Genomic DNA, 52,026 nt, shown 5'->3' with positions numbered 1-52,026 from the left:
GCCCCGCCGTCTTCATCGACGGTCCGCGCCTGCTCCGTGCACCGCTCGCCGGCCTCTACCTCGGGGCGTACCGGCTCTTCGTCGGAGCCGCCCTCGCCCAGGTTCCGATCTTCGGATCCAACTGTGCGATCCGGCGCACGACGTGGGACCAGATCGCCGAGGCGGTGCACCGCGAGGATGCGGAACTGCACGACGATCTGGACGTCTCGGCCCATCTGGGTCTCCACCGACGCGTGCGCTACGACCGGTCGCTCGGGATGGGGATCTCGATGCGCCCGTTCACCGATGCCGGTTCACTCGCACTCCGGATGCGTCGGGGCTGGACCACCCTGCGTGTGCACTGGCCGGAGGAGCTGCCCGCCGTCCGGTGGCTCCAGCGCGGCACACGACTGCGCACCGGTTCACCGGGCTCGCTTCGTCGCTGACGAGTGATGCCCCGGGCGGCGGCCGACGAGACGGCACTGCCCGGTCGACCGTTACGCGCCGGACCCCGTCGCCACCACGCTGGTGGTCGCGATCGACAGACGGCTCGGGGTGGTCGACTGAACGCGGACCCAGTCGTCACCCGCCCGCCGCACGGCGCCGGCCTCAGCGAACGCCTCCAGCCAACCGGTCATCGGCCAGGTTCCCCACCGGTCGGCGAACCGCGCGCCGTTGCGGAGGATGTCGTCGAAGTGCTGCCAGGGCGGGCGCTGCGTCTCGTGGTGCTGGTGGTAGGCGTGGGCGCCTCCGACCCACACGAGTGGCGTCCCCGCCGCGTTCAGGGCGAACGCGAAGTCGGTGTCCTCGCCGCCGTAGCCCTCGTAGCCCTCGTCGAAGCCTCCGGTCCGGGACCACGTCGACGCACTCGTCGCGAACGACAACGACCAGAACAGCGGGTACTCGTCCTCGGTGGCGACGCGCTCCGAGCCGTCGTCCGGGTTCGGTCTCGCCGCATGCGGTGCCGTCGCCGCCGCCAATGCGCGGCGGTCGGTGACATCCACGCCGGGCTGCAGGTAGGTCACCGGTCCGCAGAGGATGGCCCCCGGATGGCGAGCTGACGCTTCGCGGTACCGGTCGAGCAGCGCGGGTCCGGGGACGCAGTCCGCGTCGAGGAACACGATGAGGTCGGCGCCGCGCTCGACGGCCAGCGCGGCGCCGGCGTTCCGACCCGCCGCGAGACGCAGCCCGTCCGGCCCAGGTGGGAGGTGGACCGTCAGTTCCGCATCGAGAGCCGGTGGTGCGTCGTCACCGATCCACACGACGAGTCGCTCCACCACGTCGCCCGACGTCGGCTTGAACGCCCCGACGGCCTCGAGCTGCCGTTCGAGGTGCCCGAGTCGTGGGAGCGAGCACAGGGTCACGATCGACATCCTCATCGCCCACCCCCTGCAGGATCGCCGGCCGCGACCGCCTCGATCGCCTCAGCTGCCCGTCGGGCGGCGCCCGCCACCTGCCAACGAGACCAGTCGGGCTGGAACCCCGAGGCCCGGTCGAGGATGCCCGTCCAGTCCGCGGCGTCGGGCCAGGACGCCCGCACGACCGCCAGCTCGTTGGCCTCGAGTGCACGTGCGGTGGACACCTGCTCGTCGAACGGGCGCTCCTGTGGGACCACGACGGCCGTGACGCCGGCCGCCGCGAGATCGGCGATCGCGTTCTGACCGGCCCACGACACCACCACCTCCGCCCGGCAGAGCGCGTCCCACGGGTCGTCGGCCCAGACGGACCCGGCACCGGTGCCGAGTGAGGTCCAATCGCGACCGCTGGCGCGTACGGCTTCCTCCACGGCATCCCGCGACACCGTGGAACCCCCGGCACCGGCGAGGAGGAGCACCCCGCTGCGCCCGGCTTCCGCGGACGTCCGCTCGCGTCCCTCGAAGCGACTGATGCCGCCGGTGTACACCACCTTGTCCTGCACGGGACGCAAGTGCTCCAGCTGCAGCACACCGTGAGGCCATGGGGCGATGATCGTCGACGCGGCACGGAATGCAAGCGCGTGCGGCTCGTCGTCGCGGTGGCCCGGCTGTGCCATGACGACGGTGGGGACACCGAGCAGGCGTGCGAGGAGCACCACCTCGACGGAGACGTCCACCACCATCGCGTCCATCTGCTGCTGCGCGAGAGCGGCGGCGATGGTCGCAAGACGAGCACGGTGACCGGCATGGCCGAGTGGCGCCCAGTGCAGCAGCCCCTTCGCGGTCGGATCGCAGTCGTCCGGGCGAGACGCGCCGTCCGGCACGTCGTCGTCCCGGTCGAGCACCACCCAGGAACAGTTCGAGGGGAGTCCCACCGGCTCGGGGAACGAGCTGAAGCAGACGATGTCGGCGTCGAGGTGGGGTGCGACGGCGAGCAGACGCGTGACGTGCCCCCGTCCGTGGTGATGCACGTACCAACCGATGCGGGGCCTCACGAGCTGAACTCGTCGACGCGACCGGAACCGAGCACGGGCGAGTCGCCGAGGAGCGCTGCGAAGTGCTCCTCGAGCCGGCCCACCCTGGCGTCGAGCGAGAACCGGGCGAGGGCGGATGCCCGGATCGAGGCGCGGAACCCCCGGTCGAGCTCCGACTGCCGGATCAACCCGTCCACGCGGTCCGCCATGGCCGCCAGGTCTCCTGGTGCGACGACCTGCATACCGACGCTCGCCTGGGCGATCTCGGGCACGCCGCCGACGGCGAAGCTGACCACCGGGGTCCCGGTCATCAGCGCCTCCGGCGCGACGAGACCGAACGGCTCGGCCCATGCCGGCGTCGAGACCGCTGCCGCGCTCCGCCCCACGAGCGTGGCGAGCCGTGTCGGGTCGAGCGGCCCGACATGACGGACATCACGTCCCAGCAGCGGCGACAGCACGCGCTCGGCGTACACCGGATCGCCCACGCGACCGGCGATGACGAGCCGGCGGCCCAGTCGGCGGGCGACGTCGACGGCGAGGTGCGGGGCCTTCTCCGCGACGACCCGTCCGAACCACACGAGGTCGTCACCGCCTCGGCCGGCCCGCCAGGCATCCGGATCGATGCCGTTCAGCAGCACCTCGGACTCGACACCGGCCGTCGCCCAGGTGCGCTTCGTGAACTCGCTCACCGCCAGGAACCGGCTGCCGTCGGAACCGGCCCGGTTCGCGGCAGCGGCGACTGCCTCGTCGACCGGCGTGTGCAGGGTGGTGATCATCGGGACGCCCAGCTCAGGCGCGAGTTCCACCGGGAGTGCGTCCAGGCAGTGGTTGGACACGACGTCGTATCGCCCTGGCCGAGCGGCGATCGCTTCGAGCGCGCGACGCAATGCCGGGACGGATCGTGTCAGGTGGCCCGGGGGATACCGCTCGTCGTCGGGGGAGGACCAGCGTGGCCACCGCAACTCCGGCAGTTCGAAGACGCTGCCGCGCTCGACGAAGTCGGACCCGCGGACGCCGATGAACGTCACCTCGTGGCCTCGTGCGCGAAGCGCGGTGACCTCCGACCACACGGCGGATTCGAGCCCGCCGGCGTGTGGACGACGGATGGGGAAGCGCAGCGGGGCGATGACGACGACGCGCAGTCGTGGACAGGCCGTCACGAGGCGCGCTCGGCGATGACTCGGCGGTACAGCTCGGCGTGCGCTGCTGCACCGACGGCGTCGTCGACGACGCGACGGGCACGGCGATCAGCGACGGTCGCGCCCCGACCGGCCGAACCGGCTCGGGACGCGCCATCCGCTTCGAGGAGCTCGCCGACGGCACGCTCGAGTGACGCTCCGTCCCCGAGGTCGTACGCGGAGACCGTGTCGTCGGGATGCTGCTCGAGGTACGCTCCGATCCCGGACGGGACGGCGACGGACACGCCGAGATCCCAGCAGAGTTCGAGCCAACCCGAGTGCGTGCCGTGCCGGTACGGAAGGAGACAGACGTCCAGGCGGCTGAGTGCGATGGCGAGTCCGAGGTCGTCGAGACGCTCGTGCTCGATGAGCAGCGCGGCTTCCGATCTGCCGACAAGCCGTCGGACGGCGTCGCGGGCCTCCGGATCGCGGACCACGTGGTGCATCCGGATCTCTGCGACGACGTCCGCTCCACGGCGACGCAGGCGTTCGACCGCGTCGATGAGGGTGGTGACGGCACCGACCGCATCGACATTGGGGCGCAGGTCCTTCAGGTGGACGCCGACCCGCGTCTCCGCCGACGGCAACACGAGCGGAACCGTGACGTCATCCGACAGGAGCGACGGGTGCGGGATGACGACGGCGTCGCGGCCCCAATGTTCCCGGATGCCGGCGGCGGCGCCAGGAGTCAGGGTGATCAGGGCGTCCGCTCCACGGACGAGCTCGTCGAGCTGCGCCTCGTATGCCCCCTGGTACTCCAGCTGCGGGTGCTCGAGGTCGTGCACCGTGTAGACGACCGACCAGCCGACCTCGTGCGCGGCCTCGAGGCACGCGGTCACGTGTCCGGGTGGGAACGACTCCGTGCCGAAGTGGATGTGCAGGAGATCGGCATCGGCGGCGTGGTCGCGGATCCAGCTCGGATCGAGGGCAACGGGGGGCCACCAGACGCCCGATGGCGCTCCCTCGACCGGCGGATCGTCCAGGACGTCGATCTCGGGTGAGGCGGAGACCCGGCCGACGTAGGGGTGCGCGGCCGGGATCGAGACGACACGGATCGGGCGAGACGCCGGGTCGGCGACTCGAGCGGTGGCGTGCGGCGTCGCGGTCGACTGCATGGCGGGATCCCCTGTACGGATGCGGGCGCGAGACGCGCGGACGGGTCGGCGCGATGCGCGCGCCGTCCTCCGAACATAGGTCCGATGACGAGAGTGCCCGCGACCCTTGACGCAGGCCCCCCACTGCACCACCATGACGCAGGTGATCGCAGCCCCACCCCGTCTTCTCATGGTCGGCCCACAGCACCACGGCGTCGTCCAGTACGCGATCGACGTCGCCGACGCCGTGGTCGCCACGGACCCTCGCGCGGAACGGGTGTACGCCCCGACCCCGTCCGACGCCGTGCACCTGCTCGACGGCGTGGACCGTGCACACGTCCACGTCACCGACCGCCTCTTCGGCCGGTCGCCCGAGGAGGCGGCGGACGCCGTCGAGCGCCTCGCAGACGTCACCGAGTTGACGGTCACCCTCCACGACATCCCGCAGACCTCGGACGGCAGGATGCTGGACCGCCGCATCGCCGCCTACGCACGGTTCATCGCAGCCGCCCACGCGACGGCCGTCAACAGCCGGCACGAGCAGGCGCTCGCTGAAGAGTTCCTCGGCGTCAGTGCCGCGACCGTTCCGCACGCCATTCCGCTCGGCTCCCGGATCGGGACGGCGGCGGTCACGGCCGACGATGCATCGCTGACGGGAACGGCCCGCCCACTCACCGTCCTCATCGCCGGATTCATCTACCCAGGTAAAGGTCATTCGTCGGCGATCCAGGCGGCTTCGCGTGCGACGGAGGATCTCCGTGCCACCGGTCACCAGGTCGCCGACGTCGTCGTCCGAGCCATCGGCGGCCCCTCGGCCGGGCATGAAGCGGACGTGCTCGCCCTCGAAACGGAAGCGCGCGCCGTCGGTGTCTCGTTCGAAGTCACCGGGTATCTCGGCGATGCGGCGTTCGCCGCGCAGATCTCGCTTCCTGGCATCCCGCTCGCCGCTCACGGTCATGTCTCCGCGTCACGCTCGATGCTCGACTGGGTCGAGGCAGGCCGCCGGCCGCTCGTCGTCGACTCGCGCTATGCAGCGGAGATGGAGCAACTGCGCCCGGAGACGATGGTCCGGTACGACCCGTCGACGCTGCACGCCGAGTTGGCCGCGGCCTGGCTGGACCCCTCGCGGACGCGCCTGCCCGCCGGTCGCAGCCTCCGCCCGGCGCTGCCGGACACCGCGAGCGCGTACCTCGACTGGTGGTCCGGACAATGACGCTCGCCGTGCCGATCGGGCACCGCGGTGGTGGGGTCAGCTTCGGACATCGGTCGCCCCCGAGTGCTCGGTGACCGGGACCTGCGCCTGCTGCAGGTGTGCGGTCGCATTCGCCGCTCGCGCCTTCCACGCCCGTCCGTCGTGGACGAGGTGGGTGAAGGACGCGTTCGGCGTCGGACGGAGAGCGGCCTCCTCCAGGACGCGACGCTCGTCCCACCCCTCGCAGATGTAGCGGAAGAGCGATATGACGGCGTCGTGACAGACCACCAGGGCCCGCGTGCGGTCGGTGTGCCGGTCCAGGTCGCCGATGAACGAGCGGAGGCGGAGGGCCACGTCCGTCCAGGCCTCACCTCCTGGCGGTCGATAGTAGAACTTGCCGAGGAACCGTCGTCGAGCGGCCTCTTCCGGGAACTCGGCGTCGACGCCGATCGAGGTGAAGGTGTCGAGGATACCGAGTTCGCGATCACGCAGCCGCTCGTCGACGACAGGACGAAGCTCATCGGCGTCGAGCGCTGCGGCTCGAAGGGCGACCACGGCCGTCTCGTGCGCTCGCCGATAGGGCGAACTGAACACGATGTCCGGCCGGTCGGCGGGCGTGAGGGCCGCGAGACGTCTCCCCACCGCAGCCGCCTGCTCGAGCCCGAGTGCTGAGAGCGGGACGTCGGCGTCACGGCTCGGAACGGCGATGCGGTGGGATTCCGAGCGATCGGCTTCGAGTGCGGCGACGTTCCCGGCGCTCTCACCGTGGCGGACGAGGATCAGTTCCGTGATGGCCATGGATCCACGGTAGCCAGCACGATTCGGCGGCCGCAGACCTTGACGAGTCGATGATCCTCCATGAAGCGACGCCGGCCGCCGACCGCTCGCCGGTGGTGGCACAGCTCGATGATTGCGACAAACCGACGATGCCCGGGCCGTGACGGAGTCCTATCGTTCGACCATGTCGTCACCCACCGCAGTTCGATCGCCGCAACCGTCAGCATGGGCGCCCATGGCGATCACCGCCTTCAGGGTGCTGTGGTTCGCCCAGCTGGGGAGCAACATCGGCACCTGGATGCAGACCGTGGGAGCCCAGTGGGTCTTGGTCGAGGCCGCCGCCGGCGCAGCGGTCATCGCCCTCGTGCAGACCGCGAGCCTCGCGCCCGCCATCCTGGTCGCCCTGCCAGCAGGCGTCCTCGCGGACTCACTCGACCGGCGACGGCTGCTCATCTGGGGATCGGCGGCGAGTGCGGTCCTCGCAGCCGCGCTCACCGTCGTGGCGGCGGTCGGTGCGCTGACGCCGTGGACGATCCTGGCCTTCACCTTCCTGCTCGGCATCACCTCCACCCTGACCTCACCCGCATGGCAGGCGATCCAGCCAGAGCTCGTGCCCCGCAACCTGATCGCGGCGTCGTCGGCGCTCGGCGGTGTCACCGTGAACGGAGCCCGTGCGGTCGGTCCGGCCCTGGCCGGTGTCGTCCTGTCGGCCTTCGGTGCTCCCGTCGTGTTCGGTCTCAACGCGCTGAGCTTCGTCGTGGCCGTGATCGCCCTCGTCTGGTGGAAGCGACCCTCGCAGACCGGTCTCGACGACCGCGAGCCGTTCGGGGCAGCGTTGCGAGCGGGGGTCCGGTACGTCGTTTCCGCGCACCTCGTCCGCCGGATCCTGCTGCGTTCCGCACTCTTCGCGCTGCCTGCCAGTGCCCTCTGGGCGCTGCTGCCCCTCACGGCGAAGCGCCTCCACCTCGACTCGAGCGGATACGGTCTCCTGCTCGGTGCTCTCGGTGTCGGTGCCGTGCTGGGCATCTTCGCCCTGCCGCTCGCTCGGCGTCGGTTCTCCGACAACACCGTCATCGCCGGGAGTGCGGTGCTCTTCGCCGCCGGGTCGCTCGCAGCGGCGTTCCTGCCCTTCGCGCCGACCCTGCTGCTGCTCGTGTTCGCGGGGCTGGCCTGGATCGGTACCCTCACGGTGCTGAACGCCGCGCTGCAGCTCACCCTGCCGCAGTGGGTGCGGTCCCGCGGAGCCTCGATCTACATCCTCGTCTTCATGGGCGCGATGGCCATCGGCTCGATCGGCTGGGGCGTGGCGGCGCAGGGACTCGGCACGCCGCTCGCGTACAGCGCTTCGGCCGTCCTGCTCCTGCTGGTGGCGGCCAGTGTTCGGGTGCTGCCCCTGCTCCCCGGAACCGGAACCGTCGACCGCAGCATCTCCATGTCCTGGCCCACACCCACGCTGGTGTTCGAGCCGCAGCCGACCGACGGGCCGGTCCTCGTGCAGATCTCCTACACGGTCCATCCCGACTCGCTCGCCGCGTTCCAGACAGCCATGGGTCGTGTCGAGTCCTCTCGTCGCCGGACCGGCGCCTCGAGATGGGCCCTGTACCGGAGTGGCGAGGAGTCCGACCTGCAGTTGGAGACCTTCATGGTGCCGTCGTGGGGCGAGTTCCGACGACAGGAGACGCAGCGTCTGACCGGCCGCGACCGCGATATCCGCGCTGCAGCACTGGCCCACGCCGACGGTGCACCCGTCGAACGACACTTCTTCCCGAGCGATGCCCGCCGAACCGGGCCCGCCAGGCCGGAACGGCCTGATCTCGCGGAGTGAGTCGCCACCGTGGAGAGGGAACACATCGGGCGACGAGCAAGTGATGTGGGCGATACCGGACTCGAACCGATGACCTCTTCCGTGTGAAGGAAGCGCGCTACCAACTGCGCCAATCGCCCGCAGGTCGTCCGCACCGGAGAGGTGCCGAACAGCCGCGAGTCACGATACTAGCCGATGGCGGGGGACGAACGCACATCCGCAACGCTGTCGACCCAGTACGCGCGCCGGTTTGAACATCGGTCCCGGTTTCGGCTAGAGTCGTTCGAGCACGCAGTGATGCGGGCAATGCGGATGTGGCGCAGTGGTAGCGCATCACCTTGCCAAGGTGAGGGTCGCGAGTTCGAATCTCGTCATCCGCTCGAGTGTCAGTGGTGTTGTTCCGGCAGGAGCCCTACTCGACAGTGTGTTCGGTCACACATGGTGGCGTGGCCGAGAGGCTAGGCAGCGGCCTGCAAAGCCGTCCACACGGGTTCGAATCCCGTCGCCACCTCACCTCAGCAAGACAGTTCCACCAGCAACATCCCGGCGTCGTGTTCACACACGCCACCCGGGCGATTGGCGCAGCGGTAGCGCGCTTCCCTGACACGGAAGAGGTCACTGGTTCGATCCCAGTATCGCCCACCACAGAAAGCCCCCGGACCCCCGGGGGCTTTCGTCGTTCGAGCACATGCAGGCAACGCAGGGGGACCATGCTTCAGCGAGTCATGGCGGAGACCACCGGGCCGCAGCGGCGCTCGTCGCCATCGCGCGACGGACGTGTGGCATGAGCCGCATCGGCGATTGGTGGCGGTCGAGCAACGCGAAACCGCGACGGCATCCCACGGACCCGGGCCACGCCGCCGTCCCGTACCCGGCGCTCAGCCGGTCGGACCGGGTGGCGTTCGCCCAGTGCGAGCAGTACCTCCACCGTGAGATCGTCGAGGCCAGAGCGTGGGGACGACAGGTCGCCAGCCGCGGTGACACGCCCGACACCAACGGTTGGCTCATCATGCCCGGTCGGACGCACTCCTCCCTGATGGACGACTCGAGAGGCATGGGGGCGATGCCGGCGGTGATGGACTCCGTTGTCCAGTGGCTCGCGGACGCCGGGGCGATCGGCCCACTCTCGGAACACACACGGCGGGCCATCGCGGTTTCGAACGCCAAGGAACGACTCCGCGATTACCCGGAGTACCACCCTGACGGCGACGGTCGGCGCACCTGGGACGACGACGTCTGGGAGGTGGAGCCGATTCGGATGCTCCAGATCTACCCGCACCTCGCCGATGCGAACGACGACTGGAGCCAGCAGGCGCGCCGGTGAGTGGCTCCACCCACGTACCGTCCCACCGCCTGGCCGACGCGCCGAGGAAGATGGAATTTCAGCCCGATTTTCCGCGGAACATCAAGGGTTGGGCCGACTCGCCCGCGCCGAGGTGTCAACGAGCGCCCTCAACATCGGCTAGAGTTTCCAAGCACCCGGAAACGGGATGTAATGCGGATGTGGCGCAGTGGTAGCGCATCACCTTGCCAAGGTGAGGGTCGCGAGTTCGAATCTCGTCATCCGCTCGAGTGTCAGTGAGAACGTGCAAGCGTTCCGCTCGACAGTGTGTTTCATCACACGTGGTGGCGTGGCCGAGAGGCTAGGCAGCGGCCTGCAAAGCCGTCCACACGGGTTCGAATCCCGTCGCCACCTCGCTGGCAACACCACTCACCTGGGCGATTGGCGCAGCGGTAGCGCGCTTCCCTGACACGGAAGAGGTCACTGGTTCGATCCCAGTATCGCCCACAGGAACACGAAGGGCCCGAGCGAACAGCTCGGGCCCTTCGTCGTTCCACAGACCAACTCTTGCGCAGACCACCCGTCGCACACCCCTAACGTCCGCTCAGACGGAGAGAGGCGCCCGCTCCCGGCGACGCAGGACCTCCGCGACGCCCCACACGATGAGGCCTTGGCCAGCGGCGTACGTCGCCATGATGATCTCGTCAGCCGCCCAGATCGTCACTGCAGGCACGAAGCGGTCGAGCCCGATCAACGAGTCGGAGACCAGGAACAGCGCACCGCCGACGGCGATCGTCGGCGTCGTCATCGTGGAAGACGCCGCCATGGCCCCGATCACGACGGCATAGAGGACGACCGCCGGATACAGCGCCCCCATGTCCTGCTGACTGAGGAGCGCGATGCCGGCGACGAGCCACGCCAGGTACACGAGCGCCCAGACCGGCGGGCGGTTCCTGGTGCGCAGATGCCGCACGAAGAGCACGACGTAACCGGCCTGCGCGAGCATGAAAAACAGGATCCCCACGCCGAACGCGAGTTCGCCCGGAACCATGAGGGCGACGTCGCCCAGCCAGCTGCAGAGGATCGCGACGAGCGCCGTGACCGCAGCGACCGAAAGCCGTCGGACCGACCACACGAGCGCCAGCGCGAGGACCAGCATGATGAACGGTTTGGTGAGGAGCGACAGCCATTCCTGACCGGATGCGAGGGCGATGATGTGCACGAGTGCGACCACGGGCAGCGCGGCGAACAGCGCCGTCGCAGCCCCGCCCCTCTGCACAGCCGTCATCAGCGCCACCCCCGTCACGTCGTAGGCCTTCACTCTAGCGATGCGACCGAGCACGAACCATGGCCGCCGACCGACGGCAGCGTCTCCTCGTCGTGGACGACGATAGGCTTGCACGGCCAAGGTTTCACCTGAGAAAGAGAGATCATCCGTGAGTGACGGGTTCGCACTGTTCACCGACCGATCCGTGGTCGCCATGCGCGTCAACGGCGAACTGAAGGACCTCGCCGCCACGGTGACGGAGACGGACACCGTCGAGCCGGTGCACCTCGACTCGCCCGACGGTCTCAACATCCTCCGGCACTCCGCAGCCCACGTGCTCGCGCAGGCCGTGCAGCAGGTCGACCCGCACGCGAACCTCGGCATCGGCCCGCCGGTCACCGACGGCTTCTACTACGACTTCGACGTCGCCGCACCGTTCACGCCTGAGGCGCTCAAGGTGCTGCAGAAGACGATGGACCGCATCATCCGCCAGGGCCAGCGCTTCGTGCGACGCGTCGTCACCGAGGACGAGGCTCGCGCAGAACTCGCGGGGGAGCCCTACAAGCTCGAACTGATCGGCCTCAAGGGCGGATCGGCAGCCGACGACGAGAACGTCGAGGTGGGCGGCGCGGAGCTGACCATCTACGACAACGTCGACCCGAAGACAGGGGAGACGGTCTGGAAGGACCTCTGCCGCGGTCCACACCTGCCGAACACGCGCATGATCGGCAACGGCTGGGCCCTGACGCGCCTCGCCGCGGCGTACTGGCGGGGGAGCGAGAAGAACCCGCAGCTGCAGCGGATCTACGGCACCGCTTGGGCGACCAAGGACGAGCTGCGCGCGTACCAGACGCGGATCGAGGAGGCTGCCAAGCGCGACCACCGCAAGCTCGGTGCCGAGCTCGATCTCTTCAGCTTCCCCGAAGAGATCGGCTCGGGTCTCGCGGTGTTCCACCCCAAGGGCGGCATCATCCGCAACGAGATCGAGAACTACATGCGCGAGCGCCTGCTCGCTTCCGGCTACGAGCTGGTGAACACCCCGCACATCACGAAGGGGCACCTGTTCGAGGTCAGCCAGCACCTGGCCTGGTACAAGGACGGCATGTTCCCGGCGATGCACCTCGACCAGGAGGTCGACGCCGACGGCCACGTCACCCGTCAGGGCCAGGACTACTACCTGAAGCCCATGAACTGCCCGATGCACAACCTGATCTATCGGGCTCGAGGGCGCAGCTACCGCGAACTGCCGCTGCGTCTCGCCGAGTTCGGCACGGTCTACCGGTACGAGAAGAGCGGCACCCTCTCCGGGCTCACGCGCGTCCGTGGCCTCACGCAGGACGACGCCCACATCTACGTCACCGACGACCAGGTCAAGGACGAGGTCGGCCGCCAGCTGCAGTTCGTCCTTGAGACCCTCCGCGGCTACGGTCTCGACGACTTCTACCTGGAGCTCTCGACGAAGGACCCCGACAAGTACGTCGGCACCGACGAGGTCTGGGACGAAGCGACCGAGACCCTCCGCCAGGTGGCGGTCGAGTCCGGTCTCGAGCTCGTCCTCGACCCCGCCGGCGCAGCCTTCTACGGTCCGAAGATCTCGGTGCAGGCGCGCGACGCGATCGGTCGGACGTGGCAGCTGTCCACCGTGCAGCTCGACTTCAACCTGCCCGAGTTGTTCGAGCTGGAGTACACGGCTGCTGACGGCACGCGCAAGCGTCCGGCGATGATCCACCGCGCACTCCTCGGCTCGATCGAGCGCTTCTTCGCGATCCTGCTCGAGCACTACGCGGGTGCCTTCCCGGTGTGGCTCGCCCCTGTTCAGGTCGTCGGCATCCCCGTCTCCGAGCAGTACGAGGAGTTCCTCGGCGGAGTCGTCGCCGAGCTGCGCTCGTCCGGGGTCCGGGCAGAACTCGACGCCTCCGACGATCGGATGCAGAAGAAGATCCGCAACCACACCAAGGCGAAGACCCCGCTGCAACTGATCGTCGGCGAGGAGGACCAGGCCAACGGCGCGGTGAGCTTCCGATTCCGCGACGGCACCCAGGAGAACGGTGTCCCTGTCGCCGACGCTGTGCGCCGGATCCGCGCCGCCATCGCCGCGAAACTGCAGGTGAACACCGCAGCGGATCTGCCGGCATGACCCCGGGCACCGAACCGGAGTCGTTCGAGTCGATCGACACCTCCCACCTGGTGGGCGTCCCGGACGCGTTCCAGCGTCTCTGGACGCCCCACCGGATGGTCTACATCAAGCAGGGCCAGCCATCCGACGACGGTTGTCCGTTCTGCATCGCGCCGACGCTCGACGACGAGTCAGCGCTCATCGTGCATCGGGGCGAGCACGCCTTCGTGCTGCTGAACCTCTTCCCGTACAACTCCGGGCACCTGCTCGTCTGCCCGTACCGCCACGTCGCGATGTACGACGACGCGACGACGGAGGAGGTCGCCGAGATCGGCGCCCTGACGCAGACGGCGATGCGGGTCGTCCGGTCCGTCTCGAGGAACGACGGCTTCAACCTCGGGATGAACCAGGGTGCCGTGGCCGGCGCCGGGATCGCGGCGCACCTGCACCAGCACATCGTGCCGCGCTGGGCGACGGACGCCAACTTCTTCCCGATCATCGCCCAGACCAAAGCGCTCCCGCAGCTGCTCGGCGATGTCCGACAGGCGATCGCGGACGCCTGGCCGACCTCGGCCTGATCCGTCGGGGCCGGTCCATCTGGACCGGTCCACCCAAGTCCAATTTCCGGCCTGTGGACGGAGCACCGTCAGGCCACCCGCCGGTACGCTCGCCATCATGACCGAGAGCAGCACGACCACTGGACAGCACGGCTCGAACCGCGTGAAGCGCGGACTCGCGGAGATGCTCAAGGGCGGCGTCATCATGGACGTCGTCACCGCCGAGCAGGCCCGTATCGCGGAGGACGCCGGGGCCGTCGCCGTGATGGCCCTCGAGCGCGTCCCGGCGGACATCCGGTCCCAGGGCGGCGTGGCTCGGATGAGCGATCCTGACCTCATCGAATCCATCATCGCCGAGGTGTCCATCCCCGTCATGGCGAAGGCTCGCATCGGACACTTCGTCGAAGCCCAGGTCCTCCAGGCGCTCGACGTCGACTACATCGACGAGTCCGAGGTCCTGAGCCCGGCCGACTACGTGAACCACATCGACAAGTGGGGCTTCGACGTCCCGTTCGTGTGCGGTGCCACCAACCTGGGAGAGGCGCTGCGGCGTATCAACGAGGGTGCCGCGATGATCCGCTCGAAGGGCGAGGCCGGCACCGGCGACGTGTCCGAGGCGACGAAGCACATCCGCAAGATCCGCTCCGAGATCGCGCACCTGTCGTCGATGTCGAAGGACGAGCTGTACGTCGCGGCGAAGGAGCTCCAGGCCCCGTACGACCTCGTCGTGGAGATCGCCGAGACCGGCAAGCTCCCGGTCGTGTTGTTCACCGCCGGGGGTGTGGCGACGCCGGCCGACGCCGCGATGATGATGCAGCTGGGTGCCGACGGCGTGTTCGTCGGATCCGGCATCTTCAAGTCCGGCAACCCGGCTCAGCGGGCGGCAGCCGTCGTCAAGGCGACGACCTTCTTCGACGACCCTCAGGTCATCGCCGAGGTGTCCCGTGGTCTCGGTGAGGCGATGGTCGGCATCAACGTCGCCGACCTCGCGGCACCGCACCGCCTCGCTGAGCGTGGCTGGTAGCCCCGCGTCCGCCCTGAACCAGGTGACGTCGTGACCGGGTCGGCGCGCGTCGGCGTCCTCGCCCTGCAAGGGGACTTCCGCGAGCATGCGGCCGTCCTCACCGGCCTCGGGGCGGACGTCAGCCTCATCAGGCGTCCCTCGGAACTGACCGGCATCGACGGACTGGTCCTCCCCGGCGGGGAGTCGAGCGTGATGGACAAGCTCGCTCGCTCCTTCGACCTCGCCGGACCGTTACGCGAAGCGATCACCGCCGGGTTGCCCGTGTACGGCACCTGCGCCGGACTCATCCTCCTGGCCGACCGGATCCTCGACGGGATCGCCGGCCAGCAGAGTCTCGGCGGGCTCGACGTCTCGGTCCGGCGCAACGCCTTCGGTTCGCAGCTCGACTCCTTCGAGACGGACCTGTCGATCCCGGTCCTCGGCGCCCCGCCCGTGCACGCCGTGTTCATCCGCGCACCGGTGGTCGAAGCCGCCGGACCGGCGGTGACACCCCTCGCCTCGCTGCCCGACGGTCGGATGGTCGCCGTCGAGCAGGGGAACCTCCTCGGCACGTCCTTCCACCCCGAGGTCACCGGCGACACCCGTTTCCACGCCTACTTCCTCGACAAGGTCGAGCGTTCCCGCTGAAGCAGTGCTGCTCGCTCCCGCCGCCCATCCCGGCGTGATCGCGAGTTCCGGGCCGCTGGCCTAGACTGGTCAGGTTCTTTTCACGCAGTTAGGGAGCACATGTCCGGACACTCCAAGTGGGCGACGACCAAGCACAAGAAGGCGGTCATCGACGGCCGTCGCGCGAAGTCGTTCGCCAAGCTCATCAAGAACATCGAGGTCGCGGCCAAGATGGGCGGCGCAGACCTCGCGGGCAACCCGACGCTGCAGGACGCCATCCAGAAGGCGAAGAAGACCTCGGTCCCGAACGACAACATCGACCGCGCCGTCAAGCGCGGTGCCGGCCTCACCGGTGAGGTCGTCGACTACACCACGATCATGTACGAGGGCTACGGTCCGAACGGCGTCGCCCTGCTCGTCGAGTGCCTCACCGACAACAAGAACCGTGCAGCAGCCGATGTCCGGACGCTGATGTCCCGCAACGGCGGCACCATGGCCGACCCGGGCTCCGTCGCCTACAACTTCCAGCGCAAGGGCCTCATCGTCGTCCAGGCCGAGGGGACCACCGAGGACGACGTCCTCGGCGCCGTCCTCGATGCGGGCGCAGAAGAGGTGAACACCGAGGGCGAGACCTTCGAGGTCGTCACCGAGCCGAGCGACATGGTCGCGACCCGGACCGCCCTGCAAGAGGCCGGTATCGACTACGACTCCGCCGACGTCGCCTTCGTCCCGAACCTCAAGGTCGAGATCGACGCCGACACGGCGCGCAAGGTCTTCAAGCTGATCGACGCCCTCGAGGACAACGACGACGTCCAGAACATCTACAGCAACTTCGACCTCACCCCCGAGGTGCAGGCCGAACTGGAGGCCGACGACGAGTAGTCCGGCACGCGTGCCGAGCGAAGCTCGTTCGAACGGATGTACGACACTCCGCCCTCGCGGAGTGCTCGGCGCATCGCCCGCGCTTAGGGTCGGAACATGACTCTGCGCGTCCTCGGCATCGATCCCGGCCTGACCCGATGCGGGGTGGGGGTCGTCGACGTCCTGCCGGGACGGCAGGCCACGATGGTCGAGTACGGCGTCATCCGGACGGACGCGCACGCCCCGCTCGAGCAGCGACTCCTCATGATCGCGCAGGGCATCGCCGAGGCGATCGAGCGCACCTCGCCGACCGCGATGGCCGTCGAGCGGGTGTTCGCGCAACACAACGTCCGGACCGTCATGGGCACCGCTCAGGCGAGTGGGCTCGCCCTGCACGCTGCGGCCGCGAACGGGATCCCCGTCGGCCTGCACACCCCGAGCGAGGTCAAGGCCGCGGTGACCGGATACGGCCGGGCGGACAAGCTCCAGGTGCAGACCATGGTCGCGCGGATCCTCGGTCTCGACGAACTCCCGAAGCCCGCTGACGCCGCTGATGCGCTCGCGCTCGCGATCTGCCACGCCTGGCGACCAGTCGTGTCGACTGCGGCGACACCCGTCGGCGCACCTCCGCAGGGGAGTGGAGCACTCACCCCGGCCCAGCGTGCGTGGGCGGCTGCGGAACGCGGCGGCGCTCCGCGCGAGGCGGCCGTCCGGGCCCGGGCAGCGCGGAGCCCTAGGCTGGAAGCATGATCTCCTCCCTCCGCGGCACCGTCCTGAGCGCGGTCGGCAACCTCGTCGTGATCGAGGTGGGCGGCGTCGGATTCGCCGTCCAGGTCACGCCGGCCCATGCCCTCTCACTCCGGGTCGGCACCGAAGCACTCCTCTCGACGACACTGATCGTGCGGGAGGACTCGCTCTCCCTGTTCGGGTTCCGATCCGCCGAGGAGCTGTCCGTGTTCGAGCTCCTGGTGAGCGTCACCGGGGTCGGCCCGAAGTCGGCACTCGGCGTCCTGGAGGCGCTGACGCCGGAGCAGATCGCCGCCGCCATCTCCGCGGACGACGACGCCCCGTTCCGGAAGGTCTCCGGGATCGGGCCGAAGACGGCGAAGCTCATCACCGTCTCGCTCGCCGGAAAGCTCCGCGTCACCAGGACGACGCCTGAAGCTCCGGCGACCACCGTGAACGCGGCAGCGATCGCCGATCAGGTCGTGACGGCGCTCATCGGGCTCGGTTGGCCGGAGAAGACGGCGACGCAGGCGGTCGTCGAGGCCTCCGCCTCCGCGAGTGCGGACGACCTCTCGACCGTGCCGTCGCTCATTCGCCTGGCCCTCGGCAGACTCGGCCCGGCGCACGCCGGAGGCCGTACCTCGTGACGGACGCTCCAGAAGACCTCACCAATCCAGCCGCCGAGTCCGATGCGGAACTGGCGTTCGAGGGGGCGCTCCGTCCGCGGTCGCTCTCCGAGTTCGTCGGACAGTCCAAGGCGCGCGGTCAGTTGCAACTCCTGATCACGGCCGCCGGGATGCAGAACCGCACCCCCGACCACATCCTGCTGGCCGGCCCACCTGGGCTCGGCAAGACGACCCTCGCGATGATCGTCGCGCACGAGACGGGGAAACCGCTCCGGCTCACGAGCGGTCCGGCCATCCAGCACGCCGGCGACCTCGCCGCGGTCTTGTCGTCGCTGACCCCGGGTGAGGTCCTCTTCATCGACGAGATCCACCGCATGGCCCGCCCTGCGGAGGAGATGTTGTACCTCGCCATGGAGGACTTCCGCATCGACATCATGGTGGGCAAGGGTGCCGGCGCGACGAGCATCCCCCTCGAGCTGGCGCCGTTCACCCTGGTCGGGGCGACCACCCGGTCCGGCCTGCTGCCGAACCCGCTCCGCGACCGCTTCGGGTTCACCGCCCACCTCGAGTTCTACGACGAGCCGGAACTGCAGCAGGTGCTGCACCGCACCGCCGACATGCTCGGGCTCGACATCGACGGTCGGGCCGTCGCCGAGATCGCCGGACGCTGTCGGGGTACGCCGCGCATCGCCAACCGACTCCTCCGCCGGGTCAGGGACTACGCGCTCGTACACGGTGGCCGCGCGGATCTGGAGACCGTGCGTGCCGCTCTCGAGCTCTACGACGTCGACGCCCTCGGTCTCGACCGACTCGACCGGTCGGTCATGGAAGGCATGCTCGACCGCTTCGCCGGAGGCCCGGTCGGGCTCAGCACACTCGCGGTCTCGGTCGGCGAGGAAGCGGAGACGATCGAGTCCGTCGTCGAGCCGTTCCTCGTCCGGATCGGCCTCATCACGCGCACGCCACGGGGCCGCGTGGCGACGCCGGCCGCCTGGCGGCACTTCGGCAGAACACCTTCTCAGCATGGCTCGACCCTCGATGGCCTATAATTTCCCTTTGGCGGTGCGTTCCCAACGTCTCCCGCCCTCAATCTCCTCTGGAAGGTTCCCATCGTGGATGCAATGACCCTCGTCCTGTTCGGCCTCGCCGGCGTCATGATCGTGTTCATGATGGTGAGCAACAACAAGCGGAAGAAGCAAGCCGCGGTGACGGAGCAGAAGCTCGTCCCCGGCGCCGAGGTGCTCACCGGCTTCGGTGTCTACGGCACCCTCATCTCGATGGACCGCGACTCCCGCAAGGCCGATGTCGAGATCGCCCCCGGCGTCATCGTCACCATCGACCCCCGCTACGCGGGTGCGGTCGTCGCACCGACGGTCGCCGAGACCGCCGAGGAGGCCCCCGTCGTCGAGTCGATCCCCGACGACGCCTCCTCGCTCGACCTCTCCAAGCCCGAATTCGGCCAGCGCGTCGAGGACACCTCGAAGCCGCAGAAGAGCGACGACTAGTCCCAACCCCTTCCCGGGTGGTGGCCGTCGTGCCACCGCCGGCAGAGAAAGCTGAGTTCCGAGTTTGGCAAAGTCGACTCCGGTCAAGAAAGCGTGGCGTTCGCTCACCTGGCTTGGCGTAATCCTCATCGGTTTGTTCGCGATCAACGCGGCCGGGGTCCTCTGGGGGAACAGCTCATGGGCGCCCAAGCTGGCCCTCGACCTCGAGGGCGGCACCCAGATCATCCTCGCGCCGAAGCTGGAGTCCGGCCAGACGGTCTCCAACGAGCAGCTGAACCAGGCCGTGGCGATCATCCGCCAGCGCGTCGACGCGTCCGGCGTGTCGGAGGCGGAGATCACGACGCAGGGTCAGAACGTCGTCGTCTCGATCCCGGGAACCCCCGACGAAGCGACGCTGAACCGCATCGAGAGCTCCGCGAAGCTCGAGTTCCGTCCGGTCCTCACCTCGCAGCAGCTGACTCCCGGTCAGCCGTCCAACACCTTCATCGGTGAGGACGGCGCCTCGACCCCGTATCCGACGCCGGATCCGGGCCTCGAGAGCACGCCGACCGCGTCGCCGACGAACGCGAGCGACCTGTCGCAGGTGACGCCCGCGCTGTACGCCGCCTTCCAGGCCTACGACTGCGCCGCGAACGCGGACTCGCTCGACGCCACCGCAGCGCCCGCTGCCGAGCCGCTCATCACGTGCGACGTCGACGGCACCTTCAAGTACGTCCTCGGCCCGGTCGAGGTGTCCGGAGAAGACCTGTCCGACGCGAGTGCCGGCATCAAGACGACGTCGTCGGGTGCCAGCACGGGCGAGTGGGCGGTGTACCCGGTCTTCAACGAGAAGGGCACCGCGCTCTTCGCCGACGTCACCGGCCGCCTGACCTCGCTGCAGAGCCCGCAGAACCAGTTCGCGATCGTGCTCGACGGCAACGTCATCTCCGCTCCGCAGTCGCTCGCCGTCATCTCGGACGGCAAGCCCGAGATCAGTGGCTCCTTCACGGAGGAATCCGCCAAGACCCTCGCCGACCAGCTCAAGTTCGGCGCCCTGCCGATCAGCTTCGTCGTGCAGAGCCAGGACACCATCTCGGCGACCCTCGGTTCGACGCAGCTGGAGAGCGGCCTCATCGCCGGTCTGATCGGGCTCATCCTGGTCGTCATCTACACGCTGTTCCAGTACCGGCTCCTCGGCACCGTGACCATCGCCTCGCTCGTCGCGGCAGCGGTGCTCACCTATGTGGTGATCCTGCTGATGTCCTGGCGTCAGGGCTTCCGGCTCTCCCTTGCCGGGATAGCCAGGTCTCATCGTCGCGATCGGTTTCACCGCGGACTCGTTCATCGTGTACTTCGAACGCATCAAGGACGAACTCCGCGACGGCCGCGGTCTGGAGTCCGCCGTCGAAGCCGGCTGGAAGCGCGCGAAGCGCACCATCTACGCGGCGAAGGGTGTCAACCTCCTGTCCGCCGTGGTGCTGTACGTCCTCGCGATCGGCAACGTCCGCGGCTTCGCCCTCACCCTCGGCGTGACCACGATCATCGACGTCATCGTCGTGCTGCTGTTCACCCACCCGATGATGCAGCTCCTCGGCCAGACGAAGCTCTTCAACAGCGGCAAGCCGTTCACCGGTCTCGACCCGTCGGCGCTCGGCGCCATCTACCGTGGTCGCGCAGAGTTCCGGAAGCCCGTCTCGGTGCCTGGCGCCAAGGCCGCGTCCAGCAGCCGTGAGGCGGCCAAGCGCCAGACGATCGCCGAGCGCAAGCAGGCGGCCCTCGTCGGAGGCGGCTCCGACACCAGAGCAGACGATCTGCCGACCGATGGGAAGGACTCCTGATGGGTGCGTTCGCACGGTTCGGAAACGAGCTCTACACCGGGAAGCGCTCCTACGACTTCGTCGGCAAGCGCAAGATCTGGTACACGATCGCCATCGTCGCGGTCGTCCTCTCCGTGTTGATCCCGGTCGTCAAGGGCGGATTCAACTTCGGCATCGAGTTCCGCGGTGGTTCGCAGTTCCAGATCGCCGACGTCAAGAGCACCGATCAGACGCTGGCCGAAGACGCGGTCGCGTCCGTCGTCAGCGGCGCGACCACCCACGTCACCGTCGTGGGCGGCAACTCGGTCCGCGTGCAGACCGACCAGCTGAAGAACGACAAGGTCACCCAGCAGGTGTCGGCAGCCTTGGCCGAGGCCTACGGCGTCGAACAGTCCGACATCACGAGTTCGTTCATCGGCCCGTCATGGGGTCAGGACGTCTCCAAGCAGGCGATCGTCGGCCTCATCGTGTTCCTCGTGCTCGCGGCGATCCTCATGGCCCTGTACTTCCGCACCTGGAAGATGTCCGCGGCCGCGCTGCTCTCCCTCATGCACGACCTCATCATCACGGCCGGCGTCTACGCCGCGACGGGCTGGGAGATCACGCCGGCCGCCATGATCGGCTTCCTCACCATCCTCGGCTTCTCGCTGTACGACACCGTCGTGGTGTTCGACAAGATCCGCGAGAACACGACGCTCGACGCCGACGGCGCGGCCCGGACATTCGGGGAGTCGGTCAACCTCGCGGTCAACCAGACCCTGGTGCGCTCGATCAACACCGGCGTCGTGGCGGCGCTCCCGGTCGCGGCGATCCTGTTCTTCGGTGCCTTCGTCCTCGGTGCCGACACGCTGCGCGACATCTCGCTCGCCCTGCTCGTCGGTATCCTCGTCGGCACGTACTCGACGATCTTCGTCGCCGCACCGCTCTACGCGAACTTCCGGCACAACGAGCCCCGCATCGCCAAGCACGACAAGCGCGTGCTGCAGGCGCGCGAGCGCGCTCAGACCTCGGATGACGCCGAGGGCGAACGCACGGAAGCAGACGCGCCGCTGGCGCGTTGACCCTGACAGCGACCGACAACCGCGTGCACGAGCGCAGGGAGGCCTGAGATGGCGGACACCACGACATCCTCGACGGCCTCCCTGCGCCGTCTCGTCCCACGGATCTTCTCGAAGGCACAGCCGGCCGGCGCCGTCGACACCCTGATGCGGACGGTGCGGCAGCACCATCCCAAGGCCGACCTGGCGCTCATCGAACGTGCGTACACGGTCGCCGAGCGGGCCCACTCCGGCCAGAAGCGCCAGAGCGGCGAGCCGTACATCACGCACCCGGTCGCCGTCTCCCAGATCCTGGCCGACCTCGGCATCGGACCGAAGACGATCGTCGCGGCCCTCCTCCACGACACCGTCGAGGACACCGACTACTCACTCGACCAACTCCACGCCGACTTCGGCGACGAGGTCGCCATGCTCGTCGACGGCGTCACGAAGCTCGACAAGGTCAAGTACGGCGACAGCGCCCAGGCCGAGACGGTCCGGAAGATGATCGTCGCGATGTCGAAGGACATCCGCGTCCTCATCATCAAGCTCGCCGACCGTCTGCACAACGCCCGGACCTGGGGATTCGTCCCGGCCGAGAAGGCGGCGAAGAAGGCCACGGAGACCCTCGAGATCTACGCACCACTCGCACACCGCCTCGGGATCCAGGCGATCAAGTGGGAGCTCGAAGACCTGTCCTTCGCCGTGCTGTACCCGAAGCTCTACGCCGAGATCGAATCGCTCGTCAAGCAGCGGACACCGCAGCGCGAGGAGTACGTGCAGCACGTCATCGACGCGGTGAACGAGGATCTCAAGGCGCAGAAGATCCGCGGCAAGGTCGCCGGTCGCCCGAAGCAGTACTACTCGATCTACCAGAAGATGGTCGTCCGAGGCCGCGAGTTCGACGACATCTACGACCTCGTCGGCATCCGCGTCCTCGTCAACTCGCTGCGCGACTGCTACGCGGTCCTCGGGTCGATCCACGCACGGTGGACCCCCGTCCCAGGGCGCTTCAAGGACTACATCGCCACGCCGAAGTTCAACCTGTACCAGTCGCTGCACACCACCGTCGTCGGACCGGGCGGGAAGCCCGTCGAGATCCAGATCCGCACGAACGAGATGCACCAGCGGGCCGAGTTCGGTGTCGCCGCGCACTGGAAGTACAAGGAGCGGATGAACAGCGGGAAGACCGCGTCCTCCGCCGAGCCCGACAGCTCGATGGCCTGGCTCGCGCACATCTCCGACTGGCAGGCGGAGACGGCGGACCCGGGGGAGTTCCTCGACTCGTTGCGCTTCGAGATCGGCGCGAAGGAGGTCTACGTCTTCACCCCGAAGGGGCGTGTCGTCGGCCTGCCCGCCGGCGCGACGCCGGTGGACTTCGCCTACGCCGTCCACACGGAGGTCGGCCACCGGACGATGGGCGCCCGGGTCAACGGGCGGCTCGTGCCGCTGGAGAGTTCGCTCAACACCGGCGACGTGGTGGAGGTCTTCACCTCGAAGAACCCCGACTCCGGTCCGAGCCAGGACTGGTTGAACTTCGTCAAGAGCCCACGGGCGCGGAACAAGATCCGCCAGTGGTTCACGAAGGAGCGACGCGACGAGGCCATCGAGCAGGGCCGTGACGCGATCGCGCGGGCGATGCGCAAGCAGAACCTGCCGCTCCAGAAGCTCATGAACCAGGACTCGTTCGCCGAGGTCGCAGCGCAACTGCGCTACGAGGACGTCACGGCACTCTACGCGGCCGTCGGCGAGGGCCACGTCTCGACGCAGTCCGTGCTCGAGAAGGTCGTCGCGCTCCTGCAGAAGGACGCCGACAGCGAGCACGCCGAGTACACCGTCCCGGTCCGCGGGAGCCGCCGTGAGCGGCTGCAGAACAGCGACTCCGGGGTCCTCGTGCTCGGTGCTCCCGACATCCTGGTCAAGCTCGCGAAGTGCTGCACCCCGGTGCCGGGTGATGAGATCGTCGGGTTCGTCACGCGGGGCTCCGGCGTCTCCGTCCACCGTTCGGACTGCCACAACGTCCAAGGCCTCCTGCAGGAGCCCGAGCGCATGATCGATGTGGAGTGGGCGCCGTCGTCGAAGAGCGTGTTCCTCGTCCAGATCCAGGTCGAGGCACTCGATCGAGCCGGACTGTTGTCGGATGTGACGCGGGTGCTGTCCGAGTACCACGTCAACATCCTGTCGGCGACGGTGAACACCTCGAGCGACCGCCTGGCCATCAGCCGCTTCGTGTTCGAGATGGGCGACACCACCCACCTCGACCGGGTGCTGAACGCGGTCCGGCGGATCGACACCGTGTACGACGTCTACCGGGTCAACGGCGGCTGAGCGGGAGCGACCAGGAGGCCAGTTCGCTCCGAGTCGGCTCGAGGCTGGGGAGCATCACCTCGGTCGCACTCGACACGACACGGACGATCCGTGTGCCGCCGAGGACCCGCGGGACGGAGCGGACCCATGCGACGACCGCCTCAGGGCTGGTGAGCCCGAGCAGGAAGTAGTTGCGGATCGTCGACATGGCCTCCTCCGCATCGGCCCCGGTGCGCCGTGCCAGATCCGCGACCGTGCGCGTGGGGGTCGTGACCCGCAGTGCCCCGCACCGCTCGCTGTCGTCCGCGCGGAGTGATACCTGACGCAGACGCAACCGGGGCGAACGCGCGCTTCGCCGTTCCATCGACACGAAGCCCGTGTGGATCCTCGGTGCGATGAGCGCCGCGCCGTGCAGCCAGGCGGCACTCGTCTCGGCGATGACCGCCCCGGCCAGCCCGGGCAGCTGTTCGAGGACCGCCGCGCGCAGCCTGACGGTGTCGGGTTCGTCGACGCTGCAGTAGCCGTCTTCGAAGGCGAAGAGCTCGCCGTCGAGCCGCGCGGCGGCGAGCTCGGCGACGGAGAGCTCAGGTGGCTGGAGGTAGGCGGGGAGGCGGCTCGTGGAGGCCGAAGGATCCGTCGCGCAGCCTGGCTCGATGGGGGAGGACGTCTGGAGTGCCGTGGACATACGACGATCCTCCTGCAGCCGTCCGGCAGCAGGAGGATCGTCGACGGATCTGTGGAGAACCGCGACCGTCACGCGGTTGGTGGAGCGGATCCGCCTAGCGGATCGCCCCGAGCCACGCCTTGCGTGCATCCAGCGCCTCGATGGCCGCGGTGAGCCGGTCGGCGTCACCGGACGCTCGTGCCGCCTCGACCTCGTCCTCGAGCTTGGCGATGGCATCGGCGAGCTGGCTCGCGAGCCCCTCGGTGCGAGCCTTCGTCTCGGGGTTGTTGCGCTTCCAGTGCTCGTCCTCGAGCTGCTTGACGTGGGTCTCGATCTTGCGGAGACGGTCTTCGACGACGCGGACCTGCTCGCGCGGGACCTTGCCGATCTCGTCCCACCGACGCTGGATGTCGGTGAGCGCCTTGCGCGCCGAGTCCCGGTTCGTGTCGGCCAGGATCGGCTCGGCATCCGCCAACACCGCGAGCTTCAGATCCAGGTTGCCCTGGAACTCCTCGTTGTCGCGCGCGTCGATCTTGGCCTTGGCGCCGTAGATCGCGTCGCCCGCGGCCTTGAACTTCGCCCAGAGTGCGTCGTCCTGGCGCTTCCCGGCACGCGGGGAGGCCTTCCACTCGTCGAGCAGGCTGCGGTAGGCGGGGATGCCCTCGGCGCCCTTGGCGATGAGGGCCTCGGCGCGCTCGACGAGCTTCTGCTTGATCGCGCGTGCTTCCTTGTGGACCGAGTCCAGCTCCGTGTAGAACGCACGACGGTGCTGCTCGATCGTCGCGCGCGCCGTCCGGAACCGCTTCCAGAGGTCGTTGGCGTCGTTCTTCGCGAGACGAGGTCCGTCGTGCTGCTGGCGCTGCCACTCGGCGAAGAGTTCGTCGAGTCGCGCCGAGGTCTGCTTCCACTGCACCCGTGCCGGATCCTGCTGCGCGAGCTGTTCGGCTTCCTCGACGATCGCGAGACGCGCACGTGCCGCTTCCTCGAGGGCTGCCTTGGTCTCCTGGCTCTGCGCCTCGGTCAGCTCGCTCACGGTGCCGTCGAGCGCCGCGAGGCGGGTCAGGAGCGCCTGGAGGTTGCCGACCGCGTTGGCGGACTCGACCTGCTTGGTGATCGACTTCACAGCCTTCGCGACGTCCGTCGCCGGTGCACCGCGCTTCGCGCGCTGCTCGAGGAGCGTCACCTGTCCGGCGAGGTCCGTGAACTTGCGCTCGAAGTACGCGAGCGCCTCCTCCTTGGAACCGTCGGGGTACTGTCCGACCGCTCGTTCACCGTCGGCCTCACGGACGTAGACGGTGCCGTCGTCGTCGACACGACCCCACGGTTCGATCTCTGGACTGGTCACGCGCATCACCCTTGCTGTGTGTTGACCGCCGTTCGTGGCGATCGTGATCGATCCACAAGCCTATTACCCCGAGTCCTGCTCGGGGCGACCGCTTGCGCCGGTCGGTTCCGTCTGGTGCAGGTTACTGCACGCGCTACTGGACCGTCACCGAGGTGATGGTGGCCGGGACCGCTGGAGCACCGTCACCGCTGCCGTCCGCGACGCCGCCGGACACGACGCCCGAGACGAGCTGGTCGAGACCACTCGTGATCTGGCCGAGCACGGTGTAGCCGCCGGCGGCGTCGGACGGGATGGTGGAGTCCTGGTACACGAGGAAGAACTGCGAACCGTTGCTGTAGCCGTTCCCTCCCTGGCGTGCCATGGCGATGGTGCCGGCCGGGTAGACGTCGTCGGTCGGTGCGTTCTCGACCGGGCCGTAGCTGTAGCCGGGGCCACCGGTGCCGGTGCCGTCGGGGTCGCCGCACTGCAGGACGTAGATGCCGCTCGTCGTGAGGCGGTGGCAGGTGACGCCGTCGTAGAAGCCGGATTGGGCGAGGGAGATGAAGGAGGAGACGCCCTGCGGCGCGCAGGCGCCGTCGAGGGTGAGGTTCATGACGACGTCGTTGATCGTCATCTCACCACTCCAATCGCGGTCCTCGGCGATGGTGCTCGCGGGGACCTCGCCGGTGTTCGCACCGTCCGTGGCCCCGGTGACACCGCAGGCCCCTGCCTCGGCGGAAGCCGTGGGCGTCGCGACCGGGGTGCCCGGACCGCCGGCGAAGAAGAACACCTGCGCAGCCGTGGCACCGGCCAGGATGACGACGAGCGCCGCCGCGGCGATCACGTTGTCGCGGACGCGGCGCTTCGAGCGGTGCTCGTGCACGGTGCGCCGGGCGTTGTAGGCGCGCAGTCGTGCGCGTGCTGCGCGTGCCTCTTTGTCCGGACCCTTGCTCGTTGCCACGTCGTTCCCTCCAGGTGCCGTCGGCCGAGCGGCGGCATCGCGCTGTCATCTGGCACCACGCCCGCGGCGGACTGCCCAGGAGAACCTTACGGGGAGCGCTCCGCGCGGACCAAACGGCGCACGACGGCGGCGACCCCGTTCTGCAGCGGGTCCGCGTGTCGCAGGCTGCGGCTAGCCTGGTGGAATGTTCAGTCGAGGACCCGGCATCGCCGGCGCACCGGTCCCGCTCGCGGTGCGCATGCGGCCCCGCAGCCTCGAGGAGGTCGCCGGCCAGCAGCACCTGCTCCGTCCCGGCTCGCCGCTCGTCCGTCTGGCGAGCGACAACGAGGGGACGCAGGCGGCCGTGTCCGTCATCCTCTGGGGCCCACCGGGCACCGGGAAGACGACGCTGGCGCAGGCCATCGCGCACAGCTCCGGTCGCCGGTTCGTCGAGCTCTCGGCCGTGACGGCGGGCGTCAAGGACGTCCGGCAGGTCATGGAGGAGGCGATGTCGAGCCGCGACCTCTATGGCAGCTCCACCGTCCTCTTCCTCGACGAGATCCACCGGTTCACGAAGGCCCAGCAGGACGCCCTGCTCCCCGGCGTGGAGAACGGCTGGGTCATCCTGGTCGCCGCGACGACCGAGAACCCGTCGTTCTCCGTCATCTCCCCGCTGCTCTCGCGTTCGCTGCTCCTCACGCTCGAACAGCTGAGCGACGACGACCTCGGCATCCTCATCGACCGCGCAGTGACCGACCCGCGCGGCCTGGCCGGTCGCTTCACCGTGACGCCGGAGGCCCGCGCCGCGATCATCCAGTTGTCCTCCGGCGATGCCCGACGAGCCCTGACTGCGTTGGAGGCGGCCGCGATCGCCGCCGACTCCGATCTCGGCGCTCCGGTCGACCCCGACGAGCTCGATCTCGACGACGCGGGCCTCCTCGACGTCGGCGATGAGGATGATGAAGACGACGAAGACGGGGTGGACTCCGACACCGCGACGCGGGCGCCCCGCGGTCCCGTCATCACCGATGAGCTCGTCTCGCAGGCGGTCGACCGCGCCCTGCTCCGATACGACCGCAACGGCGACGAGCACTACGACGTCATCAGCGCGTTCATCAAGAGCATCCGCGGATCCGACGTTGACGCCGCGCTGCACTACCTCGCTCGGATGATCGAGGCGGGGGAGGACCCGCGCTTCATCGCCCGCCGCATCATCATCTCCGCGGCCGAGGACATCGGCATCGCCGACCCGCAGGCGCTGCCCATCGCCGTGGCGGCCGCCGACGCCGTCCAGTTCATCGGCATGCCCGAGGGTCGCATCCCGCTGGCCGAGGCCGTGGTGTACCTGGCCACCGCCGCCAAGTCGAACGCGGCCTACGTCGCCATCGACCAGGCCATCGCCGACGTCAGGGCCGGAGCCTTCGGACGTGTGCCGAAGCCGATGCGCGACGCCCACTACGCGGGCGCCAAGCGCCTCGGACACGGCAAGGGCTACCGCTACCCGCACGACCACCCGATCGGTGTCGTCGCCCAGCAGTACCTGCCCGACGAGCTCCGCGACGTCCGGTACTACCAGCCCACCGACCACGGCCACGAACGCGACATCTCGGCACGGTTGGACAAACTCCGGAAGATCGTCCGGGGCGAGTGAACGTCGGGTCGCGGCGGCCCGGCGACCGGGGCACGTCGTGCTAGTATTGATCCGCCTAGAACCGGTGTGACTGCGCGGCTGCTCGATCACCGTGTTCGACGGGCGTGTTCTGTAGCCGAACAGCCCCGGCGGACCCCTCTGACTTTGTCCGGTGTGATTCCGGATCACCGACGCGTCTTCGCGCCGGTCATTCATCGTTTGAGACTTCATCGAAAGGAAACCGTGTCTACCAAGTCACGTACCCGCAGCAAGACCCGCCTCTCGCGGGCACTCGGCATCGCCCTCACCCCGAAGGCCGCCAAGTACCTCGAGAAGCGTCCCTACGCTCCCGGTGAGCACGGCCGCAGCAAGCGCAAGGCCGACAGCGACTACGCCGTCCGTCTGCGCGAGAAGCAGCGTCTGCGCGCCCAGTACGGCATCCGCGAGGCCCAGCTCAAGATCGCCTTCCAGGAGGCACGTCGCACCCAGGGCCTGACGGGTGAGAACCTCGTCGAGATCCTCGAGACCCGTCTCGACGCGCTCGTCCTCCGCTCCGGTTTCGCCCGCACCACGGCTCAGGCTCGCCAGATGGTCGTGCACCGCCACATCATGGTCGACGGCCAGCTCGTCGACCGCCCGTCCTTCCGCGTGAAGCCGGGCCAGCTCATCCACGTCAAGCAGCGCTCCGAGGGCACCGAGCCCTTCCAGGTCGCCGCTGCCGGCGGTCACGTCGACGTCCTGCCGAAGGTGCCCGCGTACCTCTCGGTCGAGCTCGACAAGCTCCAGGCGCGTCTCGAGCGTCGCCCGAAGCGCGCCGAGGTCCCTGTGACCTGTGAAGTGCAGCTCGTCGTCGAGTACTACGCAGCCCGCTAGGCCTGCGGCCCGGCTCCGGGCACCACACGAAGAGGCATCGGCTCCGGCCGGTGCCTCTTCGTCGTTGTACGACGCCATCGGTCCACCGCGCTCGACTACGATGGATGCTTGGTACGCCCGGCGACGCCCGGGTGGTCGCACCGCAGATGAGGAGTTCCCCATGAAGAACGTGTTCTGGCTGATCGTCGGCATCGGCGCCGGCTTCGTCGTCGCCCACGAGATCAACAAGACACAGTCCGGCAAGCGGTTCTTCTCCGAGCTGGACTCACGCGTCAGGGAGTTCACCGACACCGTCGGCGACGCCTACAAGGAGCGCGAGGCGCAGCTGCGCGACACGGCTGAGTCCGTCGTCGCGCGCGTCGAGGACGCCGCAGAAGACCTCACCAAGCCGTAGCGGCACGCCCGGACGGGCATCGCCGCAGCGCACGAACATCGACACGCACACCCCTGACGTACGGACACCATGGACACCGCTGACATCCGCTCCCGCTGGCTCACCTTCTTCGGCGATCGGGGGCACACCGTCGTCCCCTCCGCCTCCCTCGTCAGCGACGACCCCTCGCTCCTCTTCACGGTCGCCGGCATGGTGCCGTTCGTGCCGTACCTCACCGGCGTCGTCCCCGCGCCGTTCGATCGCGCCACGAGCGTCCAGAAGTGCATCCGCACCAACGACATCGAAGAGGTGGGCAAGACGCCCCGGCACGGCACCTTCTTCCAGATGAACGGCAACTTCTCCTTCGGCGACTACTTCAAGGAGGGGGCGATCACCTACGCGTGGGAGCTCCTGACCGGCAGTGAGTCGAGCGGCGGCCTCGCCTTCGACGAGAAGGACCTCTGGGTCACCGTGTACAAGGACGACGACGAAGCGATCGACCTCTGGAAGCGCGTCGCAGGGCTCCCCGAGCACCGCATCCAGCGGCTCGACAAGGACACGAACTACTGGTCGACGGGTCAGCCCGGACCGGCCGGCCCGTGCTCGGAGATCTTCTTCGACCGCGGTCCCGCGTACGGAGCCGACGGCGGCCCGGCGACCGACGACGACCGGTACGTCGAGATCTGGAACCTCGTCTTCATGCAGTACCTGATCGAGAATGTGCGCGGCAAGGTCGACTTCGACATCGTCGGCGAACTCCCGAAGAAGAACATCGACACCGGCATGGGGCTCGAGCGGGTCGCCTTCCTCAAGCAGGGCGTCGAGAACATGTACGAGATCGACCAGGTGCGCCCGGTCCTCGATCGCGCCGCCGAGTTGAGCGGCCGTCGCTACGGCGCCGACCACGACGACGACGTCCGGATGCGCGTCATCGCCGACCACGTGCGTTCGTCGCTCATGCTCATGAGCGACGGCATCACGCCGTCGAACGAGGGACGCGGGTACATCCTCCGCCGCCTCATGCGACGGACCGTCCGTGCGATGCGCCTCCTCGGCGTCGACACCGCGACGTTCCCCGAGCTGTTCTCCGCGTCGCGCGACGCCATGAAGGCGGCCTACCCGGAGGTCGAGACCGACTTCGGCCGGATCTCGCAGAGCGCCTACGCCGAGGAGGAGACCTTCCTCCGGACGCTGGCCAGCGGCACGACCATCCTCGACCTCGCGCTCGAGCAGACCAAGGGCACGGGCCGGACGGCCCTCGCCGGCGACTCCGCGTTCCTCCTGCACGACACCTACGGTTTCCCGATCGACCTGACCCTCGAGATCGCGGAGGAGGCCGGCCTCTCAGTCGACCGTGACGCGTTCGATTCGCTCATGACCGCGCAGCGCCAGCGAGCGAAGGCCGACGCGAAGGCGAAGAAGAGCGTCCTCGCCGACCTCTCGGTCTACAGCGACATCCGCGCCAAGGGCGAGACCGTGTTCACCGGCTACACCGAGCTCGAGACCGAGAGCCGCATCCTCGGCATCATCGTGGGCGGACACCCGGTGCAGCGCGCGGTCGCCGGTGACATCGCCGAGGTGATCCTGGCGGAGACCTCGCTGTACGCCGAGTCCGGCGGGCAGGAGGCCGACCAGGGCGTCATCGTCGGTCCCGGATACGAGCTCGAGGTGCTCGACGTGCAGAAGCCGGTCAAGGGTCTCATCGCGCACAAGGTGCAGGTGAGCCAGGGCGAGGTCGGCGTGGACGCACCGGCGACGACCATCGTCGACGCGAGCTACCGCCGCGGCGCGCAGCAGGCGCACTCCGGCACGCACATCATCCACGCAGCCCTGCGACAGGTCCTGGGCGACAGCGCCCACCAGTCCGGTTCGTCGAACAAGGCCGGGTACCTGCGGCTCGACTTCACCTGGAACCAGCCGCTGTCACCGGCGACGAAGTCGGAGATCGAGGAGATCTCCAACAACGCCATCCGCGACAACCTGCAGGTGAGCACCCGCGAGATGGCGCTCGACGACGCGAAGGCGCTCGGCGCCATGGCGCTGTTCGGCGAGAAGTACGGCGAGACCGTCCGCGTCGTCGACATCGGCGGGCCGTGGTCGCGTGAGCTGTGTGCGGGCACGCACGTCAGCTCAAGTGCCGAGATCGGGTTGATCAACCTCGTCAGCGAGTCGTCCGTCGGCTCGACGAACCGTCGGGTGGAGTCGCTCGTCGGACTCGAGGCCTTCCGCGACCTCGCCGCCGAGCGGGCGCTCGTGTCACAGCTCTCCGGCAGCCTCAAGACGCCGAAGGAGCAGCTGCCCGACCGCATTGCCGAACTGGTCGCGAACCTCAAGGCCGCTGAGAAGAAGATCGCCGCGTTCGAAGCCCGTGGGCTGAGCGAACGCCTCCCGGCATTGGCGCAGACCGCTCACCGCGTCGGCCCGGTGTCGCTCGTCGCCGAGCACCTGGGCGAGCTCGGGTCACCGAACGACGTCAGGACGCTCGTCACGCAGCTCCGCGAGCAGCTCGGCGCGAGCCCGGCGGTCGTCGCCCTGGGCGCGGTCGTCGGCGGGAAGCCCGCGATCGTCGTCGCGACGAACCAGGGTGCCCGCGACGCCGGACTCAAGGCAGGCGTCCTCGTCCGGGTCGCGGCCGGTGTCCTCGGCGGCAACGGTGGTGGGAAGGACGACCTCGCACAGGGTGGCGGCGTCGACGCCACCGCACTCGGCGACGCCCTCGCGGCGATCGCCCGCGAGATCGCCTGAGATGACGGACGGCTTCCGTCGCGGAGTCCGACTCGGGATCGACGTCGGGAAGGCCAGGGTCGGGGTCGCGAGAAGCGATCCCGACGGCCTGTTGGCCACGCCGGTGGAGACGGTCCCACGGGACCTCGGCGGCGACGCCGACATCCGGGCGATCGCGGTCATCGCCGAAGAACTCGGCGCCGTGGAGCTCGTCGTCGGTCTCCCGATCGCCCTGTCGGGGAAGGACACGGCGTCCACGCAGGACGCCCGGGAGTTCGCCGCCCGACTCAGGTCGATCACGGGTGTCCCGGCCCGTCTCGTCGACGAGCGGTTGACGACGGTGACCGCCCACAGCGCCTTGCGCTCCGCTGGGAAACGGCAGAAGCAGACCCGCTCGATTGTCGATCAGGTGGCGGCCGTCATACTCTTGCAGTACGCCCTCGACGCCGAACGCGGTTCGGGGCGACCCCCCGGAAGCCCCGTCGACCCGTGAACAGGACGTGCCTGTGTCGAATCTGACACCTCAGAACAACCCAGCAGACGATCCGCTCGCCGACCTCTTCACATCCGAGCGGAACGCCGCGGGGGAGCAGCCGGTGCCACTGTCCCGACGCGAGGCACGTCAGCGGCGAGAGGCCGCGGAAGCCGCTTCGTCGCCGTCCGAGCCCGTCGACGGGAACGCTGCGAGCGACACGGTCGAACCGGCCCCGACCGGCTCCAGATCAGTCGACGCCACGTCGGTCGACGCCCCCTCGACCGCCGCGTCGTCCGGTGACTCGAGCGTCGGCGAGCCGGCCGCGAGCGACACACCCCTGAGCGGGGCGACCTCACGTGCGCCCGAGTCGGACGACACCGATTCCTCGGCGTCCCGGGCCAGGACCATGACCATCCCCGCGTTCGAGGACCTGCTCGCTGAGGACGACACGGCCAACGAGAGCGGGCCGCAGCCGATCCATCGGGGGCGCCGTCGTGCGCTGGCCGGCGGGGAACCGCCGAAGCGCCGACGTGGCCGTCGCGGGCTCATCGCGCTCATCGTGTCGATCGTCGTCGTCGGGGGTCTCGTCGCGTGCGCCGCGGTCGTGTGGACGAGTTACGAGCCGCAGATCCGCAAGGTGCTCGGCTGGGAGGAACCGAACGACTACGAGGGTGCCGGTAGCGGCGAGGCCGTCGTCATGGTCAACGAGGGCGACATCGGCGAGGACATCGCGACGAGCCTGCACGACGCGGGGGTCACGAAGTCGTTCGACGCCTTCTACGACCTCCTCCTCGCACAGCCCACCCAGCCGGAGTTCTTCCCGGGCGCCTACAAGCTGAAGCTCAAGATGAGCGCCGAATCCGCCCTTGCGGCCCTGACCGATGAGGCGAACCGCATGGAGGACACCTTCGTCATCCCCGAGGGCACCGCGGAGCAGGACGCCCTGCCGTCGATCGCGGAGGGCACCGGCATCCCGCTGGAGGAACTCCAGGCGGCGGCCGCCGATGTCGCGTCCTTCGGTCTCCCCGCCGAGGCGACCTCGCTCGAGGGGTTCCTCTTCCCGGCGACCTACAGCCTCCCCGACGGCGGCGATGCGCACGCCGTCCTCCAGACCCTCGTGAACCGGTCGTTCCAGGCGCTCGACGACGCCGGGGTGAAGCCCGAGGACCGCTGGAAGACCATCGTCCTGGCCTCGCTCATCCAGAAGGAGGCGGGCCTCCGCGAGGACTACTACAAGGTGTCGCGGGTCTTCCTCAACCGGCTGGACCCGGCCCAGTGGGAGAGCGGTCTGCTCCAGTCCGACGCGACGGTCGCGTACGGGACGGGCAACACCCACCGGGTGTCGACCACGGACGCCGAGCGCGCCGACGCCTCGAACCCGTACAACACCTACGTCCACCCGGGCATGGTCGTGCGACCGATCTCGAACCCGGGCGACCTCGCGATCGACGCCGCGCTGCACCCGGCCGACGGACCCTGGCTCTACTTCGTCACCTGGAACCTCGACTCCGGCGAGACGATCTTCTCCACCACCCAGGAGGAGCACGAGGCCGCGGTCGACAAGTGGCTGTCCTGGATGGACGAGCACCCCGAGTACCAGTAGCGGGAGCGTGGCGCACATGAGTGGAACAGGGGCGGGTCACGGCGAGGACGGGCAGCCGCGGCTCGCCGTGCTCGGCGCGCCCATCGCCCACTCCAAGTCCCCGGCACTGCACGAGGCCGCCTACCGGGTGCTGGGGCTCGACTGGGACTACGGTCGCCACGAACTCGAGGCGGCCGGCCTGTCGGCCTTCCTCGACGACCTCGGCTCGGACTGGCGGGGGCTCTCGCTGACCATGCCACTGAAGCATCGCGCGCTCGAGCTGGCCGACGTGGCCGACCGCGCCGCAACCGAGACCGGGGCGGTCAACACGCTACGCCTCCGCCGAGCCGAAGACGGATCCCGTCGGATCGAGGGGTTCAACACCGACGTCGGCGGCATCGTCCGCGCGATCGGGGCGGCCGGCGTCGACACGATCACTTCCGCGGTCGTCCTGGGCGGGGGAGCGACGGCCTCCTCGGCGATCATGGCGGCGGCTGACCTCGGTGCCGAGCACGTCCACGTGTCGCTCCGACGACCGGCCCAGGCGCGACCACTCGAGGACCTCGCCGGCCGGCTGGGGCTGCGGTTCGCCTCAGGGCCGCTCGACGGTGAGACGCCTGACGCACCACTCGTGATCAGCACCCTTCCCGGCGGCGCCCTCACCGAACCGGGTCCGGTCCTCTCCCATGCTCCAGGCGCGCTCCTCCTCGACGTCGCGTACGACCCGTGGCCGAGCGTGCTCGCGGAGGCGTGGTCGCAGGCCGGCGGGTCGGTCCTCAGCGGACTGTCGATGCTCGTGCACCAGGCGTTGCTCCAGGTCCGGATCTTCGTCCTCGGCGATCCGCTCCTGCCGCTCGAGGACGAGACGACGGTGCTCCGGGCGATGCTCGACACGGTCCACCTCGATCACACCGGGGCGCCGGTCGCCTCGCACTGACCGCTCGAGACGCATCCGTCCCACCTGTACACCCGCCGGGCCGTCGACCGAAGGCGCACGGTCGCGTCCCGGCTCTATGGAAGGATAGGACCATGCTTCGTTGGCTCACTGCCGGAGAGTCTCACGGCCCGGAACTCATCGCCGTCCTCGAGGGACTCCCGTCCGGCGTCCCCATCTCCATGGACGGCGTCCGCGCCGACCTCGCCCGACGGAAGCTCGGCTACGGCCGAGGATCCCGCATGAAGTTCGAAGAGGACGAGCTCAACCTGTCCGGCGGCGTCCGCCACGGCTTCTCCATGGGCAGCCCGATCGCGATCCGCATCGGCAACACCGAGTGGCCGAAGTGGGCCGAGGTCATGAGCCCCGAGCCGACCGAGATCTCCGACAAGTCGCGTGGCCGCAGCGCCGCGCTCACCCGTCCGCGTCCCGGTCACGCCGACCTGACGGGCATGCAGAAGTACGGCTTCGACGAGGCGCGTCCCGTGCTCGAACGCGCCAGCGCACGCGAGACCGCTGCGCGCGTGGCCCTCGGTGCCGTCGCGCGCTCCTTCCTCGGCGAGCTGGGCATCACCCTCGTCAGCCACACGCTGTCGATCGGCCCGGTGCGCGTTCCCGAAGACAGCCCGCTGCCGGTCCCGGCCGACGTCGACGCGCTCGACGCCGATCCGTTGCGCTGCTTCGACAAGGCGACCTCGGAGCGCATGGTCGCCGAAGTCGACGCGGCCAAGAAGGACGGCGACACCCTCGGCGGCATCGTCGAGGTCCTGGCCTACGGACTCCCACCGGGTCTCGGCTCCTACGTCCACTGGGACCGCCGACTCGACGCACGGCTCGCGGCAGCGCTCATGGGTATCCAGGCCATCAAGGGTGTGGAGGTCGGCGACGGATTCCTCACGACGACGCGTCGCGGTTCCGCGGCCCACGACGAGCTCGTCCAGGAGAGCGACGGCATCGCCCGACAGAGCGACCGCGCCGGTGGCACCGAGGGTGGCATGACCACCGGTACGGTCCTCCGCGTCCGCGCCGGTATGAAGCCGATCGCGACCGTCCCGCACTCGCTCCGCACGGTCGACGTCGCGACGAGCGAGGCCGCCACCGCGCACCACCAGCGCTCGGACGTCTGCGCGGTCCCGGCCTCCGGTGTCGTGGCCGAGGCGATGGTGGCCCTGGTCCTCGCCGAAGCGGTCCTCGAGAAGTTCGGTGGCGACTCCGTCCCCGAGACGAAGCGCAACCTCGACGGATACCTGGCAGCGATCCCGTCGAACCTGCGCACGCGAGGCGACCACGCCTCCAGCGCCGATGCCTGAGCAGGCCGTCGATCTCCGACTCCCCGTCGTCCTCATCGGACCGATGGGGTCGGGGAAGAGCCGGGTCGGCAAGCAGTTGGCGAAGCGCCTGGGACTGCCGTTCGTCGACACCGACAACGTCGTGTCCGGCGAGCACGGCGCGATCGCGCGCATCTTCGAGCAACACGGCGAGGCGCACTTCCGTGCCCTGGAGCGGGCGGCGGTCGCCGCCGCGCTCGAGCAGCCGGCGATCGTGTCGCTCGGCGGGGGAGCGGTCCTCGACGAGGACACGCAACGTGAACTCGCCGATGCACGCGTCGTGCTGCTGACGGTCACCGAGGAGGCCGTGCTGGCGCGGGCCAACCTCGACAAGCGTCCGCTCCTCCGCGACGACCCCGGCGCGTGGTCGCGCATCGCCGCCGCACGGCGTCCCGTGTACGAACGACTCGCGGATGTCACCTTTGACACCTCGCACCGACCCATCTCAGGCATCGTCGACGAGCTCGTCGCCTGGGTGAAGGAGCCTGCATGAGCACCGAACCGACCACCCCGACCGAGCGGACCGTCATCGAGGTGACGGGATCCTCGCCGTACCCCATCACGATCGGGAGAGGGCTGGAGGACGTGCTCGTCGACGCCCTCGGGACCGGCGTGCAGCGGGTCCTCATCGTCCACCCGGCGACGCTGGGCGAGAAGGCGGCCAAACTGCGCGAGACCCTGAGCGACCGGTACCAGGTGCTGCTCGCCGAGGTGCCGGACGCCGAGGCCGGGAAACGGGTCGAGGTCGCCGCGTTCTGCTGGGGAGTCCTCGGGCAGGCCGACTTCACGCGCTCCGACGCGGTCATCGGGTTCGGCGGTGGCGCGGTCACCGACCTCGCCGGCTTCGTCGCCGCCACCTGGCTGCGGGGCGTCCGGCTCGTGCAGGTCCCCACGACGGTCCTCGGCATGGTCGACGCGGCCGTGGGCGGCAAGACGGGCATCAACACCGCGGAAGGCAAGAACCTCGTCGGCGCCTTCTACGCCCCGGCCGCCGTCGTCTGCGATCTCGACACGCTCGACACCCTCCCGAAGAACGAGATCCTCGCTGGATTCGCCGAGGTGGCCAAGGCCGGGTTCATCCGCTACCCGGAGATCCTCGACCTTATCGAGGCCGACGTCGACGCCGCGACCGACCCCGACACGCCCGCCTTCCGCCGCTGCATCGAGCTCGCGATCCGGATGAAGGCCGACGTCGTCAGCGAGGACTTCACCGAGCAGGGCCTCCGCGAGATCCTCAACTACGGGCACACGCTGGGGCACGCCATCGAGCACGCCGAGCGGTACCAGTGGCGACACGGTGCCGCGGTGGCGATCGGCATGATGTACGTCGCCGAGCTGTCCCGCCTCGCCGGCCGACTGTCGGACGAAGTCGTCGACCGCCACCGTCGTGTCCTGGAGCTGCTCAGCCTGCCGATCGCCTATCCGGTTGGCCGCTGGAACACGCTGCTCGCGACGATGCAGCGCGACAAGAAGACGCGTGGTTCGATGTTGCGGTTCATCGTGCTCGACGACCTCGCCAAGCCGACCGTGCTCCAGGGGCCCGAGACCTCGCTGCTCTTCGCCGCATACCAGGAGATCGGCTCCTGACCGACGCCGGTGCGCTCCGCGAGCGCTCGTCCCGAACGGATACCCTCGACTCATGACCACCGTGCTCGTCCTCAACGGACCGAACCTCGGACGCCTCGGCAGCCGTGAACCCGACGTCTACGGCTCGGCCGACCTCGAAGCGCTGCGCACCATGCTCGAGGCCGACGCGGGCGACGGGACGCGGATCGACCTGCGTCAGACGGACGACGAGGGCGAGCTGATCGGCTGGCTCCACGAGGCCGTCGACGCCGGCACGTCCGTGATCCTCAACCCCGCGGCGTTCACCCACTACAGCTACGGGCTCCGCGACGCTGCGGCCATGGTCACGAAGGCTGGCCTCCTGCTCGTCGAGGTACACCTCTCGAATCCGCACGCCCGCGAAGCCTTCCGTCACACGAGCGTGATCTCCGGTGTCGCGACCGGCGTGATCGCCGGTTTCGGCTTCGACTCGTACCGCCTCGCCCTCGACCTCGTGGTGCGCCGCAGCGCCGAGTGACGTGCGCGGCGCGCTGATCCACCACGGGCGCGTTGGTCAGGGGTCCTCGCAGCGGTTACACTCGTTCGTTGGGTCGTATCCGGCCGCACACTTTCCACGAACGGACATTCTCGCGCATGGCTTCTACCGCTGACATCAAGAACGGCATCGTCCTGAACATCGACGGGCAGCTCTGGACGGTGATCGAGTTCCAGCACGTCAAGCCGGGCAAGGGTGGCGCGTTCGTCCGCACCAAGATGAAGAACATCATGACCGGCAAGGTCGTCGACAAGACGTACAACGCCGGCACGAAGATCGACGTCGAGAACGTCGACCGCCGCGACTTCACCTACCTGTATGCGGACGGCGACTCCTTCGTCTTCATGGACAAGAGCGACTACGACCAGATCACCATCCCCGCCGTCGTCGTCGGCGACACCAAAAACTTCCTCCTCGAGAACCAGGACGTCACGGTCGCGCTCAACAACGGCAACCCGCTGTACGTCGAGCTCCCCGCGTCGGTCATCCTCGAGGTCACCTACACGGAACCGGGGCTCCAGGGCGACCGCTCGACCGGTGGCACGAAGCCGGCGACCGTCGAGACCGGCTACGAGATCCAGGTCCCGCTCTTCCTCGAGACCGGCACCAAGGTCAAGGTCGACACCCGCACCGGTGACTACCTCGGTCGCGTCAACGAGTGAGCGCTCGTACCAAGGCGCGCAAGCGCGCCCTCGATCTGCTGTACCAGGCCGACGTCCGTCAGCAGACCCTCGCTGAAGTCCTGTCCGCAGAAGCGTCTCGCGCTGTCAGCGAGCCCGACCGCCAGGCCTCCTGGTTGTACGCGCGGGAGATCGTCGACGGCGTCGGTGACCACGCCGAGGAGATCGACGAACAGATCGAGACGTACGCGCAGGGCTGGACGCTCGCGCGGATGCCCACGGTCGACCGGGCCATCCTCCGGATCGCGATCTGGGAGATCCTGTTCAACGACGAGGTGCCGCACGGCGTCGCCATCGACGAAGCAGTCGAGGCGGCCAAGACGCTGTCGACCGACGACTCGGCCGGCTTCATCAACGGCCTGCTCGGCAAGATCTCGCAGATCAACCCGCGGTGACGATGAGCGACGAGACCGGTCCGGCCCTGCCGCTGAAGCGCGTGCACCACATCGCGATCATCGCCAGCGACTACGAGCGCTCGAAGCGCTTCTACACCTCGGTGCTCGGCTGCGAGCTGCTCACCGAGGTGTACCGGGCCGAGCGCGACTCCTGGATGGGCGACCTCGCCCTGAACGGTGAATACCTCATCGAGCTGTTCTCCTTCCCGGACCCGCCGGCGCGCGCATCCGGACCCGAAGCGCTCGGACTGCGGCACCTCGCCTTCGCGGTCGACGACGTCGACGCCGGCCACGCCCGTCTGGTGGAGCTGGGTGTCCGCGTCGAAGACGTCCGGATCGACCCCCACACTTCGCGGAAGATGCTGTTCTTCTTCGATCCCGACGGCCTCCCGTTGGAGCTCTACGAGGCCTGATCCGACTGCTAGGCTCGGGTGTTGACCAAGACAACCTTTAAGACCGTCCAGAGAGGCGGAGAAGGGAGTCGGCGATGAGCGCACGTACCGTGCTGCACGAAGCTGACATCGCGCGGGCGTTGACTCGGATCTCCCACGAGATCCTCGAGTCCAACCGCGGAGCAGACGACCTCGTGATCCTGGGCATCCCGACGCGCGGAGTCATCCTCGCGAAGCGGATCGCCGCCACGATCTCCTCGATCTCGGGCGCGACCATCGTCTCGGGTGCACTCGACGTCACGATGTACCGCGACGACCTGGCGAAGCACCCGACCCGTGCACCGCAACCCACGACGCTGCCGCCACAGGGGATCGACGGGCGCACGGTCGTCCTCGTCGACGACGTCCTGTACTCGGGACGCACGATCCGCGCCGCCCTCGACGCCCTGACCGACCTGGGCCGCCCGCGCGTCGTGCGGCTCGCCGCGCTCGTCGACCGCGGGCACCGCGAGCTCCCGATCCGACCCGACTTCGTAGGGAAGAACCTGCCCTCCTCGCAGGCGGAACGCATCTTCGTCCGGCTCACGGAGTTCGACGGTGACGACTCGGTGACGATCGAGGGGAGCGGCGAATGAGGCACCTGCTGTCGACGAAGACCCTCACCCGCGACGAGGCGATCGAGATCCTCGACGTCGCGGAGGACATGGCCGAGACGCAGTTCCGTGAGGTCCGCAAGCTCCCGACCCTCCGTGGGAAGACGGTCGTCAACCTCTTCTTCGAGGACTCGACCCGCACGCGCATCTCGTTCGAGGCTGCCGCGAAGCGACTCTCCGCCGACGTCATCACCTTCAGCGCCAAGGGGTCGAGCGTCTCGAAGGGTGAAAGCCTGAAGGACACCGCACAGACCCTCGCCGCGATGCATGCCGACGCCGTCGTGATCCGACACTCCGCCTCCGGTGCGCCGCAGACCCTCGCCGACAGCGGGTGGATCGACGCCGGCATCCTGAACGCGGGGGACGGGACGCACGAGCACCCGACGCAAGCGCTCCTGGACGCGTTCACCATGCGCAAGCGCCTCCACGGCGAGCGGTCCCGCGGTCGCGCGCTCGACGGGGTGGCGGTGACGATCGTCGGCGACATCCTGCATTCCCGGGTCGCCCGCTCGAACGTCTGGCTGCTCGACACGCTCGGCGCCGAGGTGACCCTCGTCGCCCCGCCGACGCTGCTCCCGGTGGACCTCGGCCCGTGGCCGGCCACCGTCCGCTACGACCTGGACGACGCGATCGCCCAGCGTCCCGACGTGCTGATGATGCTCCGGATCCAGTCCGAACGCATGCATGCCGCCTTTTTCCCGAACAGCCGGGAGTATTCCAGGCGCTGGGGGCTCGACGACGAGCGGCTCGCCCGCCTCGATCCGGCTAGCATTGTCATGCACCCCGGGCCGATGAACCGCGGTCTGGAGATCTCGTCCGGGGCAGCCGACTCACCCCGGTCGACCGTCCTCGAACAGGTCGCCAACGGGGTGTCGGTCCGGATGGCCGCGTTGTACCTGCTGCTGTCCGGCGATCGAGAGGAATTCACCCGTGTCTGAGCCCACTTCGAACCACGACGTCACCCTGATCACCGGAGCGACGCTCGCCGACGGGACGCGCACCGACCTCCTCCTGCGCGACGGACGGATCGCGGAACGCGGCTCCGGGCTGAGCGCCGTCGGCGCGACCGTCGTCGATGCAGACGGCCTCCTCGCTCTCCCCGGGCTCGTCGACCTCCACACGCATCTCCGGGAACCCGGGTTCGAGCAGAGCGAGACGGTGCTCACCGGCACGCGTGCCGCAGCCGCCGGCGGCTTCACCGCGGTGTTCGCGATGGCCAACACCTCGCCGGTGGCGGACACGGCCGGGGTCGTCGAGCAGGAGCAGTCGCTCGGTGAACGCGCCGGCTACGCCACGGTGCAGCCGATCGGTGCCGTGACGGTCGGACTCGCCGGGGAACGACTCGCCGAACTCGGCGCCATGGCCTCCTCGCGTGCCAAGGTCCGGGTCTTCTCGGACGACGGCCTCTGCGTGTCCGACCCGCTGCTCATGCGCCGTGCGCTGGAGTACGTGAAGGCCTTCGACGGCGTGATCGCCCAGCACGCACAGGAGCCCCGGCTCACCGTCGGTGCGCAGATGAACGAGGGCGCTCTCTCCGGCGAACTCGGGCTCACCGGGTGGCCGGCTGTCGCTGAGGAGTCGATCATCGCCCGCGATGTGCTCCTCGCCGAGCACGTGGGTTCCCGCCTCCACATCTGCCACGTCTCGACGGCCGGTTCCGTCGACGTCATCCGCTGGGCGAAGGCTCGGGGCATCCCCGTCACGGCCGAGGTCACGCCGCACCACCTGCTGCTCACGGAGGAGCTGGTGGCGAGCTACGACGCCCGGTACAAGGTGAACCCGCCCCTGCGACGCGCCGAGGACGTCCGGGCGCTGCGCGAGGCCCTCGCAGACGGCACGATCGACATCGTCGCGACGGACCACGCACCGCACCCGGTCGAGGCCAAGGACTGCGAGTGGGACGCCGCCGCGAACGGCATGGTGGGCCTCGAGTCCGCCCTCTCCGTCGTGCACGCGTCGATGGTCGCGACCGGGCTCCTGGACTGGAACGACGTCGCCCGGGTGCTCTCGGCGACGCCGGCGAGGATCGGACGGATCACCGGGCAGGGGGCTTCGATCGAGGCCGGCGCTCCGGCGGAGGTCGTGCTCTACGACACCGCCGCCACCCGTCCGTTCGGCACGGTCGACCTGGCCGGCAAGGGCGTGAACTCGCCCTACCTCGGCCTGGAGCTGCCCGGCCGCGTCGTCGCCACCTTCCACCGGGGCTACGCGACCGTCCTGGACGGCGCCGTGCTCCCGACGGAGCAGGTCGCGACCGCAGCACGCCGCGCCGCGCGATCCGCGGAGGTCGAGCACTGATGGACGGGCGGATCCTCGCGGCCGTCCTCGTCGCCCTCGTCCTCCTCGGCATCCTCGCCCTCATGGCCTTCGCCTGGCGACGCCGCGTCGCGCGCGACGCCCAGGTCGGTCCCCTCGCGGAGCTCCCCGACCCGCGGCCGGTCCCGTCACTGACGGTCGAGGTCCTCTACGTCGCGACGTCGAAGCACGACCAGCCGCTCGAACGGCTGGCATTGCAGGGACTGCGCTACCGATCCCGGGTCACGCTCGAACTCGGAGCCGCCGGAGTCGTCGTCGACGTCCCGGGGGAGCGGCCGACGTTCATCCCGGCGACGAGCATCGTCGGCGTCGACCAGACCAACCTCACGATCGACCGGGTCGTCGAGCCGGGCGGGCTCATCCGCCTGAGCTGGCGCCCCGTCCCGACGGTGATCGCGGACAGCACCTTCCGCGTCCTCGAGCAGGCGGACCGCGCCCGCATCATCGACACCGTCACGAGCCTCATCCCCGCCGCGGACGCCGGACTCCGGCCGACCGGCACCTCAGACACCGTCGCCGACATCACCTCGGCCGACGACTCCACCCCACCGCCTCACGAGAGGGCTTGACCATGACCTCCTTCACCCCACCCAGTCCAGCGGTACTCGTCCTCGAGGACGGCAACCGCTACGTCGGGCACGCCTACGGCGCGACCGGCCGCACGCTCGGCGAGGTCGTCTTCGCCACCGGCATGACCGGCTACCAGGAGACGCTGACCGACCCGTCCTACGCCGGACAGATCGTCCTGATGACCGCACCGCACATCGGCAACACCGGCGTCAACCGCGAGGACATGGAGTCCGCCCGCGTCTGGGTCGCCGGATACGTGGTGCGTGACGCGTCGCGCGTCGTCTCGAACTTCCGAGCGGACCGCTCGCTCGACGACGAACTCGTCCAGGACGGCGTCGTGGGCATCAGCGGCATCGACACCCGCGCGGTGACCCGGCACATCCGTTCCGCCGGTTCCATGCGCGGCGGCGTGTTCTCCGGCGAGGACTTCGAGTTGTCCGGCGCCGAGCAGCTCAGTCTCGTCCGAGCCGGCGCGCAGATGGCCGGTCTGAACCTGTCGAGCCAGGTCTCCACGACCGAGCAGTACACCGTACCGGCGGTGGGCGAGCGCGTCGGTTCCGTCGCGGTCCTCGACCTCGGCGTCAAGACGTCGACGCTCAACCACCTCGCCGCTCGCGGCTTCGACGTCGTGGTGCTGCCGCAGACGGTGACCTCGGCCGAGGTCCTCGCGCTCGAGCCGTCCGCCCTGTTCTTCTCCAACGGCCCCGGTGACCCGGCTGCGAGCGACGCGCACGTCGCCCTCCTGCAGGACGTGCTCCGCGCGGGCGTGCCGTACTTCGGCATCTGCTTCGGCAACCAGCTGCTCGGCCGCGCGCTCGGCTTCGAGACCTACAAGCTGCCGTTCGGTCACCGCGGGATCAACCAGCCGGTCCTCGACAAGGCGACCGGCCGAGTGGAGATCACCTCGCAGAACCACGGCTTCGCGGTCGACCTGCCGATCGAGGGCCGTCACGAGACGCCCGCCGGGTTCGGCCTCGCCGAGGTCAGCCACTACAGCCTGAACGACGAGGTCGTCGAGGGCATCAACTGCATCGACATCCCCGCGTTCTCGGTCCAGTACCACCCCGAGTCCGCCTCGGGTCCGCACGACGCGGTCTACCTGTTCGACCGGTTCCGCGACCTCGTGACCGGCCACGCCACCACTTCCAGCACCAAGGAGAACAACTAGTGCCCAAGCGCGACGACATCAACAGCGTCCTCGTCATCGGCTCCGGGCCGATCGTCATCGGGCAGGCCGCCGAGTTCGACTACTCGGGCACCCAGGCGTGCCGCGTGCTCCGCGAGGAGGGCGTCCGCGTCATCCTCGTCAACTCGAACCCGGCGACCATCATGACCGACCCCGACTTCGCCGACGCGACCTACGTCGAGCCGATCACCTGGCAGGTCATCGAGACGATCATCGCGAAGGAGAAGCCCGACGCGATCCTCCCGACCCTCGGCGGCCAGACGGCCTTGAACGCCGCGATCCAGCTGCACGAGCACGGCATCCTCGAGAAGTACGACGTCGAGCTCATCGGCGCGAACTTCGAGGCGATCAACAAGGGCGAGGACCGCCAGATCTTCAAGCAGCTCGTGCTCGATGCGGGCGCGGACGTGGCCCGCTCCTACATCGCCCACACGGTCGAGGAGGCCGTCGGCTACGCCGAGGACCTCGGCTACCCGCTGGTCGTCCGCCCCTCGTTCACGATGGGCGGCCTCGGCTCGGGCTTCGCGTACACCGAGACGGAGCTCCGCCGGATCGTCGGCGACGGCCTCCACCAGAGCCCGACCACCGAGGTGCTCCTCGAGGAGTCGATCCTCGGCTGGAAGGAGTACGAGCTCGAGCTCATGCGCGACACGGCCGACAACACCGTCGTCGTCTGCTCGATCGAGAACGTCGACCCGGTCGGCGTGCACACCGGGGACTCCATCACGGTGGCCCCCGCCCTGACGCTGACCGACCGCGAGTACCAGAAGCTCCGCGACATCGGTATCGACATCATCCGCGCGGTCGGCGTCGACACCGGCGGCTGCAACATCCAGTTCGCGGTCGACCCGGCCGACGGCCGCATCATCGTCATCGAGATGAACCCGCGGGTCTCGCGTTCGAGCGCCCTCGCCTCGAAGGCGACCGGCTTCCCGATCGCGAAGATCGCGGCGAAGCTGGCCATCGGGTACCGCCTCGACGAGATCCCGAACGACATCACCAAGGTCACGCCCGCGAGCTTCGAGCCCACGCTCGACTACGTCGTCGTCAAGGTCCCGCGCTTCGCGTTCGAGAAGTTCCCCGCTGCCGACCCGACGCTCACGACCACCATGAAGTCGGTGGGCGAGGCGATGGCCATCGGACGCAACTACGCCACCGCCCTGCAGAAGGCGCTGCGGTCGCTCGAGAAGCGCGGCTCCAGCTTCCACTGGAGCGACGAGTCCCGCAGCGTCGAGGAGCTGCTCGAGGTCATGAAGACCCCGACCGACGGCCGCATCGTCGTCGTGCAGCAGGCGCTCCGCAAGGGTGCCACCGCCGAGCAGGTCTTCGAGGCCACCAAGATCGACCCGTGGTTCATCGACCAGATCGTCCTGATCAACGACGTCGCCGACTGGATCGCCGCGGCGGAACGCCTCGACACCGAGGTGCTCCGTACCGCGAAGAACCACGGCTTCTCGGACGCGCAGATCGGTCAGCTGCGCGGGTTCGGCGAGCAGGAGGTGCGCGAGGTCCGCCACATCCTGGGTGTCCGCCCGGTCTACAAGACCGTCGACACGTGCGCCGGCGAATTCCCGGCGCTCACCCCGTACCACTACTCGAGCTACGACGCGGAGACCGAGGTGGTCGCCAGCGACCGCCGCAAGGTGGTCATCCTCGGGTCCGGCCCGAACCGCATCGGCCAGGGCATCGAGTTCGACTACTCCTGCGTGCACGCCTCCTTCGCGCTGCAGGCCGCCGGCTTCGAGACCATCATGATCAACTGCAACCCGGAGACCGTCTCGACGGACTACGACACGAGCGACCGCCTCTACTTCGAGCCGCTCACGCTCGAGGACGTCCTCGAGGTCATCCACGCCGAGAGCGAGTCGGGCGAACTCGTCGGTGTCGTCGTCCAGCTCGGCGGCCAGACGGCGCTCGGGCTCGCGAAGGGTCTGGAGGCCGCAGGCGTCCCGATCCTCGGCACCACGCCGACCGCCATCGACCTCGCCGAGGAGCGCGGCCAGTTCCAGGAGATCCTGGACGCCGCCGGCCTCGTCGCACCGAAGAACGGCACCGCGGTGGAGATCGAGGGTGCGCTGCGCGTCGCCGAGGAGATCGGCTACCCGGTCCTCGTCCGCCCGAGCTTCGTGCTCGGCGGACGCGGCATGGAGATCATCTACGACAGCGCCTCGCTCACGGACTACTTCGTGCGCATCGAGGACCAGGGCATCGTTGGCCCGGCCCAGCCGTTGCTCGTCGACCACTTCCTCGACGACGCGATCGAGATCGACGTCGACGCCCTGTTCGACGGCGAGGAGCTCTACATCGGTGGCGTCATGGAGCACATCGAGGAGGCCGGTATCCACTCGGGCGACTCGAGCTGCACCCTGCCGCCCGTCTCGCTCGGTCGCGCCGAGATCGACCGGGTGCGGAACGCGACGCTCGCGATCGCCCAGGGGATCGGCGTGCGTGGTCTGCTGAACGTCCAGTTCGCGATCGGCGCCGGCATCCTCTACGTCATCGAGGCGAACCCGCGTGCGTCCCGCACGGTGCCGTTCGTGTCGAAGGCGCTCGGCATCCCGCTGGCGAAGGCCGCATCACTCATCATGACCGGCGCGACGGTCGCCGAGCTCAAGGACTCCGGGCTCCTGCCCCCGGTCGACGGATCCCGGGTCCCGATCGACTCCCCGGTGTCGGTCAAGGAGGCCGTGCTGCCCTTCAAGCGCTTCCGCACGAAGGACGGCCAGATCGTCGACAGCGTGCTCGGCCCGGAGATGCGCTCCACCGGCGAGGTGATGGGCATCGACAAGGACTTCCCGCGCGCGTTCGCGAAGAGCCAGGAGGCGGCCTACGGCGGCCTGCCGTCGAGCGGAACGGTGTTCGTCTCGGTCTCCGACCGCGACAAGCGTTCGATCATCCTGCCGGTGCTGCGCCTCCAGCAGCTCGGGTTCGACATCCTCGCGACCGACGGCACGGCCGAGGTGCTGAACCGGAACGGCATCAGTGCCCGGACGGTGCGCAAGTACAGCGAGACCACGGCCGCGGGCGAGGACGACTCGATCGTCGACCTGATCAACCGCGACGAGGTCGACATGGTCATCAACACCCCGAGTGGCCGGTCGGCTCGCGCGGACGGCTACGAGATCCGCGCGGCCGCCGTCGCGGCCGACAAGCCGCTCTTCACGACGATCGCGCAGCTCACCGCCGCGGTCGGCTCCTTCGAGGCGCTCGGCGGGGGCTTCGAGGTCCGCTCGCTCCAGGAGTACGCACTCGATCGGGCTGCGCGCTCGTGACGGCTTCGTTCGGAACCCGACTGGACGAGGTCTTCGTCCGGTCGGGCCGACTCTGCGTCGGCATCGATCCGCACCGCTTCCTGCTCGAGGCGTGGGGACTGCCCGACACCGCCGCCGGCGCGGGGGCCTTCGGCCTCGCCGTCGTCGAAGCCGCAGCCGGTCGCGCCGGGATCGTCAAGCCGCAGGTGGCGTTCTTCGAACGGTTCGGGTCGGCCGGGTACATCGCCCTCGAAGGGGTCCTCGCCGCGGCACGCGACGCCGGGCTCCTCGTGATCGGCGACGCCAAGCGCGGTGAGATCGGGACGAGCATGGAGGGCTATGCCGAAGCGTGGCTGACCCCCGGTTCACCGCTGGAGGTCGACGCCCTCACCGTGAACCCCTATCTCGGCTTCGGCTCACTGCAGCCGGCACTCGAGCTCGCCGAGCAGCACGGCAAGGGCGTGTTCGTGCTGACGGCGACCTCGAACCCGGAGGGTCGCGACGTCCAGCTCGCCGAGGACAGGGCCGGCCTCACCGTCGCGGCGTCGATGCTCGACGAGATCGACCACTGGAACGCACGGCACCACCCCGGGGCGACCGGTTCGATCGGTGCGGTCATCGGAGCCACGCTCCGTCTCGAGGAGTACGGCCTGACGGAGGTACCGCCGACGACCACGCTCCCGATCCTGGCACCCGGCTTCGGCCACCAGGGAGCTGCGGTCGCCGACCTCGGATCCATCTACGGCGACCTCGCACCGGGTGTCATCGTCTCCGAGTCCCGGAGCATCCTCGCCGCCGGACCCTCGGGGATCGCGGACGCCGTCGAACGTTCCATCGCAGCCGTGAGGAGCGCCCGTGGTTGACCAGGAGCAGGACCAGCCCGGCAGGAACATGCCGGAGGTCGACCGGGCCGCCGCCTCACGTGAGGCCGTTCGCAAGCGCCGCGCCCGCGCGACCGTCAAGGCGTCCATCGCCTCCGGCGCCCGCACCCCGTTGGAGGTGCTCGACGCCGCGACCGCCGATCCGGACGGCATCGAGGGCGGCATCCGCATCACCGAGTACCTCCTCAGCATCCCGAGTGTCGGCGTCACCAAACTGGGGCGGATCCTCGAATCGCTCGGCATCTCCTCGGTCAAGCGCCTCGGCGGTCTCGGCCGACTGCAGCGGGATCGCCTCCGCGCCTTCATCGCCGAACGCTACCCGGGCACCGCGCGCAGCCGACTCGTCGTGCTCGCCGGCCCGACGGCCGTCGGCAAGGGGACGGTGGCCGCCTACATCCGCGACCACTACCCGGAGGTCCACCTCTCCGTCTCGGCCACGACACGCAAGCCCCGGCCGGGGGAGCAGCACGAGGTGAACTACTACTTCGTGACCGACGACGAGTTCGACGGCCTCATCGAGGGCGACCGCCTGCTGGAGCACGCCACGGTCCACAACGCGTACCGCTACGGCACGCCACGCGAGCCGATCGAGCGAGCGCTCGCGGCCGGCGACAGCGCGTTGCTCGAGATCGACATCCAGGGTGCCAGGCAGGTCAGGGAGGCGATGCCGGAGGCGACCCTGGTGTTCCTGCTGCCCCCGAGCTGGGACGAACTGGTCCGTCGACTGGTCGGACGGGGCACCGAGGACGAGGAGGAACGGGAGCGCCGACTGCGCACCGCGAAGGTCGAACTGGCCGCCGCGGACGAGTTCGACCACCGTGTCGTCAACGACGACGTGGCCCGCGCGGCCCAAGAGGTCGTAGACTTGATGAAGATTCACGGGGATTGACGTCCGACGCGCACCCCGCATCGATCCGATCTTCCCCGAACACAACCACACGAGGAGTGTGAACCTGCATGGCTGACAAGCTCAAGGGCATCATCGATCCGCCCATCGACTCCCTGCTCACCAAGGTCGAGTCCAAGTACGCACTCGTGATCTTCGCGTCCAAGCGCGCGCGCCAGATCAACGATTACTACGCCGACCTCCACGAGGGCAGCCTGTTCGACAACGTCGGGCCGCTGGTCGACTCGTCCGTCGAGGACAAGCCGCTCTCGATCGCGATGCACGAGATCAACGAGGACAAGCTCCAGATCAAGCCGATCGCCGAATAACCGCTTCACCACGACGAATCCGCCGGGCGCCAGACGACCGGCGGATTCGTCGTGTCGGGCCCGTTCGCGCCGCCGCCGACGCCCCGCGTCACGGACGGACGACGTGTCCGAGGCCTCGACTAGAGTGATCAACGGTCGGGTCCCGGAACACCGCGACGGCCGATCCCTCCACCATCGCACCACCACTTCCGACGGGAGACCGCATGACCGAGCTGCGCCTGTTCACCTCCGAATCCGTGACCGAGGGGCATCCCGACAAGATCTGCGACCAGATCTCGGACAGCATCCTCGACGCGCTCCTCGAGGTGGATCCGCGCAGTCGAGTCGCCGTCGAGACGCTTGTGACCACCGGGCTGGTCCATGTCGCCGGTGAGGTCTCCACGAGCGGCTACGTCGACATCCCGACGATCGTCCGCGAGCGCATCCGGTCCATCGGCTACACCTCGTCCGACATCGGATTCGACGGCGACTCGTGCGGCGTGAGCGTGTCGATCGGCTCGCAGTCCGCCGACATCGCCGCCGGAGTCGACCATGCCTTCGAGTCCCGCGAGCAGTCCAGTGTCGACGCCTACGACCTCCAGGGCGCCGGCGACCAGGGCATCATGTTCGGGTTCGCGACCACCGAGACGCCGCAGTACATGCCGCTGCCCAGCTGGATCGCACACCGTCTCGCGGAGCGACTCGCCGAGGTCCGCAAGTCCGGCCAGCTCGACTACCTGCGCCCGGACGGTAAGACCCAGGTCACCATCGGGTACGACGGCTTCCTCCCGAAGACCGTGGAGACGGTCGTGGTCTCCACGCAACACAATCCGGGTGTCTCCACGGAGCAGCTGCGTCGCGAGGTCCAGCGTCACGTCATCGAACCGGTCCTCGCGACGGTCGAACTCGACAGCTCGAACGTGACGCACCTGATCAACCCGACCGGCATCTTCGTCGTCGGTGGCCCGATGGGCGACGCGGGGCTCACCGGACGCAAGATCATCATCGACACCTACGGTGGAGCGGCTCGACACGGCGGTGGGGCCTTCAGCGGGAAGGACCCGTCGAAGGTGGACCGCTCGGCCGCATACGCCATGCGCTGGGTGGCGAAGAACGCGGTCGCCGCCGGATTCGCCGAACGTCTCGAGGTGCAGGTCGCCTACGCCATCGGCAAGGCCGCGCCGGTCGGGCTCTACGTCGAGACCTTCGGGTCGGCCCATGTGCCGGAGGCGGACATCACGCGCGCGATCCGCGACGTCTTCGACCTCCGTCCGGCCGCGATCATCGCCGACCTCGACCTCATCCGCCCCATCTACGCCGCAACGGCGGCGTACGGGCACTTCGGCCGCGAGCTCCCCGACTTCACGTGGGAGCGTCTCGACCGGGTGGAGGCGTTGCGGTCAGCAGCCGGGCTGTAGCCGTGGTCGGCGCGAGGGT

At 69.1% G+C, this 52,026-nt stretch carries 46 protein-coding genes, 7 tRNA genes and 3 pseudogenes; 46 read left to right on the top strand and 10 right to left on the bottom strand.

Features of this window, described 5'->3' with window-relative positions:
* Window positions 1-425 (top strand): annotated as a pseudogene (locus ACZZZB_RS20035) (glycosyltransferase family 2 protein); the annotation flags it as partial.
* Between the two features lie 51 nt (window positions 426-476).
* Here the strand turns inward: ACZZZB_RS20035 and ACZZZB_RS20030 are convergent.
* From ACZZZB_RS20030 to ACZZZB_RS20015, 4 genes are read right to left on the bottom strand one after another with little or no spacing between them, the layout of a single operon-like run.
* Window positions 477-1,352: a glycosyltransferase family 2 protein gene (locus ACZZZB_RS20030; RefSeq protein ID WP_463530537.1), complete on the bottom strand. Its 876-nt coding sequence runs from the start codon at window positions 1,350-1,352 to the stop codon at window positions 477-479.
* A 2-nt stretch (window positions 1,353-1,354) separates the two neighbouring features.
* Window positions 1,355-2,389, bottom strand: a complete 1,035-nt coding sequence (locus tag ACZZZB_RS20025) for a glycosyltransferase (RefSeq protein WP_463530536.1) — start codon at window positions 2,387-2,389, stop codon at window positions 1,355-1,357.
* Window positions 2,386-3,528 carry a glycosyltransferase gene (locus ACZZZB_RS20020; RefSeq protein ID WP_463530535.1) on the bottom strand — a complete coding sequence of 381 codons (1,143 nt, stop codon included), beginning with the start codon at window positions 3,526-3,528 and terminating at the stop codon, window positions 2,386-2,388. Before ACZZZB_RS20020 ends, ACZZZB_RS20025 begins: the two co-directional genes overlap by 4 nt.
* The gene (locus ACZZZB_RS20015) at window positions 3,525-4,661 is read right to left on the bottom strand and encodes a glycosyltransferase family protein (protein WP_463530534.1); all 1,137 of its coding nucleotides are present in this window, start codon (window positions 4,659-4,661) and stop codon (window positions 3,525-3,527) included. The genes ACZZZB_RS20020 and ACZZZB_RS20015 overlap by 4 nt, the downstream gene beginning before the upstream one ends.
* A gap of 106 nt (window positions 4,662-4,767) precedes the next feature.
* Here ACZZZB_RS20015 and ACZZZB_RS20010 point away from each other — a divergent pair, with 106 nt between their 5' ends.
* Entirely contained in the window at window positions 4,768-5,853 is a 1,086-nt protein-coding gene (locus ACZZZB_RS20010; RefSeq protein WP_463530533.1) for a hypothetical protein, read from the top strand.
* A gap of 36 nt (window positions 5,854-5,889) precedes the next feature.
* Here ACZZZB_RS20010 and ACZZZB_RS20005 read toward each other — a convergent pair whose 3' ends face one another.
* Entirely contained in the window at window positions 5,890-6,630 is a 741-nt protein-coding gene (locus ACZZZB_RS20005) for a histidine phosphatase family protein (protein ID WP_086473310.1), read from the bottom strand.
* A 163-nt stretch (window positions 6,631-6,793) separates the two neighbouring features.
* On the opposite strand from ACZZZB_RS20005, the gene ACZZZB_RS20000 reads away from it, so the two are divergent.
* Window positions 6,794-8,434, top strand: a complete 1,641-nt coding sequence (locus ACZZZB_RS20000; protein ID WP_463530532.1) for an MFS transporter — start codon at window positions 6,794-6,796, stop codon at window positions 8,432-8,434.
* A gap of 46 nt (window positions 8,435-8,480) precedes the next feature.
* Here the strand turns inward: ACZZZB_RS20000 and ACZZZB_RS19995 are convergent.
* A tRNA-Val gene (locus tag ACZZZB_RS19995) sits at window positions 8,481-8,553 on the bottom strand.
* Window positions 8,554-8,721: 168 nt separating this feature from the next.
* On the opposite strand from ACZZZB_RS19995, the gene ACZZZB_RS19990 reads away from it, so the two are divergent.
* From ACZZZB_RS19990 to ACZZZB_RS19960, 7 genes are all read left to right on the top strand, one after another.
* Window positions 8,722-8,793 (top strand) — tRNA-Gly (locus ACZZZB_RS19990).
* Window positions 8,794-8,853: 60 nt separating this feature from the next.
* A tRNA-Cys gene (locus tag ACZZZB_RS19985) sits at window positions 8,854-8,924 on the top strand.
* 59 nt (window positions 8,925-8,983) lie between these two features.
* A tRNA-Val gene (locus tag ACZZZB_RS19980) sits at window positions 8,984-9,058 on the top strand.
* A 139-nt stretch (window positions 9,059-9,197) separates the two neighbouring features.
* Window positions 9,198-9,737, top strand: coding sequence for a hypothetical protein (locus ACZZZB_RS19975; RefSeq protein ID WP_463530531.1), 540 nt, complete (start codon window positions 9,198-9,200; stop codon window positions 9,735-9,737).
* A gap of 173 nt (window positions 9,738-9,910) precedes the next feature.
* Window positions 9,911-9,982 (top strand) — tRNA-Gly (locus ACZZZB_RS19970).
* Between the two features lie 56 nt (window positions 9,983-10,038).
* A tRNA-Cys gene (locus ACZZZB_RS19965) sits at window positions 10,039-10,109 on the top strand.
* Window positions 10,110-10,130: 21 nt separating this feature from the next.
* Window positions 10,131-10,202 (top strand) — tRNA-Val (locus ACZZZB_RS19960).
* Between the two features lie 97 nt (window positions 10,203-10,299).
* Here the strand turns inward: ACZZZB_RS19960 and ACZZZB_RS19955 are convergent.
* Entirely contained in the window at window positions 10,300-10,983 is a 684-nt protein-coding gene (locus tag ACZZZB_RS19955; RefSeq protein WP_191941099.1) for a lysoplasmalogenase, read from the bottom strand.
* Window positions 10,984-11,176: 193 nt separating this feature from the next.
* On the opposite strand from ACZZZB_RS19955, the gene thrS reads away from it, so the two are divergent.
* From thrS to ACZZZB_RS19895, 12 genes and pseudogenes are all read left to right on the top strand, one after another.
* Entirely contained in the window at window positions 11,177-13,099 is a 1,923-nt protein-coding gene (gene thrS, locus ACZZZB_RS19950) for a threonine--tRNA ligase (RefSeq protein ID WP_199862131.1), read from the top strand.
* Window positions 13,096-13,656 carry an HIT family protein gene (locus ACZZZB_RS19945; protein ID WP_079705911.1) on the top strand — a complete coding sequence of 187 codons (561 nt, stop codon included), beginning with the start codon at window positions 13,096-13,098 and terminating at the stop codon, window positions 13,654-13,656. The genes thrS and ACZZZB_RS19945 overlap by 4 nt, the downstream gene beginning before the upstream one ends.
* Window positions 13,657-13,753: 97 nt before the next feature.
* Window positions 13,754-14,659, top strand: a complete 906-nt coding sequence (gene pdxS, locus ACZZZB_RS19940) for a pyridoxal 5'-phosphate synthase lyase subunit PdxS (protein ID WP_079705912.1) — start codon at window positions 13,754-13,756, stop codon at window positions 14,657-14,659.
* Window positions 14,660-14,689: 30 nt separating this feature from the next.
* On the top strand, window positions 14,690-15,286 hold the full coding sequence (gene pdxT, locus ACZZZB_RS19935) for a pyridoxal 5'-phosphate synthase glutaminase subunit PdxT (RefSeq protein ID WP_463530530.1): 597 nt from the start codon (window positions 14,690-14,692) through the stop codon (window positions 15,284-15,286).
* 99 nt (window positions 15,287-15,385) lie between these two features.
* Window positions 15,386-16,147 carry a YebC/PmpR family DNA-binding transcriptional regulator gene (locus ACZZZB_RS19930; protein WP_079705914.1) on the top strand — a complete coding sequence of 254 codons (762 nt, stop codon included), beginning with the start codon at window positions 15,386-15,388 and terminating at the stop codon, window positions 16,145-16,147.
* Window positions 16,148-16,243: 96 nt separating this feature from the next.
* Window positions 16,244-16,876 (top strand): crossover junction endodeoxyribonuclease RuvC, encoded by a 633-nt coding sequence (gene ruvC, locus ACZZZB_RS19925; RefSeq protein ID WP_064293815.1) that lies wholly within the window; start codon window positions 16,244-16,246, stop codon window positions 16,874-16,876.
* Window positions 16,873-17,499: a Holliday junction branch migration protein RuvA gene (gene ruvA, locus ACZZZB_RS19920; protein ID WP_064293816.1), complete on the top strand. Its 627-nt coding sequence runs from the start codon at window positions 16,873-16,875 to the stop codon at window positions 17,497-17,499. Before ruvC ends, ruvA begins: the two co-directional genes overlap by 4 nt.
* Window positions 17,496-18,527 (top strand): Holliday junction branch migration DNA helicase RuvB, encoded by a 1,032-nt coding sequence (ruvB, locus tag ACZZZB_RS19915; RefSeq protein ID WP_071260128.1) that lies wholly within the window; start codon window positions 17,496-17,498, stop codon window positions 18,525-18,527. The genes ruvA and ruvB overlap by 4 nt, the downstream gene beginning before the upstream one ends.
* A gap of 72 nt (window positions 18,528-18,599) precedes the next feature.
* Window positions 18,600-18,983 carry a preprotein translocase subunit YajC gene (locus ACZZZB_RS19910; protein WP_085510869.1) on the top strand — a complete coding sequence of 128 codons (384 nt, stop codon included), beginning with the start codon at window positions 18,600-18,602 and terminating at the stop codon, window positions 18,981-18,983.
* Between the two features lie 64 nt (window positions 18,984-19,047).
* Window positions 19,048-20,800: pseudogene (gene secD / locus ACZZZB_RS19905) on the top strand (protein translocase subunit SecD).
* Entirely contained in the window at window positions 20,800-21,840 is a 1,041-nt protein-coding gene (secF, locus tag ACZZZB_RS19900; RefSeq protein ID WP_079705917.1) for a protein translocase subunit SecF, read from the top strand. The pseudogene secD and the gene secF overlap by 1 nt, the downstream one beginning before the upstream one ends.
* Before the next feature lie 48 nt (window positions 21,841-21,888).
* On the top strand, window positions 21,889-24,144 hold the full coding sequence (locus ACZZZB_RS19895; RefSeq protein WP_079705918.1) for a RelA/SpoT family protein: 2,256 nt from the start codon (window positions 21,889-21,891) through the stop codon (window positions 24,142-24,144).
* Here the strand turns inward: ACZZZB_RS19895 and ACZZZB_RS19890 are convergent.
* The 3 genes from ACZZZB_RS19890 to ACZZZB_RS19880 all read right to left on the bottom strand — a co-directional run bounded on the left by ACZZZB_RS19890 (window position 24,131) and on the right by ACZZZB_RS19880 (window position 27,072).
* On the bottom strand, window positions 24,131-24,808 hold the full coding sequence (locus ACZZZB_RS19890) for a hypothetical protein (protein ID WP_463530529.1): 678 nt from the start codon (window positions 24,806-24,808) through the stop codon (window positions 24,131-24,133). The two genes, ACZZZB_RS19895 and ACZZZB_RS19890, sit on opposite strands and share 14 nt — an antisense overlap.
* A gap of 94 nt (window positions 24,809-24,902) precedes the next feature.
* The gene (locus ACZZZB_RS19885; RefSeq protein ID WP_463530528.1) at window positions 24,903-26,132 is read right to left on the bottom strand and encodes a DUF349 domain-containing protein; all 1,230 of its coding nucleotides are present in this window, start codon (window positions 26,130-26,132) and stop codon (window positions 24,903-24,905) included.
* 133 nt (window positions 26,133-26,265) lie between these two features.
* Window positions 26,266-27,072, bottom strand: a complete 807-nt coding sequence (locus ACZZZB_RS19880) for a peptidylprolyl isomerase (protein WP_079705920.1) — start codon at window positions 27,070-27,072, stop codon at window positions 26,266-26,268.
* Window positions 27,073-27,256: 184 nt separating this feature from the next.
* Here ACZZZB_RS19880 and ACZZZB_RS19875 point away from each other — a divergent pair, with 184 nt between their 5' ends.
* The 24 genes and pseudogenes from ACZZZB_RS19875 to metK all read left to right on the top strand — a co-directional run bounded on the left by ACZZZB_RS19875 (window position 27,257) and on the right by metK (window position 52,007).
* Entirely contained in the window at window positions 27,257-28,702 is a 1,446-nt protein-coding gene (locus tag ACZZZB_RS19875; RefSeq protein ID WP_137241688.1) for a replication-associated recombination protein A, read from the top strand.
* Between the two features lie 222 nt (window positions 28,703-28,924).
* Complete coding sequence (gene rpsD, locus ACZZZB_RS19870; RefSeq protein ID WP_463530527.1) at window positions 28,925-29,554, top strand: 30S ribosomal protein S4; 630 nt, start codon at window positions 28,925-28,927, stop codon at window positions 29,552-29,554.
* Window positions 29,555-29,714: 160 nt separating this feature from the next.
* Window positions 29,715-29,948: a hypothetical protein gene (locus ACZZZB_RS19865; protein WP_079002498.1), complete on the top strand. Its 234-nt coding sequence runs from the start codon at window positions 29,715-29,717 to the stop codon at window positions 29,946-29,948.
* A gap of 69 nt (window positions 29,949-30,017) precedes the next feature.
* Window positions 30,018-32,672, top strand: a complete 2,655-nt coding sequence (gene alaS, locus ACZZZB_RS19860; protein WP_192004912.1) for an alanine--tRNA ligase — start codon at window positions 30,018-30,020, stop codon at window positions 32,670-32,672.
* A 1-nt stretch (window position 32,673) separates the two neighbouring features.
* Window positions 32,674-33,144 carry a Holliday junction resolvase RuvX gene (ruvX, locus tag ACZZZB_RS19855; protein ID WP_138947071.1) on the top strand — a complete coding sequence of 157 codons (471 nt, stop codon included), beginning with the start codon at window positions 32,674-32,676 and terminating at the stop codon, window positions 33,142-33,144.
* Window positions 33,145-33,157: 13 nt separating this feature from the next.
* Window positions 33,158-34,729 (top strand): endolytic transglycosylase MltG, encoded by a 1,572-nt coding sequence (gene mltG, locus ACZZZB_RS19850; protein ID WP_463530526.1) that lies wholly within the window; start codon window positions 33,158-33,160, stop codon window positions 34,727-34,729.
* Between the two features lie 16 nt (window positions 34,730-34,745).
* Window positions 34,746-35,645, top strand: a complete 900-nt coding sequence (locus ACZZZB_RS19845) for a shikimate dehydrogenase (protein WP_229938878.1) — start codon at window positions 34,746-34,748, stop codon at window positions 35,643-35,645.
* A gap of 92 nt (window positions 35,646-35,737) precedes the next feature.
* Window positions 35,738-36,952 carry a chorismate synthase gene (gene aroC, locus ACZZZB_RS19840; protein WP_064293830.1) on the top strand — a complete coding sequence of 405 codons (1,215 nt, stop codon included), beginning with the start codon at window positions 35,738-35,740 and terminating at the stop codon, window positions 36,950-36,952.
* On the top strand, window positions 36,945-37,463 hold the full coding sequence (locus ACZZZB_RS19835; RefSeq protein WP_194644609.1) for a shikimate kinase: 519 nt from the start codon (window positions 36,945-36,947) through the stop codon (window positions 37,461-37,463). Before aroC ends, ACZZZB_RS19835 begins: the two co-directional genes overlap by 8 nt.
* Entirely contained in the window at window positions 37,460-38,557 is a 1,098-nt protein-coding gene (aroB, locus tag ACZZZB_RS19830; protein ID WP_079705926.1) for a 3-dehydroquinate synthase, read from the top strand. Before ACZZZB_RS19835 ends, aroB begins: the two co-directional genes overlap by 4 nt.
* A 52-nt stretch (window positions 38,558-38,609) precedes the next feature.
* Complete coding sequence (locus ACZZZB_RS19825; protein ID WP_194644610.1) at window positions 38,610-39,053, top strand: type II 3-dehydroquinate dehydratase; 444 nt, start codon at window positions 38,610-38,612, stop codon at window positions 39,051-39,053.
* Between the two features lie 116 nt (window positions 39,054-39,169).
* Window positions 39,170-39,733, top strand: a complete 564-nt coding sequence (efp, locus tag ACZZZB_RS19820; protein WP_056005785.1) for an elongation factor P — start codon at window positions 39,170-39,172, stop codon at window positions 39,731-39,733.
* The gene (gene nusB, locus ACZZZB_RS19815; protein WP_064293834.1) at window positions 39,730-40,146 is read left to right on the top strand and encodes a transcription antitermination factor NusB; all 417 of its coding nucleotides are present in this window, start codon (window positions 39,730-39,732) and stop codon (window positions 40,144-40,146) included. Before efp ends, nusB begins: the two co-directional genes overlap by 4 nt.
* A gap of 2 nt (window positions 40,147-40,148) precedes the next feature.
* Window positions 40,149-40,559, top strand: coding sequence for a VOC family protein (locus ACZZZB_RS19810; RefSeq protein ID WP_194644832.1), 411 nt, complete (start codon window positions 40,149-40,151; stop codon window positions 40,557-40,559).
* A 68-nt stretch (window positions 40,560-40,627) separates the two neighbouring features.
* Window positions 40,628-41,173: pseudogene (gene pyrR, locus ACZZZB_RS19805) on the top strand (bifunctional pyr operon transcriptional regulator/uracil phosphoribosyltransferase PyrR); the annotation flags it as partial.
* Window positions 41,170-42,129, top strand: a complete 960-nt coding sequence (locus ACZZZB_RS19800) for an aspartate carbamoyltransferase catalytic subunit (protein ID WP_463530525.1) — start codon at window positions 41,170-41,172, stop codon at window positions 42,127-42,129. The pseudogene pyrR and the gene ACZZZB_RS19800, both read left to right, overlap by 4 nt.
* Window positions 42,122-43,489: a dihydroorotase gene (locus tag ACZZZB_RS19795; RefSeq protein ID WP_463530524.1), complete on the top strand. Its 1,368-nt coding sequence runs from the start codon at window positions 42,122-42,124 to the stop codon at window positions 43,487-43,489. The genes ACZZZB_RS19800 and ACZZZB_RS19795 overlap by 8 nt, the downstream gene beginning before the upstream one ends.
* Complete coding sequence (locus ACZZZB_RS19790) at window positions 43,489-44,076, top strand: PH-like domain-containing protein (RefSeq protein WP_192017949.1); 588 nt, start codon at window positions 43,489-43,491, stop codon at window positions 44,074-44,076. Before ACZZZB_RS19795 ends, ACZZZB_RS19790 begins: the two co-directional genes overlap by 1 nt.
* 2 nt (window positions 44,077-44,078) lie before the next feature.
* Window positions 44,079-45,245 (top strand): glutamine-hydrolyzing carbamoyl-phosphate synthase small subunit, encoded by a 1,167-nt coding sequence (gene carA / locus ACZZZB_RS19785; protein WP_463530523.1) that lies wholly within the window; start codon window positions 44,079-44,081, stop codon window positions 45,243-45,245.
* Complete coding sequence (carB, locus tag ACZZZB_RS19780) at window positions 45,245-48,535, top strand: carbamoyl-phosphate synthase large subunit (RefSeq protein ID WP_463530522.1); 3,291 nt, start codon at window positions 45,245-45,247, stop codon at window positions 48,533-48,535. The genes carA and carB overlap by 1 nt, the downstream gene beginning before the upstream one ends.
* Window positions 48,532-49,377 (top strand): orotidine-5'-phosphate decarboxylase, encoded by an 846-nt coding sequence (gene pyrF / locus ACZZZB_RS19775; RefSeq protein ID WP_463530521.1) that lies wholly within the window; start codon window positions 48,532-48,534, stop codon window positions 49,375-49,377. The genes carB and pyrF overlap by 4 nt, the downstream gene beginning before the upstream one ends.
* Window positions 49,378-49,405: 28 nt before the next feature.
* Window positions 49,406-50,284 (top strand): guanylate kinase, encoded by an 879-nt coding sequence (gmk, locus tag ACZZZB_RS19770; protein ID WP_064293842.1) that lies wholly within the window; start codon window positions 49,406-49,408, stop codon window positions 50,282-50,284.
* A gap of 68 nt (window positions 50,285-50,352) precedes the next feature.
* The gene (gene rpoZ, locus ACZZZB_RS19765; RefSeq protein ID WP_056005756.1) at window positions 50,353-50,610 is read left to right on the top strand and encodes a DNA-directed RNA polymerase subunit omega; all 258 of its coding nucleotides are present in this window, start codon (window positions 50,353-50,355) and stop codon (window positions 50,608-50,610) included.
* Window positions 50,611-50,813: 203 nt separating this feature from the next.
* Complete coding sequence (metK, locus tag ACZZZB_RS19760) at window positions 50,814-52,007, top strand: methionine adenosyltransferase (protein WP_463530520.1); 1,194 nt, start codon at window positions 50,814-50,816, stop codon at window positions 52,005-52,007.
* The last annotated feature ends 19 nt before the right edge of the window (window positions 52,008-52,026 follow it).

The organism is Plantibacter sp. AC185 (assembly GCF_979258065.1).
Note: the sequence above shows the minus strand (reverse complement) of the source record. Positions and strands in the feature narration are given on the sequence as shown.

Coding starts and splice junctions, on each gene's coding strand:
- ACZZZB_RS20030 (WP_463530537.1), bottom strand. CDS start 1,352: ATGTCGATCGTGACCCTGTGCTCGCTCCCACGACTCGGGCACCTCGAA.
- ACZZZB_RS20015 (WP_463530534.1), bottom strand. CDS start 4,661: ATGCAGTCGACCGCGACGCCGCACGCCACCGCTCGAGTCGCCGACCCG.
- ACZZZB_RS20005 (WP_086473310.1), bottom strand. CDS start 6,630: ATGGCCATCACGGAACTGATCCTCGTCCGCCACGGTGAGAGCGCCGGG.
- ACZZZB_RS20000 (WP_463530532.1), top strand. CDS start 6,794: ATGTCGTCACCCACCGCAGTTCGATCGCCGCAACCGTCAGCATGGGCG.
- ACZZZB_RS19975 (WP_463530531.1), top strand. CDS start 9,198: ATGAGCCGCATCGGCGATTGGTGGCGGTCGAGCAACGCGAAACCGCGA.
- ACZZZB_RS19955 (WP_191941099.1), bottom strand. CDS start 10,983: ATGACGGCTGTGCAGAGGGGCGGGGCTGCGACGGCGCTGTTCGCCGCG.
- thrS (WP_199862131.1), top strand. CDS start 11,177: ATGCGCGTCAACGGCGAACTGAAGGACCTCGCCGCCACGGTGACGGAG.
- ACZZZB_RS19945 (WP_079705911.1), top strand. CDS start 13,096: ATGACCCCGGGCACCGAACCGGAGTCGTTCGAGTCGATCGACACCTCC.
- pdxS (WP_079705912.1), top strand. CDS start 13,754: ATGACCGAGAGCAGCACGACCACTGGACAGCACGGCTCGAACCGCGTG.
- ACZZZB_RS19930 (WP_079705914.1), top strand. CDS start 15,386: ATGTCCGGACACTCCAAGTGGGCGACGACCAAGCACAAGAAGGCGGTC.
- ruvC (WP_064293815.1), top strand. CDS start 16,244: ATGACTCTGCGCGTCCTCGGCATCGATCCCGGCCTGACCCGATGCGGG.
- ruvA (WP_064293816.1), top strand. CDS start 16,873: ATGATCTCCTCCCTCCGCGGCACCGTCCTGAGCGCGGTCGGCAACCTC.
- ACZZZB_RS19910 (WP_085510869.1), top strand. CDS start 18,600: ATGACCCTCGTCCTGTTCGGCCTCGCCGGCGTCATGATCGTGTTCATG.
- secF (WP_079705917.1), top strand. CDS start 20,800: ATGGGTGCGTTCGCACGGTTCGGAAACGAGCTCTACACCGGGAAGCGC.
- ACZZZB_RS19895 (WP_079705918.1), top strand. CDS start 21,889: ATGGCGGACACCACGACATCCTCGACGGCCTCCCTGCGCCGTCTCGTC.
- ACZZZB_RS19890 (WP_463530529.1), bottom strand. CDS start 24,808: ATGTCCACGGCACTCCAGACGTCCTCCCCCATCGAGCCAGGCTGCGCG.
- ACZZZB_RS19875 (WP_137241688.1), top strand. CDS start 27,257: ATGTTCAGTCGAGGACCCGGCATCGCCGGCGCACCGGTCCCGCTCGCG.
- ACZZZB_RS19865 (WP_079002498.1), top strand. CDS start 29,715: ATGAAGAACGTGTTCTGGCTGATCGTCGGCATCGGCGCCGGCTTCGTC.
- alaS (WP_192004912.1), top strand. CDS start 30,018: ATGGACACCGCTGACATCCGCTCCCGCTGGCTCACCTTCTTCGGCGAT.
- ruvX (WP_138947071.1), top strand. CDS start 32,674: ATGACGGACGGCTTCCGTCGCGGAGTCCGACTCGGGATCGACGTCGGG.
- ACZZZB_RS19845 (WP_229938878.1), top strand. CDS start 34,746: ATGAGTGGAACAGGGGCGGGTCACGGCGAGGACGGGCAGCCGCGGCTC.
- aroC (WP_064293830.1), top strand. CDS start 35,738: ATGCTTCGTTGGCTCACTGCCGGAGAGTCTCACGGCCCGGAACTCATC.
- ACZZZB_RS19835 (WP_194644609.1), top strand. CDS start 36,945: ATGCCTGAGCAGGCCGTCGATCTCCGACTCCCCGTCGTCCTCATCGGA.
- aroB (WP_079705926.1), top strand. CDS start 37,460: ATGAGCACCGAACCGACCACCCCGACCGAGCGGACCGTCATCGAGGTG.
- ACZZZB_RS19825 (WP_194644610.1), top strand. CDS start 38,610: ATGACCACCGTGCTCGTCCTCAACGGACCGAACCTCGGACGCCTCGGC.
- efp (WP_056005785.1), top strand. CDS start 39,170: ATGGCTTCTACCGCTGACATCAAGAACGGCATCGTCCTGAACATCGAC.
- ACZZZB_RS19810 (WP_194644832.1), top strand. CDS start 40,149: ATGAGCGACGAGACCGGTCCGGCCCTGCCGCTGAAGCGCGTGCACCAC.
- ACZZZB_RS19800 (WP_463530525.1), top strand. CDS start 41,170: ATGAGGCACCTGCTGTCGACGAAGACCCTCACCCGCGACGAGGCGATC.
- ACZZZB_RS19790 (WP_192017949.1), top strand. CDS start 43,489: ATGGACGGGCGGATCCTCGCGGCCGTCCTCGTCGCCCTCGTCCTCCTC.
- carA (WP_463530523.1), top strand. CDS start 44,079: ATGACCTCCTTCACCCCACCCAGTCCAGCGGTACTCGTCCTCGAGGAC.
- gmk (WP_064293842.1), top strand. CDS start 49,406: ATGCCGGAGGTCGACCGGGCCGCCGCCTCACGTGAGGCCGTTCGCAAG.
- rpoZ (WP_056005756.1), top strand. CDS start 50,353: ATGGCTGACAAGCTCAAGGGCATCATCGATCCGCCCATCGACTCCCTG.
- metK (WP_463530520.1), top strand. CDS start 50,814: ATGACCGAGCTGCGCCTGTTCACCTCCGAATCCGTGACCGAGGGGCAT.